This is a genomic window from Azospirillum brasilense (assembly GCF_003349955.1).
GTDB classification, from domain to species: domain Bacteria; phylum Pseudomonadota; class Alphaproteobacteria; order Azospirillales; family Azospirillaceae; genus Azospirillum; species Azospirillum brasilense_B.
In genome coordinates this window covers 1-57,671 of sequence record NZ_QLKQ01000019.1, presented here as the reverse complement: position 1 = coordinate 57,671, position 57,671 = coordinate 1, and the positions used below count along the sequence as shown (strand labels likewise).

The window sequence follows — 57,671 nt, the reverse complement described above, 5'->3', positions numbered from 1 at the left end:
CGCGGTTCCTCCAGCACCATCCAGCCGCTGGAGGCGAGGATACCCTCCTCCCGCTCCGCCTCGTCCACCGTCAGCGACGGCGGTGCCACCACCAGCTTGCAGGCGATGGCGGTGCGGCAGCGCGGATCGTCGATCACCGCCCGCGCCCGCACCGCCACGGCGCCCGGAACCTCCTCCAGCGGGATGTGGGCCGCGGTGACGACGCCGTGCAGCGGGTGGAGCAGGACGCGCCCGCCGCGCAGCAGGCCGAACCAGGGAAAGGTCGCCTCGAACTCGCGGCCCTTGCGCAGTTGCGCCAGCACCGGCTGGGTCAGCGGCCAGACCATACGCTCCGGCACGGGATGCGGCGCCAGATGCGCCGCCGCGCCATACTCCAGCCCCGGCAGCCCGCCCCACAGCCGCAGCGCCAGCATGGCCGGCTGTCCGACGGCGCGGGCCGGCGGCGCGACGGCGTATTCGTCGAGCAGACCGGCCTGGGCCAGCGACAGGCGCGGCGCCTCCGTCACCACCCCGATGGCGCCGATCCGCAGGTCAAGAAGCCGATCCATCCGGGTGGAGGCGGCGGGCAGGCGCAGCGGCAGCCAGCCGGACCGCATCTCGCCGAAGGACAGCCTCCAATCCGCGATGGTCTCCCCGGTCTCCACCCCGGTCAGGGCAACGGCGAGCACCCCGCTTCCCTTCGGCGCCCGGTCGAGATGCAGGTCGAGTCCCGCCAGCCCCCGTGCGCCCGCCGGCAGGCGCTGCACGATCTCGGCCGCCCCCGCGGTGGTCCGGCCATGGCGCAGCGGCACCGGCAGCGCCCCCACCGGGCGCGGCGTGGCGAAGACCAGCCGCGGCGGGCTGAGGCGCAGGGCGTCCAGAAGCTCCACCGCCTCCGGCGGCAGGCGGGCGGAGCGGCCCCACTCCTCCCGCAGGGTGGACAGGGTCCGCTGAAGCCCGGCGTTGCGGCGGTGCAGACCGTCGATTTCCCCGAAAGCCTGCGCCAGCAGGCCATGCATCAGCGCGGACGCATCGCCTGTCACCTGTGGTGGCGCGCCGTCCGGCCCGCCGGCTTCCGCCCACCAGCCGAGCAGCCGCTCGGCGTCCCGCCGCGCCGCCTCGCCGTCCGACCACAATGCCCGGACGGCGGTGGGCGGAATCGCCAGGGTCCGCAACGCCCCGCCCTGCTCCGGCTCGGCGTCCCCGGACAGCAGCAGATAGCCGCCGTCGTGACGCACCAGCCGCAGCAGGCGAAGGGGAAATGTGCCCGCTTCCAGGCCGGCGCCGGCGGCGATGATCTTCGGCGTGCCGTCGTAGAGGGAGGCGAACTGGGCCGCAGGGACGGAGAGCTTCATGAGGATGACACCCTTCTCAGGCGGCCACGGAGGTTTCGGGAAGACACGAGGACAGAGGCGCGCAGACGATCCAATCGGGATCGGTGTCCGGCTCCGCCGCATCCTCCCAGCGCCGCAGCTTGTCCGGTGGAAAGCCCAGCGCTTGGCAGAGGCGGAAGGTCCGGGCGTCGAGGGGCACGACGGTCTGGTAGGCGTGCTCGAAGGCGGCGCAGCCGTTGACCGCATCGGCCAGGGACGGCGCGTCCGGGATGCTGGACGCCCCCAGCAACGCCCAGCCCGTCACACCCAGCGCGCGCAGCCGGCCCATCAGCGGGTGCGCCGCGCCGTGCCGCACGGTCACGACCAGATCGAAGACGGCCAGCGTGCCGACCGCCATGTCCTCCTCGGCCGCATCCCAGGGACGCAGCGGCGTGCCCAGATAGGCGTCGCGATGGGTCAGCGGGCGTTCCGGCAGCACCAGCGGCGACGGATGAGGGATCACCGACGCGAACGCCTCGACCAATTCCGCGGCCAGGGTCAGGCGCCCGCCCCCCAGCGCCACCAGATGCGCGTCATAGCCCCTCCCGGCCAGCCAGCGGGCCATGCGGGCGGCGGTCTCCAGCGCCCCCGCATCCGCGGAATCGGCCACCAGCGCGGCCAAACGCCGGCCCCCCACAGGAGGAAGCAGCGGCAGCACCGAGGGTAGCCGATGCACCGTCTGGTAGACATCCTCCGGCGTGGCGACCCCGGCGCGGTAGCGGTCGATGGGCGCCGCCGCCCAGCCGCCGTTGGACGGCCGCGACCACGCCAAAGCCATCGTCTCGCGCAGCGTGGACAGGGCGGCATCGGCACCGGCCGGCGATTGCACCGCGCCGGGCAGCGCCAGGGTGAGGCTCAGCCGGGCCTCGGCGCAGGGTTTCCAAGGCTCCCGCTCCAGCAAAGGGGTGCCCGCCGGCTGGCGCCGAACGAGGTCGAGCAGGGCGGCGGTGGGCAGCATCGCCACCGCCGCCCCGCCGTCCGGCAAGGGGAACGGCGCGTCCGCCTGCAACCCCACGGGCGCGCCGCACCAGGACAGCGCGCAACCACTTTCCGCCGCCCGCGCAGTCACGTCGGCGCGCACCAGGGTCGCCTGGGCCGCCGCACGTTCCAGAATCCACAGGGCGCCGCGCAGCAGGCGATGGCGCTTCAGCAATTCGTAAAGGCCCGAGTCCATCACCGCCAGCAGGCCGGGGCACTCTCCATAGCCGGGCCGCTCCGGCGCGCGCAGGGCGCGGCGCACGAAGTCGGCGAGCGGCACGTCCTCTTCGCCCAGCGCGGGGTCGGTGACACAGCGGACAATGGCGCGGTCGGGCAGATAAACGGCGTAGCGCCGGCCGACCGCCGCCTCCGCCCGCAGCACGGCCCGGACCGCGAACAGCGCGGGGTGGCGCTTCTGGATGTGGGTCAGGATGGGGCGATAATCGCGCTCCGACTCGGTCAGCATGCTCTCGCCGCGGCGGCGGTAACCGAAGCCGGTGCCCGGCACATGGACGCCATGGAAGCCGCGCTCCAGCCCTTGCAGCCAGAATTCCCAATCCTCGCTGCCCTGGCGCATCGCCTCGTCGAAGCGGGCGCCGCTGTCGAGCAGGCGGCGCGACGCCATGCTGCCGGCCTCGCTGACGTTGCGGAACAGATGTTCCAGCGGCGAGTAGGCGCCGGACATGTCGCAGAACTCGAAGAAGCCGAACTTATCGACGTCCGGATAGGCCCAGCCGACCTCCGGGCCAGCCGCCCGCAGCGCGTCCAACATCCTTTGCAGCAGATGGGGCCGGATGCGGTTGTCGGAATCGAGGAAGTAGACCGCCTCCAGCATCGGAAAGGCGTCGAGCGCGAAGGCGATCCCGCTGTTGCGCGCCGCGCTCAGTCCGGCGTTGCGCTTGTGCAGGTGAAAGAGCCGCCCCGGATGGGCCGCCGCGAACTCCCGGCAGACCCGTTCCGTTTCCGGAAAGGGACAGCCGTCGTTGACCACCACCACGGCGTAGGCGAAGTCCGTGTCCTGGGCGAGCGCGGTGGACAGCGCCTCGACCAGCAGGCCCGAATGCTTGTAGGTCGGCACGACGATGGCCGCGCGGACATCTTCGGCGTCACCGGACCCTGAAGCGGTGTGAGTTCCAACGGAATGCATGGGCGAACACAGTGATGACACGACACCGTCGATAGCACCGCTTCCGCTTGACTCCGATGTGACAATTCCGGGACAGGACTGTTCGGTCCGGCAGCCACCCTGCGCTTGAACTCCGATGATATGGAAAAACCAACGCTGAATACATCGCAGGCTACTTGTTCGCGTTCCCTAAAGTCATCTGGGACGTCCCTTCCTCGGACAGGTATTTCTGCGCAAAATCCTTGGATTGGCTCGAAAGCACCTTGTCAAAGGTTCCGGAGTGGAAACCCAGATCCTTTAATTTCTGCCCGGCCGCCTGTTCTTTCGACGTTGCGAAGAAACGCTCATCGCCCCCTTTCAGGGTGTAGGCTTTCATGGGCATGCCGATGCCAGCCAACTGGTCCCAGGAATCCTGCATATCCTTCAGGTCTGCGCTCAGCTTACTCAGCGCGGCCAAGCGGTCTTGGGGACTCATTCCAGGCCGATCCATGGCGGCGCGCCGGCTTTCCAAAGTTGATTCCATGCGATCCGAGATGGCCTTCATGCTCTGCTGGCGGGCGTCGCCTTCAGGGGTGCGTCCGGCCTCGGCGTCCTCCCTCGCGGACTGCCAGAACGCCTTTTTGCGCTCCGATTTCAATGCGGACGACAGCGCGTCGTTGAGTTCGTCCGCCGACAGCGCCCCGCTGGAGACGAGCTTGCCCAACGACGTCCGATCATCCGCCGACAAATTCTTGAACAGATCGAGCGCGTCGCCCTTGAGCGCCGACGCCAGATCGCTGAGATCGACCTTGTCGGTCTTGGAGGAAGTGGCCGGTCCGGTCCCGTCCGTGGCGCCGGCCTTCGCACCGGCGGGTTTCGCCGGTACGGAGGCCGCGGCGGTGGCCTGGAACAAGGATGCGGAAACGTCGGAAATTCCCATGGCTTCCTCCAGTGATCCTGAACGCATGGCGTGTCACACCGGACCATCTGCAGACAATATTGTGAAGAATAAATTAATAGAAAATTCTTCCATTTCTAATGATTAGCCCTCGAACGATCAATGATCGAAAATCTTTTTTCCTCACAAGAAGAGCAGGCTGACGGAGCATCGCTCCGCACAGCCTGCCCTCCTGTTTCTCACGCGAGATCAAGCCGCCCGCTCTTTGCCACCTCGCTCAGGAAGCGGTAGCTGTCCTTGGGCGTGCGGACCAAGGTGTCGTAATCGACGCGGACGATGCCGAACCTCTTCGACAGGCCGAAGGCCCATTCGAAATTGTCCAGCAGGCTCCAGCACAGATAACCCTTCACGTTGCAACCATCGGCCAGGGCGCGGCCGACCGACGCCACATGGTCGCGCAGGAAGGCCACGCGCTCCGCATCATGCACCCGCCCGTCCGGCGTCACCACGTCGTCGTAGGCCGCGCCATTCTCGGCGACGAAGACGGCGGGATTGCCGTAGTCGCGCTTGAACTCCATCAGCAGGTCGTACAGCCCGTCGGGCTGGACCGGCCAAGCCATGGCGGTCCAGCGGTCGCAATGGGCGTCACCCCACCACACGTCGAACGGATGCCCCGTCTCGTGCTTCATGGTCATGCGCGAGTAGTAGTTGATGCCCAGCAGGTCGATGGGGAAGCGGATCGCTTCCTCGTCGCCCGGCAGCACGAAGTCCTTCATCCGCTCGGCCATCAGCTCCGGGATCGTGCCGCGCATCACGCCGTCCAGGGCCACCCGGTTCCACACCGCGTCCCAGCGGGCCGCCGCCGCGACGTCCTCCGGCCGGTCGCTCTCGGCCCGGCAGGGCTGGAGGTTGATGACGGTGCCGAGCGTCAGGCCGGAATGCTCCGCCGCCAGGGCGCGGAGCGCCGCTCCTTGCGCCAGATTCTGATGGTGCAGGGCGCGCAGGATGCCGGTTTCGCCCAGCTTGTGGCCGGGCGCGTGCTCCCCGGTGCCGTAACCGTGGGTGGCGACCACGTTCGGCTCGTTCAGCATCATCCAGTCCTTCACCCGGTCGGCCAGCCGGGCGGCGACGATGCGGGCGTAGTCGGCGAAGGGGCCGACGATCTCCCGGCCCTGCCAGCCTCCGCGGTCTTCCAAGGGCTGCGGCAGGTCCCAATGGTACAGGCAGGCCATCGGCCGGATGCCGGCGGCCAACAACCCGTCCACCAGCCGGTCGTAGAAGTCGAGCCCCGCCGCGTTCACCGCCCCCGTCCCGTTCGGCAGGATGCGCGGCCAGGCGATGGAGAAGCGGTAGGCGTTGAATCCCGCGTCCCTCAGCAGCGCGATGTCCTCCGCCCAGCGGTGGTAATGGTCGCAAGCGACGGCGGCGCTGCTGCCATCCTGGATGCGCCCGGCCTCGGTGAAGGTGTCCCACACGCAGGGACCGCGCCCGCCCTCGTGAATTGCCCCCTCGATCTGATAGGCCGCGGTGGACGCTCCCCACAGGAAGTCCTTGGGAAAAGTGAAGAGTGCCATGACGGGGACTCCCTTGAAGTGATTATGCTGCGGGCGCACTGTTGCGAGCGCGAAGGGCATGTTGCGCAAGCGAAGAAACCGCCACACTTATTCCGACCATCAGGTATAGTCTCTTCGTCTTAACAAGTGTATGCTTGACCAAAGGCGGCTGCCCTGACAAATCAGCACAGCAGCATTCCCGCCGGCGGGAGGCGTCCCATGGCCGTTACCACTCCCAAAACCACCAAGATCGTCTTTCTAGGCGCCGGCAGCGCGGCCTTCGGGCTGAGCATGTACCGCGACCTCTTCACCACGACGGAGCTTGCGGGCAGCACCCTGACTCTGGTCGACACGAATCCGGCGGCGCTCGACCGCATGACAGCGCTCGCCCGCCTGCTGAACGCCAAGGGCAACGCCGGCCTGCTCATCGAACAGACCACCGACCGCCGCGCCGCCCTGCGAGGCGCCGAATTCGTCGTCAACTCGGTCGCCATCGACCGCAACCGCCTGTGGAAACTCGATTTCGAGGTGCCGAAGAAGCACGGCATCCGCCACACGCTCGGCGAGAACGGCGGGCCCGGCGGGCTGTTCTTCACGCTGCGCACCCTGCCCCTGATCTTCGACTTCGCCCGCGACATCGAGGAGCTGTGCCCGGACGCCCAATTCATCAACCTGTCGAATCCGGAGAGCCGCGTCGTCCTCGGCCTCGGCAAATACACCAAGGTCAAGACGCTGGGGCTGTGCCACGGCATCTTCCTGGCGCGCTGGTTCATCTGCCAGATTCTCGGCATGGCCGAAAAGGACGTGGAGGTCTGGGGCGCCGGGCTGAACCACTTCCAGTGGCTGATGCACATCCGCGACAAGGCGAGTGGGCGCGACCTCTACCCGCTGCTGCGCGAGCGCGAGAAGACCCACGACCCGGCCTTCACGCCGTTGACCCGCCGCCTGTTCTCCAGCTTCGGCCTGTGGCCGACCTGCAGCGACGATCATATGGGCGAATACCTCCCCTACGGCTGGGAAGGCGGGGAGCATGGATTCGACTTCGCGGAGGACGAGCGCGGGCGCGGCATCCTCAACGCGCTGATGGACGGAACGATCGCCGGAACCACGCCGGTGCCCGACGACTGGACGCAGCCATCCTGGGGCGAGCGGGCGGTGCAGGTCATCGCCGGGGTGCTGCACAACCAGAAGCGCTTCATTGAATCGGGGATCGTCTACAACCAGGGCGCCGTCCCCAACCTGCCGCCCGATCTGGCGGTGGAGGTGCCGCTGCTGGCCGACGCGGCGGGCGTTCACCCGGTCTCGCTCGGCCCCCTGCCCGACCCGATCGCCAAACTGCTGCACGTCCAGGCGAGCGTGCAGCAACTGTCCGTCGAGGCGGCGGTCCACGCCTCGAAGGACTTGGCGCTCCAGGCTCTGCTGATTGACCCGGTGGTGAATTCCACCGACGCCGCCGTGAAGATCCTGGACGAGCTGTGGGAGGCGAACCGGCCCTACATCCGCTCTTGTGTGTAGAAACGCGCAGGGCCGGTGCGGGTCAATGGGCCGGTTCGGTGTCCGATGCGGCCGGCTTGCGACGGCCTCGCGGAGCAACCGGCTTCACCGCCTCCGCCTTCACGGCGTCCGCTTTCACGGTTTTCGCGCGGGGCGGCTTCGCCGCCTTCGGGGCCGCCGGAACCGGAACCGCGACCGGGGTTTCGGCTGAGGATTCGTTTGCGGGGCTTGGTTCGGCCTTGGCCTTGCGGGCACGCGGCTTCTTGGGCGCGACCGCCTCCTCGACCACATCGACCACGGCGTTCAGGCCGACGCCGAGCAGTTCGGTCGCCGCCGTCTTGGTCCGGCGGACCGCCTTCTTAACCGCACCCGCGGCGGCGTCCTTGACGGCCGCGACCATGGCGACCGGCTCCGCCGTGGTCACCGCCCGGTCCTCGGCTTCGATCTCGGCGCAGGCCTGCGCCCAATGCTGTTCCCCCCGTCCCTCCGGTCGCCCGTCGCGCTCCCAGATCTCATAGGCGCGGTGGCGGATGCGGTCCTCACGATCGCCTTGCATTCTTCCGTCTCCAAGTGGGCTTTGGTCCAAGTGGGCTTGGCCGCAGAAACATCGACGCTCGAGGAAAACGGCGTCCTGCGCCCGTGGGTTCCCGTTTTAGTGCCCGGTTTATGTGACGATAAACGTACACAAAGAAAGCGTGCCTTAGTTCATAGGAAATTCATAGGCCCATTGCTTGTCCATCCTCGACAGGAAGCGGACGGTGATAGACCATGCGTTGGTTGCGCCCCACCCGCGCCGGCGCGGGTCCGGCTTGCGGTCCGCATAGAACCCTTCGCCGGGTTGAAGCGGACAGGCCGGCCCAATTAACTTTGGGTGAAACGTCTTGGCAGGGGGCCGTTTGCGGCCCAGAGCCGTCACGGAAGGCAAAGAGTTCAGCGCATGTCCCTTGATCCCTTGCTTCAAGCCAACCGTATCCTGACCGAAGCCATCAGCAACTACCTCCAATCCTCGAACGAGCTTGCCGCGGCGGCGGAGCGGGCGACGGCGGCCAGCGCCGGACGCGACGCGACCACCCGGCGGCTGGCCTTCCAGGACTTGTCGGAGCGCGGAAACCAGGCGCGCTTCGCCAAGAAGCACCTGACCGACACGGTGCGCCGCCTGCGGGGGACCCTGCCGCCGGCCCAGATCGAGGCGGTGGCGGCCAAGCTCGACGGGCGCGAGAGCGCCGAGAGCGCGCTGACGCTGGTGCGCACGATCCTGACCGAGAAGGTCTGGTCGGCGGCCTGACGGCGCCGCCCCTTTTTGACCTGCCCGTTTCGCCCTGCGGCGCTCCGGCCCCGAGCGATTTCGCATCACGACCGGTTGGACGGCCCCCGAATGCGGGAAGGCCGTTCAACCGGTGTTGGTCGTTGGCCGCTATGCCCACGTAATCCGGACGACTCATTTGACATCGTAGGATGCAGGGGCCAGTGTCTGACTGCTAAAGATTATCACAAGCGTGGAATCGGCGCCGCCGTTCCGCAGATTGGATCGCAAGGGTGCAAGACGTCTCCAAGGCGATGATCGCCCGCCTGGTCGGCTTCGACACGGTTTCGCGCCGTTCCAACATGGCGCTGATCGACTGGGTTCGGGGCTATCTCGCCGGATACGGCGTGGAGAGCCGGCTGGTGCCCAGCCCAGACGGCGCCAAGGCGAACCTGTTCGCGACCATCGGCCCGATGACCGAAGGCGGCGTGGTGCTGTCGGCCCACACCGACGTCGTCCCGGTGGACGGGCAGCCCTGGGACACCGATCCCTTCACCCTGGTCGAACGCGACGGGCGCCTCTACGGGCGCGGCACCGCCGACATGAAAAGCTTCCCCGCCGTGGCGCTGGCCCTGCTGCCGGAGATCCTGGAGGCCGGCCTGAAGCGGCCGCTGCATCTGGCGCTGTCGTACGACGAGGAGGTCGGCTGCATCGGCGCGCCGGCCATGATCGCCCGCATCGCCGATGAGTTGCCGCGCCCCAGCGCCGTGATCGTCGGCGAGCCGACCTCGATGGGGGTCGTGCTGGCCCACAAGGGCTGCTACGTGCTGCGCACCACGGTCACCGGGCACGAGGTCCACTCGTCCCAGATCGACCGCGGGGTCAGCGCCGTGATGATCGCGGCGCGTCTCGTCACTCTGGTGGGGGACATGGCGGCGGAGAACGCCGCCGCGGCGGACTCCGGCTGCGGCTTCGACCCGCCCTTCACCACGCTGCAGGTCGGGACCATCGAAGGCGGCACGGCGGCCAACATCACCGCCCGCCACTGCTCCTTCGTCTGGGACATCCGCCCGCTGCCCGGCGACGACTGGACGCGCTACCGCGACCGCTTCGAGGCGGAGTGCGGACGGCTGCGCACCGCCATGCGCCGGATCAGCCCGGATTGCGACATCCGCACCGAGCAGCTTGCCGGGGTCCCCGGGCTGGCGCCGGAGCCGGCCGGGCCGGCGGCCCAGCTCTGTCACGCCCTGACCGGGCGCAACGACACCGGCATGGTCTCCTTCGCCGCGGAGGCCGGGCAGTTCCAGGAGGCCGGCCTGTCCACCGTGCTCTGCGGACCGGGCTCCATCGATCAGGCGCATCAGCCCAACGAATACATCGACATCGCCCAGGTCACCGCCTGCGAGGGGTTCCTGCGGGATCTCGTCCGCCGGCTGGCCGCCTGACCCGCAACAGGGTGCGGCGGAGCGTCACGCCGAACCACAATACAGGCGGCCTTTTTATTCCGGCCGCAATCAATGGATGGAGCGAATTGTTGGATGGACGGCACCTTGTTGCTGAATTGCCTAGTGCACTCCCAATTTGGCCTATGCCGTTGACGGGGGAGACTTTCACGGCATTCCTGTCGCACTGTGCCCCGGGGGCGCCGATGCCGTGGCGCTTTCATGGAAACGGGAGCCCCGGTGCATGGTGGATCTGAGCGACCTTGAGCGCGACGCGCTGACCGAGCTGGTGAACATGGGCGTCGGCCGTGCCGCGACCAACCTCAGCCGCATGGTCGCCGATCAGGTCCTGCTGTCGGTTCCCTCAATCGAGATCGTCAGCCGCAACGACGCCGCCGGCCTTCTCGCCGCGCGCGAGAAAATGAGTCTCGTCGCGGTGGAGCAGCGTTTCGACGGTTCCTTTTCCGGTCGCGCCCTGTTGATCTTCCCGGAGACCAACAGTCTGGAACTGGCCCGCGCCGTCCTGGGCAGCGAGCTGAGCCTGGAGGAGATCGTCGATCTGGAGCAGGACGCGCTCGCCGAGATCGGCAACATCATCCTCAACGGCTGCCTGGTCGTGATGGCCAACACGTTGAAGGACAATCTGGACATCTCGCTGCCCAGCGTGTTGCGCGGTGACAGCGACCGCATCTTCCAAAGCAACGGGCCCAACCCCGACGAGCTGGTGATGTTCCTCTACATCGACTTCCTGATCCGCAGCCGGAGCATTCGCGGCTACATTGCGTTGCTCATGGGACTGTCGTCTCTGGAGTCGCTGAAGGGACTGATCCATGGATTCATCGACCGCATCGCCTCCGGAACGCCCGATGGAACCGACCGAGTTTAAGCGCATGCCATGGCTGGACGGCCTTCTCGACGCGATGGACGCCGGCATCGTCGTGCTGGACCGCCATGGCCGCGTGCAGTTCTGGAACCGCTGGATGGAACGGGCGTCCGGCACGCCCGAGCCCGGCATCCACGGGCGGGAGCTGGTGGAGGCCCTGCCGTCCCTGCGCGACACGCGGCTGCACAACGCGGTGCGCGACGTGCTGGAGACCGGGGCGCCCAGTGTCCTGTCCCACACGCTGAACCCGGTGCTGTTCCCGCTGCGCTGCCCCGACGGGCGGCGGATGGTCCACAACGTGCTGATCCGCCCCTTCACCGTCGCCAACGCCTCCTACTGCCTGATCCAGGTGACCGACGTCACCGCCGTGGTCAACCGGGAGCGGGTTCTGCGCGAACAGCGGGACGCGCGCTACCGCGCCATCGTCGACACCGCCCCCGACGCCATCGTCACCACCGACACGCGCGGCGTGGTGCAATGGGCCAACGGGGCGGCCGCGCTGCAATTCGGCTTTCCGCCCAACGAGCTGATCGGCCAGCATGTCAGCCTCTTCCTCGCTGAAGGTTCCCCCGACTGGTCCGGCCTGCTGGAGCGCGATCCGGCCGGGCGGCCCGCCCCGGTGGAGCTGATCGGCCGCAAGCGCGACGGCACCCGCATCGACCTGGAGGTGTCGCTGGCCCGCTGGGAGTCGGAGGGACGGAGCTTCGTCACCGGCGTCCTGCGCGACATCACCGAGCGCCGCCGCACCCGCGAGGAACTGAAGGCCAACGCGCTGGCCATGCGCCAGCTCGCCGAGCAGACCAAGGCCACGCTCGACGCGCTGCCGGCGCACATCGCCGTCCTCGACCATGGCGGGCACATCATCTCCGTCAACAAGGCCTGGGCGGAAAGTGGGCCGCAAGCCGGATTCCTCGGCGACGGTTCGGCCATCGGCGACGATTATCTGGAAGCCTGCGCCGCCATCCGCAGCGGAGCGGAGCACGCCGACGCGCTGATCGAAGGGCTGCGCGGCCTGCTGCGCGGCGGATCGCCGGTGTCCATCGAGTATCCCGGCCTGTCGGACAAGGGGCCGCGCTGGTACCGCTGTCTCGCCGCGCCGATGGCCGCCGGTCCCTTCGGCGGGGCGGTGCTGATGCACATCGACGTCACCGAGATCAAGTCGATGGAGGCGGCCCTGCGCAAGCTGGTGGGGCAGAAGTCCACGCTGCTGCGCGAAGTGAACCACCGGGTGAAGAACAGCCTCCAGCTCGTCTCCAGCCTGCTGACGCTGCAGACCATGAGCCTTCCGGGCGCCGCCGAGCGGGTCCATTTCCAGGACGCCCGCAGCCGCATCGACGCCATCGCCCGCGTGCACAGCCGGCTGTACCAGACCGAGCAGTTCCAGACCATCGAGTTCGGCAGCTATCTGAACGAGCTGTGCGCCGACCTGTCCCGCGCGTCGGGCGGCGACACCCTGGGCTCCATCGAGGTGCGGGCCGAGCGGGTCGACCTGCCCATCGATCAGGCCGCACCGCTGGGTCTGATCGCCAACGAGCTGATCACCAACGCCATCAAGCATCGCGGGTCCTCGCCCGCCAACGTCCTGGTGTCGCTCGACCGGACCGATGATCTGCTGGCGCTGACCGTGACCGACCAGGGGCCGGGGCTTCCCGCCGGATTCGACATGCGCCGGTCGCGCAGCCTGGGCATGCGCCTGATCACCAGCCTGACCGGACAGGTCGGGGCGACGGTCACCCTGATGCCGGTGGAGCGGGGCACCTCCTTCCGCATCGCGCTGACCATGCCGGAGACGCGCGGCCCCATCCTGGAAGACAGCGCGGCGGAGTGGAACGGATGAAGATCCTACTCGTCGAGGACGAGGTCCTCATCGCCATGGAGCAGAGCTTCTACCTGGAATCCGCCGGGCACGAGGTGCACGGCCCGGCCTCGACCAGCGAAAAAGCGCTGGTCCTGGCGCAGGAGGTCAAGCCGGATCTGGCGCTGGTCGACATCCATCTGGCCCAGGGTTCCAGCGGCATCGACGCCGCCCGCCGGATGACCGCGCTGGGCATCCCCTGCCTGTTCGTGACCTCCTACCGCGAGGAGGTGGAGCCGACGCGCGAGTATGGGCTGGGCTGCCTGCCCAAGCCCTTCTCGCAGACCTCGCTGATCTCCGCGGTCGAGGCGGTCAGCGCCATCCTGGCCGGGCGGACGCCCACCAAGGTTCCCGACACGATGGAGCTGTTTTCCTAGGAGGTTGTCCGCAGCAAGCGCAGGCGGGCTACGGCCCGGCCAGCGCCGGCCCGAGCAGCGCCGGCATGACCCAGCCCTTGAGGAAGGCGTCCTCCGGCGGCACCGCGACCGGCCGGCCCGCCGCCAGCAGCACCTGAAGCAGCGCGGTGTGCAGGGCGGTGCAGCCGCCGAGGTCCAGCCGGGGCTCCTCCACGGCGCACAGCCATTCGGCCAGAGGGATCGCCTCGTCCACCGTGCAGGCGCCCTCGAAACGGGCGGTGCGGTCCTCGAAACGGATGGGCATCACACCAACTCCCGCAGATTGAGGGCGAGCAGAAGGCTTCCGTCGCCGAGCACCGCCGTACCGGCGTAGCCACGCAGCCGGGCGAGCAGGCCGGTCATCGGCTTCAGAACCACCTCGGCGCGCTCCCGGAAGGCGTCCACGACCAGCGCCACCGGCTGCCCGCCGAGGTCCACCAGAAGCACCGACTCCCCGCTGCGCTCCCGCTCGTCCTCCGGCAGGTTGAGCAGGCGGCGCAGCCGCAGGAGCGGCACCACCGTGTCCTGCACGACGACACTCTCCGCGTGCTTCATCCGGCGGATCGCGCCGTGGGGAAAGCGCTGCATGCCGGTGACCAGCGTGACCGGAAAGCCGTAGAGCGCACCGGCCGTCTCCACCGTCACCAGCCGCGTGACCATCATGGTCAGCGGCAGGACGAGGCGGAAACGCGTCCCGACACCGGGGGCCGAGGCGATCTCCACCCGTCCACCCGCCTGCTCCACCGCACCGCGCACCGCGTCCATTCCCACCCCGCGGCCCGACAGGTCCGACACGCTGTCCGACGTGCTGAGCCCCGGCAGAAGGATCAGGCGCAGCGCCTCCGTATCGGACAGGGCGGCCGCCTGCTCCGCGCTCAGGGCGCCCTGGGCCACCGCCTTGCGGCGCACCGCCGCCGCGTCGATGCCCGCCCCGTCGTCGGACACCTCGACCACCACGCCGCCGCTGTCCTGGAAGGCATGGACGCGGAGAGTCGCCACATCCGGCTTGCCGGCGGCGCGGCGGCGCTCCGGCGTCTCGACGCCATGGTCCAGGGCGTTGCGGACGAGATGCAGCAGCGGTTCGCCCAGGATGTCGAGAATGTCCTTGTCGGCCTCCGTCTCGCCGCCGGAAAGGTGCAGTTCGACCGGCTTGCCGAGCCGCCGCGCGGTGTCGCGCACCAGCCGGGGCAGCGGGTCGAAGACGCGCGACAGCGGCAGCAGGCGCAGGCGCAGCACCGCGTCCTGCAGGTCGCCGACGATGGAATCGATGCGGCCATTGGCCTCCTTGATCCCCTGGGCCAGCGCGTCGGCGTTCCGTCCCTGCTGCGCCTCGCGGGCGAGGTAGGGCAGGCTTCCCTTGGCGACGACCAGTTCGCCGACCAGAGTCATCAGCCGGTCCATGCGCTCCGCATCCACCCGCAGCGTCCGCCGAGCCTGGAGCGGCGGAGCGGCGGGCGCCGCCGGAGCGGCTGCGGCCGGGCCGTCGGCCAGGGATTCGATGCAGCGGATGAGCGCGTCCGCCGGGCCGTCGGCCGCGCGGTCCAGAGGCGGCGCGTCGGCGTTCCGTCCCTCGGCGGCCAGGATGTTGCGCACCGCCCGCAGCACCGCGGGCCGGCGCGCCGCCGTCTCCGCGTCGCTGCCGGGCAGGCCCAGGATGCGCGCCTGCTCCCGCAGCATGGCCGTGGCGAGGCTGGGCGGCGCGGCCAGGGGCACCGGCGCGGACGGCGCGGGGATCGCGACCGTGGCGAGGGACACCTGATCGGGAACGCTGCGGAACAGACGGGTCAGCTCATCCTTCGGAGCGCCGCTCAGCGCGCGGAAGCGCAGGGCGCAACGGTAGGGGTCGAGATCCGTCAGCGTCGGCCACGCCCCGGCGGTCTCGACGCGCAGCAGCAGCAGGTCCGGGATGCGGCGGCACAGGTCGAGTGGATCGTCCCCGGCGAAGAAGCAGTCTTCCGCGGGGTCGTAGGCGATCGCGGTGACCGTGCGCCCGGCGGCCTTGGCCCGCTCGGCCTCCGGCAACTCGTCCACCCAGGTGAAGCCGGCGGGCGTGCCGCCGTCCATGCTCTCCGCCGATCCACCGAGGGCGGCGCGCAACCCCGCCTCCTGCGCCCGCGCGCGGGTGTCGGCGTCGTCGGGAAGGGACTGGCTGTGCTCCAGCCCGTCGATCCAGGCCGTGCCGATGTCCAGCAGGTCCAGCAACCGGTCGGCCAGATCGCCGTTCATGACGGCGCGCCCGTCGCGCACGGCCATCAGCGCGTCCTCGCCGGCATGAACCATGCGGGTGAAGGGGGCCATGTCGAACAGGGCGGTGGCGCCCTTCAGCGTGTGCAGCGCGCGGAACAGGTCATTGACCGCCGCCGTTTCGGTCGGGTCACGCTCCAGCCGCAGCAGGGCGGCGCCCGCCGCTTCCAGCAACTCCCGCGATTCGAGAACGAACTGCTCGAACAGCGCGCTCATGACCGTCCCTCACGTCCGGTCAGCAGGCGGGCGGCGGCGGTGAGGTCGGCGGGACGGACCGGCTTGACGAAATACCAGTTGGCCCCGGCGAGCAGCGCCTTCTCGCGGTCGCTGTCCTTGGATTCGGTGCTGATCATGATCGCCGGCACGTCACGCAAGCTTCGCTCCTGCCGCAGCCGGCGCAGCATGGTGTAACCGTCCATCTTCTGCATGTTGATGTCGACGATCAGCAGATCCGGCGTGGACGACAGCGCGTGCTCCAGCCCGTCGATCCCGTTCACCGCCTCGTCGACCTGAAAGCCGTCGGCCTCCAGAACCTGCCGGGTGTAGGCCCGGACCGTCACGGCGTCGTCCACCACGAGGACGTGGGGTTGGGGGACGCGGGGTTGCGGGTCTGGTCGATCGGTCACCGGGCGGCCTCCTTAACTCTGGGGCTTCTGATAGAGGATGGCGTCGGGGAACCGACGCGGCACGAAGAGGGAGGACATCCGGCTCATGCTTTCCGAATGGCCCAGGCAGATGAACCCGTTGGGCGACAGCGCGTCGTAGAACATCGACGCCGCCTCGCGCCGCCCCAGGTCGTCGAAGTAGATCAGAAGATTGCGGCAGAAGATGACGTCGATGCCACGGAAATTCGCCATCTGCTGCGGATCGGCGATGTTCACCAGCGAGAAATCGATGGAGTCCCGCAATTCCTCCATGATCTGCCAGCTCTGGTCGTCCAGCCGGGTGAAGTATTTGGCGACGAGATCCCGCGGCATCGCCTGGAGCGACCGCTGCTCGTAAATCCCCTCGCGCGCGCGGGCCAGCACATGGCTGTCGATGTCGGAGGCGTACAGCTCGATCTCGAAATCATCGACCCGGCTCCACCGCTCCAGCAGCGTGATGGCGATGGAATAGGGCTCCTCCCCGGTGGCGCAGCCGGCGGACCAGATGCGCACCCGGCTGCCCGGCTGCCGCCCGCTCACCACCTCGTCCAGCGCGGCGTTCACCAGGCAATCGAGCTGATACATCTCGCGGAAGAAGTAGGTCTCGTTCACCGTCATGCGGTTGACGAGAAGCTGCAACTCCTCCCCCGACGCCTGGAAGCGCAGCAGGTTCAGATACTGGCGGACGTGCTCGACGCCGACCGCCGCCATCCGCTCCGTCACGCGGCGGTCGACGAAATAACGTTTGGCCTCGGTGAAGGACAGTCCGGTGCGTTCCCGCAGGAACCGGCAGAAGGCGTCGTAATCGGCGGCGCTCAGGCCGGTGGCGTCCCCCTTGCCCGAAGGACCCTTGTTTGAAGGCCCCTTATCCGAAGGCAGGCTCATTCAGGCTCCGGAAAACAGGCGGCGCGCCGCATCGACGGAAAAGGCGACGAAGGGATCGTCCGGGAAACGCCCGCCAAGCCGCTCCACGACCGGCAGAGCCGCAGGGTCGCCGCCATCCATCAGCGCCTCCACCGCGGAGAGGCAGACATTCACATGCGGGTCGCGGTCGATCACCCCGGCCAGCAGGGCCAGCCGGTCCGGATGGGGGAGCTTCCCGACGAGCTGCGCCGCGAAGATGCGCAGGTCCGAATCCGCGGCCGTCAGCAGCGGCGCGACCTCCGGCATCACCACGGCGGCGGGCATCTGCTGCAGGCTTTCGATCACGCCGTTGCGCAGCCCGACATCCTCGCTCCCCAGATGGGGCACCAGCGCCGCCGCGGCCGCCGCGGTGCCGGTGCGGACCAGGGCGGTGAGAAGGCTTTCACGGACGCTCGGGTCTTCCTCCCGCGCCAGCCTCGCCGACAGGGCGGGAACGGCGTCGGGACGCTCGCCGAGCGCGTGGGCGGCCCGGCGGCGGCACGCCGGGTTGGCATCCTCCAGCAAGGCCAGCGGATCGCCACCCTCCGCAACGGGTCCGGGCTTCGCTCTGTCGATCTTGCGTGCCTTCACCAGGGCCATGCCGCCGCCTCCCCCGCGCCTGTCACCGTTGTCATTCCCTCACCCACCGCGTCACCTGCTGGGCCACCCGGTCGGACGGCAGCACCATGTCGGCGCCGCCGCGGCGGATCAGCTCCTGCGGCATGCCGAACACGACGGCGCTGCCCTCCGCCTCCGCGATGGTGCGCCCGCCCTGGCGGCGCAGCTCCGTCATCGCCGCCGCGCCATCCGACCCCATGCCCGTCAGAAGAACGCCGATCAGCCGCGGCGGTGCCACGACGCGCAGCGCGCTTTCGACCAGCCGGTCCACGTTGGGGTGCCAGTTCCGCCGTTCGTCCATCGGAACCGGCTGGGCGACCAGCCGCCCGCCGCGCCGGACGATCTGAAGGTCGGCGCCGCCGCGCGCGATGCAGGCCATCCCCGGCTGGAGCGGCGTCGCCGTCGCGGCCTCCACCACCGTCACGGCGGAAATGGTGTCGAGGCGGCGGGCCAGCGGCCCGGTGAAGCTCGCGGGCATGTGCTGGACCACCACAACCGGCCAGGGAAAATCGGCCGGCAGAAGCGGCAGGATGTCCTCCAGCGTGCGCGGCCCGCCGGTGGACACGCCGATCAGCACCAGCCCCTCGTCCGGGTCGCCGGCGCCGTCGGCCTCGGCCGGCGGATTGGAAAGGGGAGCATCGGCCAGGAAATCCGCCCCGGCGATGCGCTCGCGCGCCCGGCGCAGCCGTTCCCGCAACCCCAGCACCCGACGCGGGCGCGACCCGGCGGCGGCGCGCACGGTATCGACCAACTCCTCGGCGATGCCAGCGATGGCGCCGACCCCCGACGGCTTGCGCACCGCCTCCACCGCCCCCAGCCGCAGGGCCTCCAGCGTCACCTCCGCCCCGTCCGCGGTCAGCGCCGACACCATCACCACCGGCTTGGGATGCTCGACCATGATGCGCTTCAGGCAGGCGAGGCCGTCCATGCCGGGCATCGTGACGTCCAGGGTCACCACATCCGGATCGAAAGCGGGCAGCCGTTTCAGCGCCTCCGCCCCGTCGGCGGCGGTCTCCACCGCGAAACCGGCGGACGAGAGGATATCGCCGATGCGCCGCCGCATCAGCGCCGAATCATCGACGACCAGGACCTTCAGCATGACGGGACCACCTTCCGATCAGACGGTGGCCAGCAGGTCGGCGAGCTGGTCCATGTCCAGCAGTTCGGACGGGTCCATCAGCAGAATCATCCGCCGCTCCCCGGCACTCTCCAGCGCGCCGATCCGGCGGATCAGGCGGTGCTGGGCCCGCGATACGACGGGGGCCGGTCCGATGGCGCCAACCGGGATGCGGACGATCCCGGCCATGCCGTCCACCCGCAGCCCGGCGCGCGCGCCCCCCGCGGCGATCACCACGACGCGGCCACGCTCCCCCGCGCTGCCCAGCCCCTCCGGCAGGCGCAGCAGACGGCGCAGCGCGACCAGCGGCAGGACGGCGCCGCGCAGGGTCGTCACGCCGTCGACGAAGTCCGGCGCGTTGGGCAGCGGGGTCACGGCGTCCGGCTGGCGCAACACCTCCTGCACCGCCGCGACCGGCAGGCCGTAGTCCGCCCCGGCCAACCGGAACACCACGAAGGCCTCCGCCCGTTCCGCCTCCGCGTCCATCGCCACAGCCGCCTCTCCTTCCCGCATCCGGGCGTCGCCGCCCGTCGTCCCAGCCCCATCGCCGGTGCCGTGACGGAACAGCCGTTCCGCCGACAGGACCGGGACCAGCCGCGCGCCGCCGTCCAGCCGGGCGATGCCGTCCATGTCCGCGAACTCCGCCTCCCTCGCCATCAGCGGCGGCACCGGGTCGATGCGTCCGCGGGGAACGCGCAGGATTTCCCGCACGTCCTCCACCACCACACCGACCAGCCCCTCCGCCGTGCGCAGGACGGCCACCTTGCCACGGTCCATTCCCTTCCGGGCGTCAAGCCCGAACAGCTCCCGAAGCCCGACCAGGGGAAGCAGCGCGTCGCGCAACGTCATCATGCCCAGGAGATGCGGACGGGCGCGGGGAACCCGGGTCACCGCTTCCGGAACCGGAACGACCTCCCGCACGGCCGCCACCGGCAGCGAGAACTCTTGTCCGGCAACGGTGAGGACGACGAGTTGTTCCTCATCCTGCCGCACCACGGCGAGGGTCTTGGGCGGGGCGGAGGCGTTGAAATCCGCCGCCCCGGCGGGGCCACCGGCCGGCCCGAGGTCGGCGAACTGGCGCTCGATCAGCGGGCCGGGATCGAGAATCAGCGCGCCGTCCCGCCCATCCCCGGCCAGGACGGCACCGGCCAGAAGATCCGCCTCGATGGACGGATCGGGCACCGCACCGGAATCGACGACGCGGTCCTCGTCCACGGCGGACAGGCCGAGGACGTGGTCCACCAACAGGCCGACCGGCTGACTCTTGTGGCGGACGATCAGCAGCCGCGCCGCCGCCGCCCCGCCATCCGCTCCCCCCTGTCCGGCCCCGGCAAGGCCCAGGACCCGGCGCAGCCCGATGACCGGCAGCACGGCGCCGCGCCGCCGGGCCAGCCCTTCCAGGCCGGGGGGCCCCAGCGGGATGGACACCAGCGCGGGCGGGCGCAGGATTTCCAGGACCTCGTCCAGCGGCAGGGCCAGCCCCACGCCGCCGACCGTGAAGAGGACGAAGGAACGCACGCCGTCGTGGCGGATGATCGCGGCCATGGGTCGTCTCCCCGCCGGCCGGTCAGCCGGCCCCTTGCAGTTCTTCGGCCATGGCGGCGATCTGCTCGATGGCGGCGGCCAGTTCCTCCGCTCCCTTGGCCTGCTCCCGCGCGGCCTTGGCCGCTTCGTTGGCGGAGCGGTTGGCCTGGTTGGCCGCGGCGGCGACCTGCTCCACGCCCTTCTGCGCCTCGGCCACGGCGCGCTGGACCTCGCCGGCGTCCTCGACGATCTCGCGGCTGCCGGAGGTCACGGTGCCCAGGTCGGCGATGGCGGCGGCGAGGCTTCCGGCGAACTCCTGGTGGCGGGCGGACTGGCGCGCCGTCTCGCTCCCGATGTCCTCGATGTCGCGGCGGACGCGCCCGATCTGGTCCTGGATGGCGTGGACGATGTCCTTCACCCGCTCGACATTCTCCGAGCTGTCGCGGGCGAGGTTGCGGATGTCGTTGCTGACCACGGTGAAGCCGCGCCCGAACTCCCCGGCGCGCGCCGCCTCGATGGAACCGCTGACCGCCAGCATGCCGGTCTGAATGGCGATGATGGAGATGGCGTCGACCACCTTGTCGATGCGCCGGCCGATCTGCTCCATGGCGCCGATGCGCTCCACCGTGCGGCGGCTGGCGGCGACCGCCTCCCCCACCCCGGCGGTCAGGGCGCCCACCATGCCCTGAGTCTCGGACAGCAGCGCCTCCAGGCTGACGCAGCGCTGAAGCGCCTCCTCCGCGCGGCTGTGGCCGAGCCGGGCGCTGGCCTCGATCTCCTCGATGGCGCTGCTGGACTGGTGGGTCGCCGCCCCCTGGGCCTGGGCGCCCCGGGATATCTGGGTGATCGCCGCCATGATCTGGGCGGCGGCGCGGTTGATCTCCTCGATGGCGGCGGACAGCTGCTCGGCGGCCGAGGCGAGATCACCGGCGGCGCGGTGGACGTCGGTGCTGCCGGTCAGCTCGTCGGCCAGATCGGACAGCTGGCCGGCGGCCTGTTCGCTCTGGGCGAGCGCCTTGGCCTGCTCGCCGACGGTCTTCAGCGCCTCCTCGCTGGCCGCCGCCTGCTCCTCCGCGGCCGAAGCCACGCTCTCGGCGCCGCGCTGCGCCTCCCGCCCGGCGGAATCGGCCTCGAGCGCGGCCTTGATGGTCTCCTGGGCGCCGCGGGCGATGTCCCCCATGCCGTCGCGCACCCGGTCGAGCTGGCCGGCGATCTGACGACCCCGCTCCACCTCCGCCTTGGACGCGTCGGCGCCGGTCACGATGCTCTCGGCGATGGCCCCCACCGCCTTCTGGATCTCCGCGACCATGCGGTTGATCTCGTTGGCGGACCGTTCGGAGCGCTCGGCCAGGGCCTGCACCTCGTCGGCCACCACGGCGAAGCCGCGCCCGGCGTCGCCCGCGCGGGCGGCCTCGATGGCGGCGTTCAGGGCCAGGAGGTTGGTCTGGTCGGCCATGACCGCCACCCCCTCGACGATGGTGCCGATCTCCGCCGCCTGCCGCTCCAGGTCGCGGACCAGGGCGACGGCGGCCTCCTGGCGCGTAGCGGCGCGGACCAGCCCATCGACGGAGGCGAGGATCTGGCCGCTGACGTCCTTCATCAGCGCCTGCAACGCCTCGATGCGCGACAGCGAGGATTCGGCGTTGCCGCGCGCCCGCCCGATCAGGCTGGCGCTGCGATCGATCATCCGCTGCGACTGCTGGGTGGCGCTGGCCGCCTCCTCCGCGCCGGCGGCCACCTGCTCCATCGCCTTGCGCAGCTCCTCGGCGGCGGCGGCGGCCTGGGTCACGCCGCTGGCCAGCTCGTTCGCCGCCGCGGCGATGCCTTCCGCAGCCTTGCGCCGCCGGTTGCCGGCGCGGGCGCGCCGCCGCACCTCCGCCGCGCGGCGGGTCGACAGGGCGTTGTCGGGCTGGTTGGGCAGAGCGGCGTCGTTGGGAAGCACCGTCGCATCCTCGCCGCCGTCCGCGTTGCGGGAGGCGCTCGCCGTGTCGATCCGCTTCTTCTTGACCAAGGCCATGATCCAAACCCCTTGCCCCGCGAGCCCGTGCGTTCCTGCCGGGGGCTCTTGTTGATTGGCGTGTGTCGATTGCTGCCGGGTGACGGCCCTCAGGCCAATACCCGGCCGATGTAGCGCCCGATGGCCGCCTTCAGCTCCACCGCGGACCCGGCGTCGAGCGCCAGGACGACCGTCCCCTCGACGTCGTGGGGCGGCGTGCGGAAGGTGACGTGGAACAGGATGGCCTGCGCCTCCGCCGTCAGGGCGACGCCGCAGCGCTCCAGGAGGTCGTCCCCCACGCCGCGCAAGACCTGCGGCAGGGTGGTGCCGACCGCGACGCCCAGCAGATTGCCCATGGAGGACAGGCAGCTGTTCAGCACGATGTTGCCGACCTCGGCCAGCGCCTCCTCCACCAGCTCCGCCGCGTCCTCCTTGGGAACGCCGGGCGGCAGGGCGGCGGCGGCGAGCGGCAGGCCGCTGCGTTCGGGCATCAGCAGGATCGCCGAGCCGAGGAAGGCGCCGGACAGGCACTCGGTGACCGCGATCAACGCTCCCGGCAGCGCCGACCGCAGCTGGCCGGACACCCGATCGCCGGGGATCAGGCTGACCATCGGCACCGAAATCTCCACCGGCCCGCCGATCATCCGGCTGAGCGCGGTGGACGCCCGGGCGACGCCGATGTTCCCCAGCTCCGTCAGCGCGTCGCGTTCCAGATCGTCCAGCTCAAGCCCCATGGGGATCGTGTCCATCGGCGCGTCCCGGCCGGGCCGGACCGGTCAAACAGTGCCCCCGCCGGACGCATCGTTGGAAGACGGGCGGCGCGGCAGGCTGGCGGCGGTGAGGAAGCGGGCCATCTGCTCCTCCTCCAGCGGCTTGGGCATGAAGGCGGCGCCCAGCGCGCGGATGCCGGACACCACCGAATCCTGGGCGTTGGCCGTGATGATGGCGACGCGGATGTCCGGCTTCGCCTGCAGCAGGCGGGCGGCGGCCTCCAGGCCGTTGTCGCCGGGCATGTTGAAATCGATTATGGCGATATGGATATCACCTTCGTCCAGTTTTCCATAAAGTTCAGCGCTGTTCGCCGCTTCGATGACCGTCCAATCCGGCTTGTTCCGAAGTATTATGCCGCGGACATGCATGCGGGACAGCTTGCTGTCGTCCACGACGATTACGGTCTTGCTCAACGCCTGTGCTCCGGGAGGAGAGAAAATTTGAATTGTGAAGCGATTATAACCACGGCCACGCCATGCGCCAGCATGGATTGCGGTCCGCAATCAGCGTTTTTCGACGAGCCTCCCCTTGGCCGCCTTTGGTGGCTTTGCTAACAGAAGGTGGGCCAGCAAGGCCATGCACTCCGGGGGGCCGTCCGTGGAAGATTTCATCAGCGCGCTCGTGGTGTTTCTCGTCGTGGTCGATCCGATCGGGCTGGTTCCGATCTATCTCGGCCTGACCCGTGGCTTCGACAGCCGGCGCAAGCGCACCATCGCCCTGCGCGGCCCGCTGATCAGCTTCGCCATCATCGTCTTCTTCGCCTATCTGGGCGAGCTGGTGCTGAGCGCCCTGTCCATCGGCATGCCGGCCTTCCGCATCGCCGGCGGCGCGCTGCTGTTCTGGATCGCCTTCGAAATGCTGTTCCAGCGCCGGGCCGAGCGCAAGGAACGCACCGCCGACGACGCCCGGACGGAGGAGGAGGCCCACGACCTCGCCGTCTTTCCGCTGGCGATTCCATTGATCGCCGGGCCGGGCGCCATCACCTCCACGCTGTTGCTGATGGACCGCTACGGCGCGACGCTGGGCGGCCAGGGCATGGTGCTGGGCGCGGCCGCGGTCGCCGTGGGCAGCGTCATGGCGCTGCTGGTCGTCGCCGATCTGGTGAACAGGTTGCTCGGCCGCACGGTGATCCACACGGTCAGCCGCGTTCTGGGCATCGTCCTGGCGGCGTTGGCCGCCCAGACGATCATCGAAGGCATCACCGCGGTCTATCCGCCCCACTGATCTCCACAAAGGACTCGGCCCATGGACCGGCACGCGCTCAGCAACGGACGCCTCGGCGCCGCGATCAAGGCCGACGGGGCGGAGCTGTGCTCGCTGACCCTCGACGGGCGGGAGCTGCTCTGGCAGGCCGGTCCGGAATGGCCGCGCCACGCGCCGGTGCTGTTCCCCATCGTCGGGCGGCTGAAGGACGACACGCTGCGCCACCAGGGACGGACCTACCGCATGACGCAGCACGGCTTCGCCCGCGACCGCCGCTTCGCCTGGGAGGAGCACACCGCGACCCTCTGCCGCCTGTCGCTGTCCGACGACGCGCAGACCCGCGCGCTCTATCCCTTCGCCTTCCGTTTGGAGCTGATGTTCGAGCTGGACGCGGACGGGCTGACCATCCGCCACCGCATCACCAACCCAGGCGACGAGACGTTGCCCGCCTCGCTCGGCGTGCATCCGGCCTTCCTCTGGCCGTTGCGGGACGGAGTGCCGAAGGAGGCGCACGCGCTTCTGTTCGAAACCGACGAGCCCGCGCCGATCCGCCGCGTCGAGGGTGGGCTCCTGTCGCCGCAGCCGGAACCGACGCCCGTCGAGGGCCGCCGCCTGCCGCTGACCGAGGGACTGTTCACGCGGGACGCGGTGATCCTCGACCGGCCGGCCAGCCGTTCCGTCCGTTACGGCGCGCCCGGCACACCGGCCATCACCGTCTCCTGGGAGGGCTTCAACGAGTTGGGTATCTGGTCGAAGCCGACCGGCGCGCCCTTCCTGTGCATCGAGCCCTGGCACGGCCACGCCTCCCCGGCGGCGTTCCACGGGGAGTTCATGGACAAGCCGGGGCTGGTGCACATCGCCCCCGGAGCGACGCGGGAGCTGAACTACCGCATCGCCGTGGGGTAAGGGACCGGCGTTCCGTCAGCCGCGCTTGTTCAGCGGAACGAAGGCGCGGCCCGGATTGCCGGTGTAGAGCTGGCGGGGACGCCCGATCTTCTGCTGCGGATCCTCGATCATCTCCTGCCACTGGGAAATCCAGCCGACGGTGCGGGCCAACGCGAACAGCACGGTGAACATGCTGGTCGGAAAGCCCATCGCCTTCAGGATGATGCCGGAATAGAAATCGACGTTGGGATAGAGCTTCTTCTCGACGAAGTAGGGGTCCTCCAGCGCGATCTTCTCCAGCTCCATGGCGATGGCGAGGTGCGGCTCGTCCTTGATGCCCAGCACGTCCAGGACCTCGTAACAGGTCTGGCGCATGATCTTGGCGCGCGGGTCGTAGTTCTTGTAGACCCGGTGACCGAAGCCCATCAGGCGGAAGGGGTCGTTCTTGTCCTTGGCGCGCTTGATGAATTCGGGGATGCGTTCGACCGAGCCGATCTCCTCCAGCATCAGCAGCACGGCCTCGTTGGCGCCGCCGTGGGCCGGACCCCACAGCGCCGCGATGCCCGAGGCGATGCAGGCGAAGGGGTTGGCGTGCGACGAGCCGGCCAGCCGCACCGTGGAGGTCGAGGCGTTCTGCTCGTGGTCGGCGTGCAGGATGAAGATCTTGTCCATGGCGCGGGCCAGGACCGGATCGACCTTCCAGGTCTCGCAGGGCGTCCCGAAGGTCATGTAGAGGAAGTTTTCCGCGTAGCTGAGGTCGTTGCGCGGATACATGAAGGGCTGGCCGACCGAATATTTGTAGGCCATGGCGGCCATGGTCGGCATCTTTGCGATCAGCCGGTGCGCGGCGATCATCCGCTGGCGCGGGTCGAGGATGTCGGTGGAGTCGTGGTAGAAGGCCGAGAGCGCTCCGGTCACCCCGCACATCACCGCCATGGGGTGCGCGTCGCGGCGGAAGCCGCTGTAGAAGCGGCTCAACTGCTCGTGCACCATGGTGTGGTAGGTGATGGTGCGCTCGAACTCCTCCTTCTGCTGCGGGTCCGGCAGCTCGCCGCGCAGCAGCAGGTGGCAGACCTCCAGGTAATCGCAATTCTCCGCCAGATCCTGGATGGCGTAGCCACGGTGCAGGAGGATGCCCTCGTCGCCGTCGATGTAGGTGATCGCCGACTCGCAGCTCGCCGTCGAGGTGAAGCCGGGATCGAAGGTGAAATAGCCGGTTTCGGCGTAGAGCTTGCGCACGTCGATGGCGCGCGGGCCGGTTTCGCCTTCCAGCAGCGGCAGCTTGACGGTTTTTCCGGTCGTGTCGTCGGTGACCGTGATGGTCCCGACCTGCTTGACCTCGCCGTGCCAGACCGGCCGGCCCTTGCTGCTCTCCATCGGCCCCTCCTTATGCTCGCGTCATCGGGCGTGACGCTGTTTCGTTGCACGTAGGAGACTGTATGAATGGGGGGTGTCGTCAATAGCACTCCCGATAGATGCCACCCCGCCGGGCATAGGCCGTCAGAAAATTCCCGCCTCCAACCCGGCGGCCATCAGCAGCCCCAGCTCTTCGCAGGAGGCGGCGAAATCGTCGCGGTAGGGGCCGCGGCAGACCAGCGGTTCCTGCACCGGACGCCAACGCAGCCCCGTCGCGATGGAGGCGACGGCGCGGCAGGTCCCCGTCCCGTCATGGCCCGCCCGCACGAACAGCGCGTAGGGCAGCCCCTGGGTGCGCTCTAGGCAAGGGTAATAGCTGCGGTCGAAGAAATCCTTGAGCGCCCCGCTCATATACCCCAGATTCTCGGTCGTCCCGAGGATCACGCCCTGCGACTCCAGCACATCCTCCGGCCCCGCCTCCAGCGGCGGTTTCGCCAGCACCTCCACCCCCTGCACCTCCGGCGACCGTGCCCCGCGCAGCACGGCGTCCAGCAGCGTCCGCGTGTTGGGCGATGGGCAATGGGCGACGACGAGGAGGCGTTTGGGCGGCATGATTCGTCCTTTCCACGGCGACTGTACCAACAACACAGGAGGACGTCCCATGAGCGACGATTCGCATCGCTTCGTCGTCGTCACGGGTGGCCCCGGCTCCGGAAAAAGCACCCTGATCGAAGCGCTGGCCCGCGAAGGCCACGCCCACAGCGTGGAGGCGGGCCGCGCCATCATCCAGGACCAGACCGCCATCGGCGGCCCGGCGCTGCCCTGGATCGACCCGTCGGCCTTCGCGGAGCTGATGCTGTGCTGGGATTTGCGCTCCCTCCGCCTCGCGCGGGAGCAGAAGGGGACGGTCTTCTTCGACCGTGGCATTCCGGACGTCATCGGCTACCTGCGCCTGATGAAGCGTCCGGTGCCCGCGCATCTGGAAACGGCGGCCCGCCGCTTCCGCTATCACCAGACCGTCTTCGTGGCACCGCCCTGGCCGGAGATTTTCGCGCCGGACGCCGAGCGCCGGCAGACCCTGGCTGAGGCCGCGGCAACCCACGACGCCATGGTCGAAACCTACGGCGGGCTGGGCTACGAGCTGGTCGCGCTGCCCAAGGCGCCGGTGACGGAGCGGCTGCGCTTCGTCCTGGATCGGCTTGCCGCGCCGGGGCCCCTCACGCCATGAGCTGGCCGCCGTTCACCTCGATCACCTGCCCGGTGATGTAGCCGCTGAGCGCGTCGGACGCCAGGAACAGATAGGCGCCGACGCAGTCCTCCGCCGTGCCCAGCCGGCCCAGCGGGATGCGCGCCGCCGTCGCCGCCAACTTCTCCGGCGAGGAGTAGCGCTGGTGGAAATCGGTGTCGATGGTGCCGGGCGAAACGGCGTTGACGCGGATGCGGTCCGGCGCCAGCTCCGCCGCCAGGGAGCGCGTGAAGGTCGAGACGAAGGCCTTCGACGCGCTATAGATCGAGGAACCGGGGCTGCCTCCGGTGCGGGCGGAGATGGAGACGGTGTTGACGATGGCCCCGCCCCCGGAGGCGCGCAGGGCCGGCAGGGCGCGCCGGCAGGCCACGACGACCGAGCGCAGGTTGAGGTCGATCACCTCGTCCAGGAAATCGTCGCCGATCCGCTCCAGCGGCACCCGCCCGACCATGGTGCCGGCGTTGTTGACGAGGATGTCCAGCCCGCCCAGCGCCTGCACCGCCGCGTCAACCGCCGACTCCACGGCGCGCGGGTCGCGGAAGTCGCCGGTAACGGCGTAGACCTCCGTCCCGCCCGCCGTGAGGGCGAGCGCCAGCCGGGCCGCGGCATCGTTGCCACCAGAACCGTGAAGCGCCACTTGCGCGCCAAGACTGGCGAAGGCGGTGCCCACCGCCGCCCCGATGCCCCGGCTGCTTCCGGTCACCAGCACGCGCTTGCCGCGCAGATCCTCGCCCAACCACGTCATGGCTTCTGTCCCTCAGCGTTCACGGCGCACGCGGCGCACGGCGTCCAGCCAGCCGTCGTAGAGGCGGACGCGCTTGGCCGCGTCCATCCGCGGCTCGAACCGGCGGTCGCAGCGCCACGCGCCGGCCAGCGCCGCCTGGTCGCGGTAGACTCCGGCCTTCAGCCCGGCCAGCCCGGCGGCGCCCAGCGCGGTCGTCTCGATCACCGCCGGGCGTTCCACGGGCAGGTCCAGCACGTCGGCGAGGAACTGGCACAGCCAGTCGTTCGCCGCCATGCCGCCGTCCACCCGCAGCGCGTCGGAGGTCGCCGTGTGCGCGGCCGACCAGTCGGAGACCATGGCGTCGCGCAGGTCGCGGGTCTGGAAGGCCACCGCCTCCAGCGCGGCGCGGGCGATGTGGGCCGGGCCGGCGTCCAGCGTCAGGCCGAAGATGGCGGCGCGGGCCTCCGGGTCCCAGTGGGGGGCGCCCAGCCCCACGAAGGCCGGCACCAGATAGACGCCGTGGCTGTCCGGAACGCGGGTCGCCATGTCGTCGGTCTGCGAAGCGTGGGTGATGATCCCCAGCCCGTCGCGCAGCCATTTGATGGCCGCCCCGGCGATGAAGATGGAGCCCTCCAACGCGTAGGTCGTCCGCCCGTCCAGCCGGTAGGCGACGGTGGTCAGCATGTTGGAGCGCGACTCGACCGGCTCGCCGCCGGTGTTCAGCAGGGCGAAGCAGCCGGTGCCGTAGGTGGACTTGACCATGCCCGGCTGGAAGCAGGCCTGCCCGAAGGTCGCCGCCTGCTGGTCGCCGGCGATGCCGGTGATCGGGATGGCGCGGCCCAACAGGTCCGGTTCGGTCGCGCCGAACTCGGCGCTGCTGTCCAGCACCTCCGGCATCATGGCGCGGGGGATGCGGAACAGGGCGAGCAGCTCGTCGTCCCAGTCCTGGCGGTGGATGTCGAAGACCATGCTGCGCGAGGCGTTGGTCGCGTCGGTGGCGTGCACCCGCCCGCCGGTCAGCCGGTGCAGCAGGAAGCTGTCGATGGTGCCGAAGCACAGCTCGCCCCTCTCCGCCCGCTCCCGCGCGCCGGGAACATGGTCGAGAATCCAGCCGATCTTGGTGGCGGAAAAGTAGGAATCGATCAGCAGCCCGGTCTTGCGCCGCACCAGCGGCCCGCAACCGTCCTCGACCAGCTTGCGGCAGAGGTCGGCGGTGCGGCGGTCCTGCCAGACGATGGCGCGGTGCACCGGCTCGCCGGTGCGGCGGTCCCAGACGACGGTGGTTTCGCGCTGGTTGGTGATGCCGATGGCGGCGATGTCCGCTGCGATCAGCCCGGCCTCTTCCACGGCGCCCCGCATCACCGCCACGGTGTCGCGCCAGATGTCCTCCGGATCGTGCTCCACCCAGCCGTCGGCGGGATAATGCTGCGCGAACTCGCGCCGGGCGATCCCGGCGGGAACACCCCGCCGGTCGAAGACGATGGCGCGGGTGGAGGTGGTCCCCTGATCGATGGCGAGGACGTGGCCGGCTTCAGGCATGGTCTTTCCTATGGTCTCGTTCGTTCCCTCTCCCCTCTGGGGAGAGGGTTGGGGTGAGGGGGTTGCGCTTTTGCCGGACGTGCCGCCATGCGGATCCCCCTCACCCTCCCCTCTCCCCAGAGGGGAGAGGGTTATCTCAAGTTGTTTACGTCATCACTGCGCCATCGCGGCCTTCTTCGGCGGCGAGGCCGGCCAGGACTTGATGAGCTGGTCGTAGTCCACCGTCTCGCCCTTGGGCTTCTCGTTGGACAGCTTGCGCTGCGGCGCGGTGGTGCCGTCCTTTTCGGCCTTGGCGAACCAGAACTCCGCCGACTCCTTCTTGTTCAGCTTCGGTCCGCATTCGCCCTGCACGCCCGAGCGCTCGAGACGCTCCATCACGGAGTCCTGGGCCGCGGCCAGCGCGTCCATGGCCGCCTGCGGCGTCTTGGCGCCGGAGGAGGCGTCGCCGATGTTCTGCCACCAGAGCTGTGCCAGCTTCGGGTAATCCGGCACGTTCACCCCGGTCGGCGTCCACTGCACCCGCGCCGGGGAGCGGTAGAATTCCACCAGCCCGCCCAGCTTCGGCGCGCGCTCGGTGAAGCTCTTGTCCCAGATGTCGCTTTCCCGGATGAAGGTCAGGCCGACATGGCTCTTCTTCAGGCTGACCGACTTCGACATGGTGAACTGGGCGTAGAGCCACACCGCCTTGCGGCGGTCCACCGGGGTGGATTTCAGCAGTGTCCAGGACCCGGCGTCCTGGTAGCCCAGCTTCATGCCGTCCTTCCAATAGGCGCCCTTGGGCGACGGGGCCATGCGCCATTTCGGCGTGCCGTCGGCGTTCACCACCGGCAGGCCGTCCTTCACCATGTCGGCGGTGAAGGCGGTGTACCAGAACATCTGCTGCGCGACGTTGCCCTGGGCCGGCACCGGACCGGATTCGGAGAAGGTCATGCCGGCGGCCTGCGGCGGCGCGTATTTCTTCAGCCACTCCACGTATTTGGTGACGGAGTAGACGGCGGCCGGGCCGTTGGTGTCGCCGCCCCGCTCGACGGAGGAGCCGACCGGGCTACAGCCCTCCATGCGGATGCCCCACTCGTCCACCGGCTTGCCGTTGGGAAGACCCTTGTCACCGTTGCCGGCCATCGACAGCCACGCGTCGGTGAAGCGCCAGCCCAGCGACGGGTCCTTCTTGCCATAGTCCATGTGACCGTAGACCTTGACGCCGTCGATCTCCTTCACGTCGTTGGTGAAGAACTCGGCGATGTCCTCATAGGCCGACCAGTTGACCGGGACGCCCAGCTCGTAGCCGTACTTGGCCTTGAACTTCTCCTTCAGGTCCGGGCGCTGGAACCAGTCGTAGCGGAACCAGTAGAGGTTGGCGAACTGCTGGTCGGGAAGCTGGTAGAGCTTGCCGTCCGGACCGGTGCCGAAGGATTTGCCGATGAAGTCGTTCACGTCCAGCGTGGGGGACGTGACGTCCTTGCCCTCCCCCTCCATCCAGTCGCTGAGCGCCACGGCCTGCTTGTAACGGAAATGGGTGCCGATCAGGTCGCTGTCGTTGATCCAGGCGTCGTAGATGTTCTTGCCGGACTGCATCTGCGTCTGGATCTTTTCGACCACGTCGCCTTCCTGGATCAGGTCGTGGCGCAGCTTGATCCCGGTGATCTCGCTGAAGGCCTTGGCGAGCGTCCGGGCCTCGTACTCATGGGTGGTGATGGTTTCGGAGACGACGTTGATCTCCATCCCGGCGAAGGGCTTGGCGGCGTCGATGAACCACTGCATTTCCTTCAGCTGATCCTCCTTCGACAGGGTCGAAGGCTGGAACTCGCTGTCGATCCAGCGCTTGGCCGCCTCGATGTCGGCGAAGGCCGGGGCTGATGACAGAAGAAGCGCCGCCGCGGATGCGGAGGCGAGATACAGGGTACGCATCATTTATTCCTCCCGTTTCCATTGTTATAGGCCCGTTCCGGCCGACACAGGCCGGCCGTCACACCCAGCGGAAGACCGCCGCGGCGTAGAGAAGCGAAAGCGCGGTCGCGTACTGCACCTCCTCCCCCACCAGCCCCAGCCAGGCGAGGTGGATGAAGGCGCTGCCGAGAAGCGTGATGAACAGCCGGTCGCCGCGCGTCGTGGCGATGCCCAGCACGCCGGGGCGCGCCACCTCCGGCCGGTTGAGCGCCAGGACGGTGAGCAGGGTCAGCAGCCCGGCGATGACGACGAAGAAGGCGCCGGTCTGCCAGGTCCAGGCCATCCAGGCGAGATGTTCGGTGACGGTGTCCATGGCGGCGTCCTCCCTCCCGTCAGACGCGGCCCAGGGCGAAGCCCTTGGCGATGTAGTTGCGCACGAACCAGATCACCAGCGCGCCGGGCAGGATGGTCAGCACCCCCGCCGCCGCCAGCAGCCCCCAATCCATGCCGGAGGCCGAGACGGTGCGCGTCATCGTCGCCGCGATGGGCTTGGCGTCCACCGAGGTCAGCGTGCGCGCCAGCAGCAGCTCGACCCAGCTGAACATGAAGCAGAAGAAGGCGGTGACGCCGATCCCGCTGGCCACCAGCGGCATGAAGATCTTCACGAAGAATCGCGGAAAGCTGTAGCCGTCGAGATAGGCGGTCTCATCGATCTCCCGCGGTACCCCGGACATGAAGCCCTCCAGGATCCACACCGCCAGCGGCACGTTGAACAGGCAGTGGGCCAGCGCCACGGCCAGCGGCGTGTCGAACAGCCCGATGGCCGAGTAGAGGTTGAAGAAGGGCAGCGCGAAGACCGCCGCCGGGGCCATGCGGTTGGACAGCAGCCAGAAGAACAGATGCTTGTCGCCCACGAAGCGGTAGCGCGAGAAGGCGTAGGCCGCCGGCAGGGCCAGCGCGATCGACAGCACCGTGTTCAGCGCCACATACTGCAGCGAGTTCAGGTAACCTGAGTACCAGGACGAATCGGTGAAGATCCGCCGGTAATTCTCGAAGGTCAGCGTGTGGGGCCACAGCGTCAGGCCGCTGACGATCTCGGTGTTCGTCTTCAGGCTCATGTTCACGAGCCAGTAGATCGGCAGCATCAGGAACAGGATGTAGAGCGTGAGGACGATCCGTGCGCGCAGCATGGCCCGTTTCCTTTGCTAGTTCCGTTGCGCGTCCATGCGGGTCATGACGGTGTAGAAGACCCAGCAGACCGCCAGGATGATCAGGTTGTAGACGATGGACAGGGCCGCGGCCTTGCCCAGATCGAACTGCCCCAGCGCCAGCTTCACGAGGTCGATCGACACGAAGGTGGTCGAGTTGCCGGGACCGCCGCCGGTCACCACGAAGGGCTCCGTGTAGATCATGAAGCTGTCCATGAAGCGCAGCAGCACGGCGATCAGCAGCACCCGGTGCATCTTCGGCAATTGGATGTTGCGGAACACCGCCCAGCGCGAGGCCCCGTCGATCCTTGCGGCTTGGTAGAAGGCGTCGGGGATGGAGCGCAGGCCGGCGTAGCAGAGCAGCGCCACCAGCGAGGTCCAGTGCCAGACGTCCATCGTCACGATGGTCACCCAGGCCGACAGCGGGTCCGCCGTGTAGTTGTAGGGGATGCCCAGCCGGTTGACCGCCCAGCCGAGCAGGCCGATGTCCTCGCGGGCGAAGATCTGCCAGATGGTGCCGACGACGTTCCACGGGATCAGCAGCGGCAGAGCCAGCACCACCAGGGTCGCCGCCACCCGCCAGCCGTGACGCGGCATGCTCAGCGCCACGGCGATGCCCAGCGGCACCTCGATCAGAAGGATCAGCAGCGAGAACAGCAGGTTGCGCCACAGCGCGTCGAAGAACCGCCCGCCGAGGTCAGTGGAGGGGTCGAGAAGCTCCTGGTACCAGCCGATGCCGTTCCAGAAGAACTGGTTATTCCCGAAGGTGTCCTGCACCGAGTAGTTGACCACCGTCATCAGCGGCAGGATGGCCGAAAAGGCGACGATCAGAAGAACCGGCAGGACCAGCAGCCAGGCCCCTTGGTTGACGGGCTTGTCCATCACGCCGCCTCCCCTTCCACGAGCGTTCCGTCCGCGTAGACATGCACCATGGCGGGATCGAGCAGCAGCGACGCCTCGTCCCCCGCGAGAGTCAGGTCCTCCGGCACCGTCGCCGCCATCGGCAGACCCGACAGCTCCACCCGCGCGATGCGCGTGCGCCCCAGATCATCCAGCCGGCGCACACGCACCGGCACGCCGCCGGCCCCGGCGGGCGCCAGCGTGGCGAACTCCGGCCGCACGCCGATCTCGATCTTCGCCCCACCACTGAGGGCCGGATAGCCGCGGCGCAGCGCGATGACGTGGCCGCCGACCCGCGCGGCGCGGCCCGACACCTCGGCCGGCAGGACGTTCATTCCCGGCGATCCGATGAAATGGCCGACGAAGACGTGGGCGGGCCGCTCGAACAGCTCCTGCGGACGGCCCACCTGGACGACGCGCCCGTCATGCATCACGACCACCTTGTCGGCGAAGGTCAGCGCCTCCGTCTGGTCGTGGGTCACGTAGATCATCGTCAGGTCGAGCGCGCGGTGCAGCGCCTTCAGCTTCGACCGCAGCTCCCATTTCAGATGCGGGTCGATGACCGTCAGCGGCTCGTCGAACAGGATGGCCGCCACGTCCGGGCGGACGAGCCCGCGCCCCAGGGAAATCTTCTGCTTGGCGTCGGCGGTCAGGTTCCGCCCGCGCCGGTTCAGGTCCGCCGTCAGGTCGAGCAGCCCGGCGATCTCCCGCACCCGCGCGTCGAGCGGCGCCCCGCGCAGGCCACGGTTGCGCAGCGGAAAGGCGAGGTTCTCGTAGACCGTCATGGTGTCGTAGACGACGGGGAACTGGAAGACCTGGGCGATGTTGCGCGCCTCGGTCGGCAGGGCCGTCACATCCTTGCCGTCGAACAGCACCCGCCCCTCGCTGGGGGTCAGCAGGCCGGAGATGATGTTCAGCAGCGTGGTCTTGCCGCAGCCCGAAGGCCCGAGCAGCGCGTAGGCCCCGCCCTGCTCCCACACATGGGTCATCGGCTTCAGCGCGTAGTCGTCGTCGCTCTTCGGGTTAAGGGTGTAGCTGTGGCCGAGGGATTGAAGGTCGATGCGCGCCATGCCGTCCGCCCTCCCGTCACGCCGCCATGACCAGCGGCGGCGCCGCGGCCAGCCGCCCGTCATGGCCGAACACGAACAGCCGCCGCGGGTCGATGAAGCACTCGATCCGCTCGCCCGGCTCGACCTCCAGCACGCCGCGCGTGACGGCCACCCAGCGGTCCGCCCCGCCATCGGTGCGCGGCAGATCGATGTGGACGAAGCTCTCCGACCCGGTGATCTCGCTGACCGCCACGGCGCCGCTCAAGGAGATGGCGTCGGCGTGGGGCCGCGTCAGATGCAGATGGTCGGCGCGGAAGCCGATGGTGTAGTCGTCGTCCGGCAGCTCCGCCAGGACGCCGCGCGCCGGCCCGTGCTCGCCCGTCGCCAGCACGATCTGCAAGCCGCGCTTGTGCACCCGCATGGTGTTGAGCGGCGGGTCGGAGAAGACGCGCGCGCTGGTCAGGTTGGCCGGGCGGCGGTAGACGTCCGGCGTGCGCCCGAACTGCGCCAGCCGCCCTTCCCACAGCGTCGCCGTGTTGCCGCGGAGCAGCAGCGCCTCCGCCGGTTCCGTCGTCGCGTAGACGAAGACGGCGCCGGTCGCGGCGAAGATCTTCGGCAGTTCCTCCCGCAGCTCCTCGCGCAGCTTGTAGTCCAGGTTGGCCAGCGGCTCGTCGAGCAGGACGAGCTGCGCCTCCTTGACCAGGGCGCGGGCGATGGCGGTGCGCTGCTGCTGGCCGCCGGAGAGCTGCTGCGGCGTGCGCTGCAAGTAGGGCTCCAGCTTCAGCAGGCGGGCGGCCTCCCGCACCTTGCGGTCGATCTCGTCCTTGGGCCGGCGGGCGACCCGCAGGGGGGAGGCGATGTTCTCGTAGACGGTCAGGGAGGGGTAGTTGATGAACTGCTGGTAGACCATGGCGACGGAGCGTTCGCGGACGTGCCGCCCCGTCACGTCCACCCCGTCCACCAGCACGCGCCCGGCGCTGGGCCCGTCCAGCCCGGCCATCAGCCGCATCAGCGACGTCTTGCCCGACAGGGTCGGCCCCAGCAGAACGTTCAGCGACCCGCGCTCCAGGCTCAGCGACACGTTCTCGAGGTGAACGTGGCCGCCGACATGCCTGCTGACCTTGTCCAGAACCAAGCCCACCGGCCTTCCTCCCCAATATTCATTTTTTCTTTATTGAGATGGTTCTTGTCGCCGTGTTTCCAGCCTGTTTTCCACGCCCGCTATTCGGCGGCGTCGGATGCCCTCTCCCTCCGGCGGCACTCCTCGGTCATGAAGGCGTCGAGCGCCTGGGCCTGGGCGGCGTCCAGCCGCAACCCCAGTTTGGTCCGGCGCCACAGCACGTCCTCGGCGGTCTCCGCCCACTCCTCCGTCATCAGGTAGCGGACCTCGGCCTCGCTCAGGGTCCCGCCGAAGTCGCGGCCCAGATCCTCCGGTCGCGCGGCGCTGTCGAGAATCCGGCGGGCGCGGGTGCCGTAGGTGCGCACCAGCCGCTCCAGATGCGGCTGCGTCAGGAAGGGCGCCCGCCCGCGCAGTTCGGCGACCAGCGCCGCGACGCCGTCCACCGGGAAATCACCGCCCGGCAGGGTGCCGGCGCTGCTCCAGTCCGAGGCGCCGGGGGCGAGCTTCGGCAGAAAGGGCGCCAGCTTGGCGATCGCGGCGTCGGCCAGACGGCGGTAGGTGGTGATCTTCCCGCCGAAGATGTTGAGCAGCGCCGCCTTGCCGTCGCCCGGCGCGTCGAGCGCCAGCACATAGTCGCGGGTCGCCGCCTGCGCCGTCGAGGCGCCGTCGTCGTAGAGCGGGCGGACGCCGGAATAGGTCCACACCACGTCGGCCGGTGTCACCGGCTTGGCGAAATACTCCCCGGCGGCGGCGCAGAGATAGGCGATCTCCGCCTCCGACGCGCGGACGTCCGCCGGATCGCCCTGGTAGTCGTTGTCGGTGGTGCCGATCAGGGTGAAGTCGCGCTCGTAGGGGATGGCGAAGACGATGCGCTTGTCGGCGTTCTGGAAGATGTAGCAGCGGTCGTGGTCGAACAGCTTCGGCACCACGATGTGCGAGCCCTGGACCAGACGGATGCGCGCGTCCACCGTGGAGCGCGCCCCCTGCCGCATCACCTCGGACACCCAGGGGCCGGCGGCGTTGACCAGCGCGCGGGCGCGGATGCTGCTGCGCTGGCCGCTGCGCGTGTCCTCGACCGTCACCGTCCACAGCCCATCCTCGCGGACGGCGCCCAGGAAGCGGGTGCGGGTGCGGATCGCAGCACCCATGCGGGCGGCATCCTGCGCGTTCAGGACAACCAGACGCGCGTCGTCGACCCAGCAATCCGAATATTCGAAAGCGCGACCGAAACCCGGCTTCAACGGCTTGCCCGCCGGATGATTCCGCAGATCCAGTCCGCGCGTGCCCGGCAGCTTCTCCCGCCCGCCGAGATGGTCGTAGAGGAACAGGCCCAGCCGCAGGAACCAGGAAGGCCGCAGGCCGGGCAGATGGGGAAGGACGAAGCGCAGCGGCCAGATGATGTGCGGCGCCATGCGCCACAGCACCTCGCGCTCGCGCAGCGCCTCGCGGACCAGCCGGAACTCGTAATATTCCAGGTAGCGCAGGCCGCCGTGGATCAGCTTGGTCGAGGCCGAGGACGTGCCCGACGCCAGATCCTTCTGTTCGCACAGATAGACGGAGCAGCCCCGCCCCGCGGCATCGCGCGCGATGCCACAGCCGTTGATGCCGCCGCCGACGATGGCAAGGTCGTAGACCCCGGCCATCCATCCCTCCTCTCCGCTGTGCGCCCGCCCCTTGCGGTCCGCGCCTTTGTTTTCGTTTCAAACGGTAGCTGAGGGTTCAACGGGCCGCAATACGAAAAAAGTGAAAGCGATGCGAAAGGCCATGGCACCATCCACCCTCCCTCTTCGGGAGAGCCGGTGAACTCCCGCCGCGCCGGAGGGTTATCCCTGGGGAACCGGAACCGGAGGGCCGCGTGTTCGAGTGGATCGCAGACATGGTCGAAGGCGGCGGCTACGCCGGCATCGCGCTTCTGATGCTGCTGGAGAACGTCTTTCCGCCCATCCCGTCGGAACTCATCATGCCGCTGGCCGGCTTCGTCGCGGCCCGCGGGGATCTCAGCCTGCCGCTGGTGGTTCTGGCGGGCAGCGCGGGATCGGTGGCGGGGGCTCTGTTCTGGTACTATGCCGGGCGGTGGCTGGGCAGCGGGCGGCTGAAGCGGCTGGCCGCCCGGCATGGCCGCTGGCTGACGGTGGCGCCTGCGCAGGTTGACGAGGCGACGGGCCGGTTCCGCCGCCACAGCGGAGCGTCGGTGCTGATCGGGCGCCTGATCCCGGCGGTGCGCACGCTGATCTCCGTTCCCGCGGGAATCGCCGGCATGGGGCTGACACGCTTCCTGATCTATTCGACCATCGGAACGGCGCTGTGGTCGCTGGTCCTGGCCGGCGCGGGCTATCTGCTGGAAGGCCAGTACGACAAGGTTGCGGGATGGATGGACCCGGTGGCCAAGCTGGTCATCGCCGCCATCGCCGCGTGGTACGCCTACCGTGTCGCCACCTTCCGCACACAGGAACAGAACTGACGGGGTCGCCCCCGTCAGTTTCCAGGTAACGGACGAACCTCAATCCTTCTTATCGTCCGCCTTATCGTCCGCCGAGCTGCGGGTGGGCAGGTCCTTGCGCTTCGCGGACGCCATCTCCCGCAGTTCCTTCTCGCTCATCGACGTGGCCATCTCCTTCGAGGCGCCGCGCAGGCTGGATTCCGGCTTCTCCCCGCGCTTGGCGGCCAGCGCCGCGCCTGCGGCCATCTGCTGCTTCTTGGACTCCGCCTTGCTCATCCGATCCCTCCACCGGTGATGTGAACGCTCCTTCCATCAACAGGATCGGAACGGATTCCCTCCTTTCAGGCCGGCCTTGCAACCTTTGATAACCCCATCACATCCCTTCGTCCCGCCGCGGCGGATGCGACGTTGACCGAAACGGAACAACCACACGGGGGTGTGTCCGATGCCGTTTCATTTCGCAATACGGATTTTTCCGTCCGTCAAAATCGCCATGAGTTGTATGATTCGTTGACAATCCCATTTTAAGACGTATTTATGGCGTCATAATCACTTTTTCGGAAGCGTATGACATTTTTGTAAAACTCACAGCGAATTATCCCGTCGGATCATTGCAACGCCGAAGGAATTGTGGGGACTTCGATGCCCGACACCACACCGCACCTCCCCACCGACCGCCTTCGTCTGTCCAAAAGTTTCGGACCGTCCCGACTCTGGCCCGATCTTCGCGTGCATGAGGGATTCGAACGGCTTGCGGACCGGCACCCCACCGCCCCGGCGGTGGTGACGGAGGAGGGCGTCCTCGACTACGCCGGGCTGGACGCGGCGGCCAACGCGCTGGCCCACGCCCTGCTGGCGCTCGGGCTGGGCGGGGAGGAGCCGGTGGGCGTCCTGGCGGAGCGGTCGGGTTGGCTGCCGCAGGCGTTTCTCGGCATTCTCAAGGCGGGCGGCGTCTATGTGCCGATGGTCGCAGACCTGCCGCCGGAGCGGCTGGCCAACATGGCCCGGCAATCGGGGATGCGGCTGCTGATCGCTCTGGACGGGCTGGCCCCGCCGGACGCGCTGGCCGACGCCCTGTCCGCCAACGCCCGGACGGAACAGCCGGGCGCCGTGTTGCGCCCAGAGACTCTGGATGGCGACAGCCGCGCCAGATCCGCGGAACGCCCGAACCGCTCCGGCCCGGCGGATGGGCTGGCGGTCATCCTCTTCACCTCCGGCTCCACCGGCCAGCCGAAGGGCGTGCTGATCCAGCACGACGCCTGCGTGAATCTGGCGCTCGGCCACACGGAGGCGCAGGGCGTCGGGCCGGGCGACCGGGTGCTGCTGTCCACCTCCCCCGGCTTCATCCTGGGCTTCCGCGAGCTGTGCCTGCCGTTGCTCTCCGGGGCCGCCTATGTCCCGGCCTCGCGCGCGCTGATCGACGATCCGGCGCGGCTGCTCGACCATATGGCCCGCCTGAGGGTGACCATCGCGTTGTTCACGCCCTCCTACCTGCGGCTTCTGCGCGGGGCGGTGCCGGCCGGCCTGCGCATGATCCTGACCGCCGGGGAGCGGCCGAACCCCGACGACGCGCGGCATTACGCCCGTCACCTCGACTATTGGAACATGCACGGCGCCACCGAGGTCTGCGGCACCATCTGCATGCACAAGGTGAATCCGGACGGCGACGGCCCGCTGCCCAGCGGGCGGCCCTTCACCAACAACGCCGTCCATCTGCTCGATCGTCACGGCAACGAGGTTCCCGACGGCGCGGTCGGCGAAATCCACGTCGTCGGGCGGGGCGTCTCGCGCGGCTATCTGAACCAACCCGAGTTGTCAGCGGAGAATTTCGTCGAGACGCCCTTCGGGCGCGCCTACCGCACGCACGACCTGGGACGCTGGAACGAAGACGGCGATCTGGAGACGCTGGGCCGCGCCGACGACATGGTCAAGGTGTCCGGCCAGTCGGTGTCGCTGGGTGAGATCGAGCGGACGCTGCTGCGCCACCCGCTTGTCAGCCGCGCCGCCGCCCTTCAGCACCAGGGCCGCCTGACCGCCATCGTCGAGAGCGCCGACCCGGAGGCGGCGCAGTCGGAAGACTGGCGCGCCTTCCTCGGCCGCAGCCTGCCCGCCTACATGGTGCCGGCGCGGGTGAGGGCGGTGGCGCGGATGCCGATCAGCTCCGCCGGCAAGACCGACCGCCGCGCCCTGCTGGCGCTGGCCGAAGAGGCGCTGGCCGCGGCGCGCGGGACGGGCGGAACGCCGCCGCAGGGCGATCTGGAACGGGCCATCGCCGCGGTCTGGGAAGAGGTGCTGGACACCCGCCCGGTGATGCGGGACGACCCGTTCTTCGCCATCGGCGGCACCAGCCTGCTTGCCATCGCGGTGGGCCAGCGCCTGCACGCGCTCGGCCACCGGGTGGCGGTGCCGGCGATCCTGGCCGCCCAGACGGTGGAGGCACTGGCCCGCCGCATCGCGGACGAGACGGACGAGGCTTCCGACCCGCCGGATCTGACGAATGGTCCCGCTACCGCCGGGCAGGAGGATTTCTGGGTCGCGGCCAAGCTCGGCCTCGCCGCCGCCGGGTCGCACGTCGTGCGCGTCCTGTCGGTGCGCGGCCCGGTTCCTGGGGTGGAGCGCTGGCGCGCCGCCTGGGCCGCCCTGCTGGAGCGCCACCCCGCCCTGCGCACCGCCTTCGAGGGCGAGGGCGATGCCGGCGGCGCCCCCGACGGGCGGGTGCGCTGGCGCACGGTCCCCGCCGCCGACCTGCCGCCCGCCGCCGGCTTCTCGCTCGACCGCTGCCACCTCCCTGAGGAGGCGCGGGAGCTGATCGCCGGCTACGCCGAGACGCCCTTCGCCCTGACCGAGGCGCCGCTCGCCCGCGCCGGCCTGATGGTTATCGAGTCCGGCGACGAGACCCTGTTCTGGTTCGTGCTGCACCATGCGGTGGTGGACGGCCAGTCCGCCCGGACGGTGCAGGAGGATGTTCTGGCCCTCCTGCTCGGCCACGCCTTGCCCCCGGTGCCGCACGGCATCGCTCTGGCCGCGCGGGACGAGGCGCGCCACCTCCGTTCCGACCGGGCGGAACAGGACCGCGCCTTCTGGCGGTCCAAGCTGGACGCCCTGCCGCCCGAGGCGTTCGAGGAGCTTCCGCTCGACCAGCCCCGCCCCCTCACACCCGGCGGACGCTCCGCCCCGCCCCTGGCGGAACGGCTGGACGCCACGACCACCGCGGCCCTCATCGCCATCGCGAAGGCGCAGGGCGTCGGAATCCACGGCCTGCTGCTGGCGATTCTCGCAGCGGAGACGCGGCGGCGCGGCGGGCGGGCCGACCTGATCATGGGCACCGGCGTCTCACTGCGCCCCGCGGGGGCCGAAGACGCGGTCGGGCATTTCGTCAATCTCGTGCCGATCGTCCTGCCCGGCGCCCCGGCGACGCTGTCCAAACAGGTCCGCGCCGCCTGCCCGGCGCCCTCGCCCACCCCGCCGCCGGGCTCGACCTCGCCTTCAGCCACGAGCCGGTGACGGCGGAGGACGGCGAGGGGCTGGAACTCGCCCTTCTGTGGAATCCGGACGTCTATGCGGAGGCCACCGCGCGCTCCTGGCTGGCCGGTTTCGCCGCCTGGGCGCGCTGGCTGGCCGCCGACCCGGCGCGGCTGGAAGCGCCTTTGCCCGCCCTGCTGCCGGAAGAAGCCGCCCTCCTGGAACGCTGGGAGCGTGGGGAGGAGCGTCCCCGCCCGGCCCGCCGCGCCCACGAGTTGTTCGAGGAGATCGCCGCCCGCCAGCCGGACCGCCTCGCCGTCGTGACTCGCGGCGGCTCACGGACCTATGACGAGTTGAACCGGCATGCCGACCGCATCGCCACCGCCCTGATCCGCTGCGGCGTGGCGCGGGACGAGGCTGTCGCCGTGCTCACCGGCTGCGCGCCGGACCTGCCCGCGGCGGTGCTCGGCGTGTGGAAGGCCGGAGCGGCCTACCTGCCGCTGGCCCACGACCTGCCGCCGGAGCGCATGGCCTACATGGTCCGCGACGCCGGAGTCCGGCTGCTGATCGCGCTGGACGGTCGGCCCGTTCCGCCGGCCCTGGCCGACGCCGTTCCGACGCTGATCCGCCCGGACATCCTCGAAGGACCCGCCGAACGGACCCCCGTGGCCGGGGCGCCGGACGACCTCGCCTACATCATATACACATCGGGCACGACCGGGCATCCGAAGGGCGTCGCGGTCCGTCACGACGGCTTCATCAACGCCGCGCTGGCGACCGGGGAGACGGTCGGCCTGCGGGCCGACGACCGCATGGCGCTGGCGGCGACTCCGGGGTTCGACGCCTCGCTGTGGGAACTGGGGCTGGCGCTGCTGCACGGCATGGCGCTGGTGCCGGTGTCGCCGGACCTGCGCGACGACCCATGGGCGCTGAAGGACGCCTACGCGGAGCTGGGCGTCACCGTGGCCTTCCACGCCCCCTCCTACCTGCGGGTCAGCCAGGAGAAGCCGTTCCGCGGCCTGCGCGTCCTGCTGACCGGCGGGGAGGCGCCCAACGCCGACGACTCCCGCCATCACGCCGCCGATCTGGCCTTCTGGAACGCCTACGGCCCCACGGAGGCGAGCATCCTCGCGTCCATGGGCCGCATCCTGCCGGACAGCGGACGCGGCGGCCCGGTGCCCGCCGGGCGCCCGCTGCCCAACGGCTGGGTCACGCTGCGCCGCCCGGACGGCGCGCCGGTTCCGCCCGGCCTGCCGGGGGAGCTGTGGCTGGGCGGGGTGGGTCTCGCCCGCGGCTATCTCAACAACCCCGACCTGACCGCCCGCGCCTTCGTCGAGACGGCGGAGGGCCGCTTCTACCGCACCGGCGATCTCGGCCGCTGGACGGCGGACGGCCAACTGGTCCTGTGCGGCCGCATCGACCATCAGGTGAAGCTGAACGGCCAGCGCGTCGAACTGGCCGAGATCGAGCAGGACCTGCTGGCCCACCCCGCCGCCGCGCAGGCCGTCGTCCTGGTGGACGTCGCGGCCGAAGGCACCAAGGCCCTGCGCGCCTTCGTCCGCGCCAAGGACGGCGTCACCCTGCCGGACGAGGAGGTTTGGCGCGCCTTCCTGGCTGACCGCCTGCCCGCCTTCATGGTCCCGGCCAGCGTGACGGCGGTGGACGTCGTTCCCCTGACGCCGGCGGGCAAGATCGACCGCGACGCCCTGCTCCGCCTCGCCCACACCCATGGCGATGCCGCCACGGCGGAGCGTCCGGCGCCTCGGGACGGGCTGGAAAGCCGAATCGCCACCCTGTGGGGCGACCTGTTGGGCGAAGAGATCGCGCGCACCGACAACTTCTTCGCGCTGGGCGGCAACAGCCTGCTGGCGGTGAGCATCGCCCACCGGTTGTCCCAGGAGCTGAGCGTGGCCGTCCCGGCGCGCGCCCTGTTCGCCGCCCCGACCCTGGCCGGCTTCGCCCGCAAGGTGGCGGAACTGAGCGCGGTGGACGCGCCGCCGGCCAACGCGACCCCAGCCAACGCGGGCGAGTCCGACCTCGCCACCGAAGGAGAGCGGGAGTTCCAGGTGGCCGAAGCGGCGGGGCTGGACACGCGGCCCTTCGTCATCCCGGTGATCCGCGCCGTGGAGGGCGACCCGCCGGACCCGGACCGCTGGTCAGAGGCCTGGACGGCGCTCGTCGAACGCCACGAGGCGTTGCGCACGAGCTTCGCGGAGAACGCGGACGGGCGCCTGCGCCGCCGCGTCGCGGCCTCCGTCGATGGTGTCTTGGAGCTGTCCACCCAGACCAGCCGCGCCGCGGCGCTCGCCCACATCCGCGCCCGCCAGGGAGAGCCCTTCGCCATGGCGACCGCGCCGCTGTGGCGGGCCGGGCTGGCGACCCCGGCGGACGGCGGTGCGCCGCTGTTCTGGATGGCGATGCATCATTCCATCGGCGACGGCCGTTCGGTCGGCATCCTGCTGGAGGAGTTGGCCGCCCTTCTGGCTGGCAAGCGGCTGCCGCCCTTGTCCGCCCGCCACGCGGCCCTGGCCGCCCGCGAACGGCGCTATCTGGACGGCCCGGATCGCGTTGCGGACGAGGCCCATTGGCGGGAACGGCTGTCCGCCCTGCCCGCCGAGACGTTCGACGACTGGCCGCTCGACACGCCGCGCGCCGCCGGAGCCGCCCCCGGCAGCCACCGCTTCGAACTTCGGCTGGACCCGGCCACCGCCGCCGGGTTGCAGACGGTCGCCCGCCGGCACGAGGCCAGCCTGCACGCCGTCCTGCTGACCCTGCTGGCGCGCGAGGCCCGGCGTCGCACCGGGCGCGGCGCCCTCACCATCGGCACCACCGGCGACATCCGGGAAACCGCCGAGGACATGCGCGTCGTCGGCTACGGCGTGACCATGCTGCCGCTGGCCCTCCGCCCCGCCGCCGACACCCCCTTCGGGACGGAGCTGCGCGCCACCCAGGCGGCTCTGGCCGGGGCGCTGCTGCACGCCCGCCTGCCCTTCGCGCGGATCTGCCACGGCTTCTGGGCGGATCGCCCGCAACAGCGCGACCCGGCCCGCTACCCGCTGTTCGACATCGCGGTGACGGAAAATCCACGGGCCCGTGCCGTCACCGGCCCGCTGCGCCTCGTCCGTCCCGACGGCGACGGGCTCGCCTACGAGCGCACCGGCCATTCGCCGGGCCAGGACATGGTGCTGATCCATGAAGGGCTGGCCGACGGCGGGCTGCTGCTGCAATGGCACGTCAACGCGGCACTCTACGCCAAGGACACGGCGGAGCGCTGGTTCGAAGCGCTCGCCGGCTGGGCGCGCTGGCTGGGGTACGACGCCACCCGCGCCGACATCACGCCGCCCGCGCTGCTGCCTGAGGAGGAAGCCACCCTCGCCGCGTGGGAGCGCGGCCCGGCGGTGGAGCGCCCGGCGCTGCCCTTCCACGCGCTGGTCGAGCGGCTGATCGACCGGCCCGGCACCGGCCAGGGCGGACGCCCGGCGATCATCGGCGCCGACCGCGTTCTGACCTACCGCGCCGTCGAGGCAGACGCCAACGCCATCGCCCACGCCCTGCGGGAGCGCGGGGCGGAGCACAGCACCGTGGTCGGCGTGCTGACGGGCCGTTCGCTCAACCTGCCCGCCACCCTGCTCGGGGTGTGGAAAGCCGGCGCGGTCTATCTGCCGCTCGCCGCCGACCTGCCGGCGGAACGACTGGCCTTCATCGCCCGAGACGCCGGGGCGGCCCTGCTGCTGGCGCTGGACGGCGTCACGATGCCCGAAGCCTTGTCCGCCCTGCCGCTTTTGCGTCCGGAGGACCTGTCGGCTGAGTTCCGCACGGCGCACGCCCACCGCCCGCAAAGCGCGACCAAGCCGGAGGACACCGCCTACATCCTCTACACCTCCGGTTCGACCGGCCGGCCCAAGGGCACGCCGGTCAGCCACGGCGCCTATGTGAACATGGTGCTGGGCGCCGTGGAAACCTTCGGCCTGACCGCCGAGGACCGGACGCTGATGTTCGCCTCGCCCTCCTTCGACGTGTCGCTGTCGGACATCGGCGTGCCGCTGGCCGCCGGAGCGGCGCTTTGCGCCGTACCCTACGAGGTGCTGAGCGCGCCGGCCCGCCTGATCACCGTCCTGGCCGAGCAGCGGGTGACCGTCGCCGACCTCACCCCAACCTATCTGCGCCTGCTCGATGGGGCGGAGTTGCCGTCGCTGCGCATCCTGGTGACCGGCGGCGAGGCGCCGATGGCGGCGGACGTGCGGGCCTACGCCGGGCGGCTGCGCTACTACAACGCCTATGGCCCGACCGAGAACACCATCACCAGCGCCATGGGCCTGCTGGGCGCGGAGGATCGGGGCTTCCTGCCCGTCGGGCGTCCGTTGCCCAACACGTCGGTGCACATCCGCGACGCGGCGGGCCGCCCGGTGCCGCCGGGCGCGGTGGGGGAGATCTGGCTGGGAGGCGCCAACCTCGCCCGCGGCTATCTGAACCACCCGGAACAGGAGGCGGCGGCCTTCATCGGGACGGGTGCCGGGCGGCTCTACCGCACCGGCGACCTCGGGCGCTGGCGCGCCGACGGCGAGTTGGAGGTGCTGGGCCGCATCGACGATCAGGTGAAGCTGAACGGCATCCGCATCGAACTCGGCGAGATCGAGCAGGCGCTGGGAAGCCACCCCGACGTGGCGCAGGCGGTGGCCCTCGTGCAGGGCAAGGCCGGCGCGGCGCAGAGCCTGTGGGCCTTCGTCCGCCCCGTCCCCGGCAAGCCGGTCCCGGCCGAAGACTCCTGGCGCGGCTGGCTGGCCGACCGGCTGCCCACGGTGATGATCCCGGCGGGGGTGATCGCTGTGGAGACGGTGCCGGTGACGGCGTCCGGCAAGGTGGACCGTGCGGCCCTCCAAGAACTGATCGCCGGTCACGCCCCGCAGGGCGTTCAGGTGCCGCCGCAAGGCCGGCTTGAGGAAACCGTCGCCTGCGTCTGGGCGGAGCGGCTGGGCCGCGGCCCGGTCTGGCGCGACGACAATTTTTTCGCGCTCGGCGGCCACAGCCTGCTCGCCATCGCCGTCGCCCACGCGCTGGAGACGGAGTTGGGGCATCCCGTCTCCGCCCGCGACCTGTTCACCGAGCCGACCCTGCGCGGCTTCGCCGCCCGCCTCGCCGCCGCCGCTCCGGCGGAACTCCCATCCGATGCCGACTCCGACCGCGCGACCGAAGGCCAACGGGAGTTCTGGGTGGCCGAGCAGGCCGGGCTGGACACCCGCGGCTTCACCATCCCCCTGACGCTTTCGGTGCAAGGCGACGTCCCGGCCGACGGCCGCTGGCAAGCCGCCTGGACAACCCTGGCGGAGCGGCACGAGGCGTTGCGCACCGGCTTCCAGGAGGACGAAGGCGGCACCCTCCGCCGTGTCGTCCAAACCACGACCGCCGACCTGGAAACTGCAACGGCCTCCGACCGCGCCGCCGCTCTGGACCTCATCCGGAAGCACCAGACGGCGCCCTTCGCCATGGCCGCTCCGCCGCTGTGGCGGGCCGGGCTGGTCCGGGTGGCCGATGGCAGCGGCGCCCTGTTCTGGCTGGCGCTGCACCATTCCATTGGCGACGGGCTGTCGCTCGGCCTGCTGGCGGACGATCTCGCCGTGCTGCTGCGCGGGGAGTCCCTGCCCGGCCGCGCCCCCGGCTTCGGCCGGTCCGCCGCGCGGGAGGAGGCCTATCTGGCCGGCGAGGCCGCCCAGGCGGACGCGGGGCATTGGCAACGCCTGCTCGCCGGGACCGACCCCGCCGCCTTCGAGGAGTGGCCGCTCGACAAACCCCGCCCGACGGTGCGCAGCACCGAAACGGCCCGGGGAAGCCATTGCCACCGCCTCCGCCTCGCCCCGGACGTGGCGGAGGCGTTGCGCGCCCTCGCCCGGCGCAGCGGCGCCAGCCTGCACGCCCTGATGATGACGCTGATGGCGCGCGAGGTGCGGCGCCGCACCGGCCGGACGGCGTTTTTGATGGGAACCGCCGCCTCCACCCGCGAAACGGCGGAGGAGGCGGGTGTCGTCGGCTACTATGTCAATATGCTGCCGGTGCCCTTCCGGGTGGAGCGGAGCGAGCCGCTGGAACAGGCGGTCAAGACCACGCAAAGCCGTCTGGCGGAAGCCTTGCGCCATGGCCGCCAGCCCTTCGCCCGCATCCACCAGGAGTTCCGCCGCAGCCAGCCGCAGGCGCATCATCCGGCCCGCTACCCGCTGTTCGATCTGGCGGTGACGGAAAATCCGGCGATGCCCGCCCCGCCCTGCGACGGGCTCCGCTTCGCGGCCATCGACACCCTCGACGACGGCGATATCCGCTATGAGCTGCGCCGCAGCGCTCCCGCCCAGGACCTCGTCCTGGTGCATGAGGGACAGCCGGATGGTGGGCTGGTCCTCCAGCTCTACGCCAACGCCGCCCTCTACGAACGCGAGACCGCCCAGGCCTGGACGGCGGCGCTGGCCGGCTGGGCACGGCGGCTGGCCGATCCGGAGCGGGCGCCGGGCGTCCCACTGCCCGCGCTGCTGCCGGACGAGGAAACACTGCTCGCCGCGTGGGAGCGCGGTCCGGCGATGCCGCACCCGGTTCCCTGTTTCCACCACCAGTTCGCCTCATTGGCGCGCTCGCAGCCGGATCGCCCGGCCCTCATCACCGACGGCGGCGCGGTCAGCTACGCCACGATGAACGCGCGCGCCAACGCGCTGGCCCATGCGCTGCTGGCGCAGGGTGTGCGAAGCGGCGACGCGGTCAGCGTCCTGACGGAACGCTCGCCCGCCCTGCCCGAAGCGGTGCTGGCGATCTGGAAGGCCGGGGCCGCCTATCTGCCGCTGACCCGCGACCTGCCGGCGGACCGGCTGGCCTTCATCGCCCGCGACGCCGCGATCCGCGTGATCGTGGCTCTGGACGGCCATCCCCTGCCCGACGCGCTGGCGCAAGCCGGATACGCCGTCCTCCGCCCGGAAGCCCTGTCCGAGGAGTTCCGTGCCGCCCACGCCCATGAGCCGGAGGCCGGGGAACGCAGCGGTCCCGGCGATCCCGCCTACATCATCCACACCTCGGGATCGACCGGGGTGCCGAAGGGGGTCGTGCTGCATCATGGCGGTATGCTGAACCTCGGCCTGTCGATGGCGCGGATGATGGGCATCCAGCCGGACGAGCGGACGCTCCTCAGCTCCTCCCCCTCCTTCGACGCCTGGATCTCCGATTGCGTGATGACCTGGGCGACGGGCGGCGCCCTTGTGCCGATCCGCCGCGCCGAGATGGACGACATCGCCGGGCTGCGCGCCAGGATGGAGCGGCTGGGCGTCACCTCCGCCACCCTGCCGCCCTCCTACCTGCGGCTGTTCGAGCAGGCCGACCTGCCGACCTTGCGCATCCTGATGACGGTGGGCGAGCCGCCCAACGCCGCCGACGCCCTGCACTACGCGGCGCGGCTGCGCTACGTCAACGGCTACGGCCCAACCGAGAACACCGCCGCGGCGAGCATCGGCATCCTGTCCCCGGACTCACCGTGGATGAGCGCCGGGCGCCCGCTGCCCAACACCGCCATCCACATCCTGGACGAGGACGGCGAGCCGGTGCCCCCCGGCGCCGTCGGCCATGTCTGGCTGAGCGGCCTGGGGCTGGCCATCGGCTACCTGAACCGGCCCGACCTGACCACCGCCGCCTTCGTCGAGACGCCGAAGGGCCGCCGCTACCGCACCGGCGACCTCGGCCGCTGGCTGCCCAATGGCGAGCTTCTGGTGCTCGGGCGGTCGGATAGCCAGGTGAAGCTGCGCGGCCAGCGCGTGGAGCTGGGCGAGATCGAGCACCGGCTGGAATCCCACCCCGGTGTGCAGCAGGCGGTTGCCCTGGTGGACTCGCCGCCGGGCGGCGCCCAGACGCTGTGGGCCTTCGTCAGCCTCGCCCCGGACGCCGCCGAGCCGACGCAAGCCGCCTGGGCCGCCCATATGGCAACGACGCTGCCCGCCTACATGGTGCCGGCGGCGGTGATCCGGGTGCCGGCGATCCCGGTGACCGTGGCCGGCAAGGTCGACCGCAAGGCGCTGCTGCAAGCGCTGGCCGACCACGCGCCCTCCGACGGCACAGCCTGCGGCGCCCACACCCCGCCGCGCAACGCGGTGGAGCAGCGGGTGGCCGAACTATGGGCCGAGCAGCTCCAGCGGCCCGTTCCGGGGCGGGAGGCCGGCTTCTTCGAGCTGGGCGGCGACAGCCTGCGGGCGATCGCCGTGGTCAACCGCCTGCGCCGTGAATTTTCCTGTAAGATCAACGATCTCTACGAAGCTCCGGTGCTGGCGGATTTCGCGCTGCGCCTGCGGCCCCAGCCGGACCATCTGCAACGGGTGATCGCCGCCGTCCGCTCTCATTGGCGGGACTATCAGGCGACCCTGCCCGCCTTCGACGCCGCCCGCGACCGGGCGCTGGCCGAGCAGCAGCAAGCCTACGAGGCGCGCAACGCGGCCTACGCCGCCTTCGACGGGACGGAGCGGCGTGACTACGGTGACGTGCTGCTGACCGGGTCCACCGGTTATCTTGGCGCCTATCTGCTGCGGGAACTGCTGTCCGATCCGGCGCGGCGGGTGACCGCCCTAGTCCGCGGGGGCGACGACGGCGCCGCCCGCATCCGGCTCGGCCGCGTCCTGGCCGGCTACTTCGGAGCGGACAACGGCGCCGCCCTGGTCGCCGATCCGCGCCTGACCGTGCGGGCCTGCGACCTGCGCCGCGACGGGCTGGGCCTCACACCCACGGCACGCGGCGCGCTGGCGGAGGGGGTGCGGGCGGTCTTCCATTGCGCGGCCAACGTGAACCATTTCGGCCATTACGCGGCGTTCCACGCCGACAACGTGGAGGCGACGCGCCGGCTCCTCGACCTTGCCGCCGCGCGGCGCGGCGACCCGGCGGACTTCCACCTGATCTCCACCCTGTCGGTCACCGGCAAGGCGCCGGAGGACGGCTTCAAACTGGTCACCGAATACGACGCGGTGCCGGAGACGCTCGACGAGAACTATTACGTCCGCAGCAAGCAGGAGGCGGAACGGCTGGTCACGGCGGCGCGCGGCGACCTGCGCAACGCCAGCATCCATCGCGTCGGCAACGTCGTCTTCGCGGCGGAGGGCGGGCCGTTGCAGCTCAACCTGCGGGACAACGCCTTCTTTCGGCAACTGGCCGCCTTCGTCCGGCTGAGAGTTGTGCCCGACGACTCGCACGTCTGGCTGTGCCATGTGGACCTCGTGGCCCGTGCCGTCGCGCTGCTGGCCGGCGCCGCCGGCCTCGCCAACGAGACTCACCATGTGGAGAACCACCGCCGCGACACGCTGGCCGACTTCGTCACCTCGGCGGCGGGAATGGCGGGCGCCGTGCAGGCGGTCGATTTCGACGCGCTGCTCGACCGGCTGGAGCGTGCCATCGGCGAACCCGACATGGACGGTGCGCTGGCCCAGACGTTGGAGGGCTTCGGGCTCTACAGCGGGCGCTCCCCCCAAGCGCGCGGTCGGCGGCAGGAGTTGACCTCCGAACGCACGCAGGAACTGCTCGGCCGCATGGGCTTCGGCTGGCCGCCGGTTCCCCGCGCCGGGCAGGCCGACATGCTGCGCGCCGCCGCGGACCTCTTCACCCGCCTCTTCTCCCGATGACCGCCTCCGGAGCCACCATGCTGACCCATGTCCAGGATCTCGGCTTCCGCATCGGGGAGTTCACCGTGGGGCCGCTGCCCGACTCCGAGGCGGCGCGTGTGCTGGCCCTCCTGGCCGCCCGCCACGGGGCGGAGAGCGACGCCGCCGCCCTTGTCCCGGACGGGCGGGAGGAGGGCTTGCGCGGCGAACTGGCGGAGGCGGCACCCGGCCTGTCCGCCCTGGCCACGGCGATCCGCGACCGGCTGGAGACCAGCCACAGCGGCGTTCTGATCCGCCGCGCCCATCTCGGCCCCCACGATCTCGACACCCGGCGCCGCCTGCTCTACGCGCTGGCCGTCGGAATCGGCGCGCCGACCGCCACCGACCGGATCGACCGCAAGGTGGTGTGGGACGTCAAGCTCCGCCCCGAGCTGGTCCGCAGCGGCACCGCCTCCACCTTCTCCGAGCACGCCGACGAGGCCGATTTCCACACCGACACCCAGTATTTCGCGACCCCCGAACGCTACATGCTGCTCTATTTCGCCCGGGCGGCGGCCTGCGGCGGCGGGCGGTCCAGCCTGCGCGACGCCCGCTGCGTCCGCGCGGCTCTGGCCGGCAGCGACGAGGGGCGCTGGGCGCTGGACCTGCTGTCGCGGACCGCGCTGCCCTTCCGCATCCCCACCACCTTCACCCGCAGCGGGTCGCGGGATGCGGTGGAGGTGACCTTCGCCACCATCTTCGGCGACCGCCCGCTCATCCGCTTCCGCACCGACACGCTGCGCCGCGGGCTGGCCGACCGGCCGGAACACGACACGCCGGCGGTCCGCCGCGCGCTCGCCATTCTCCAGGCGGAGCTGGACAACCCGGCGCGGCGGCTGGAGACCTTCATGGAGTCCGACAGCCTGCTGGCGATGAACAACCACGAGGCGCTCCACGGCCGCGGCGCCTTCGCCGACCCGGAGCGTCACGCGCTACGCATCCGCATCGATGACGGTGCTTCGCAGGATGGCGCTCCGCAGGACTCTACGCCGCAGGATTCCACTCGATGAACCTCCTCCGCCTGCTGGGACGGCTGGGACCGGCGCCGCTGCGCCGGCTGGTTCTTTACGCTTTGGGGTCGGCCCTCTTCTCCACGCTGGTGCTCGCCCTGGTCAACCGCGGGGCGGAGGAGATCGCGGCGGAAAAGGCCGATTTCGTCAACGTGCCGCTGGCCGCCGCCTTCGTCGTCAGCGTCCTTCTCTACATGCTCCTGGAAGGCCGCATGGTCGCCCATCTGTCGGCGGACGCGGAGGAGGTGGTGGACAGCCTGCGCATGCGGCTGCTCGACCAGATCCGCCGCGCCGACCTGTGGAAGCTGGAGCGCTTCGGCCAGACCCCGCTGTTCGAAAGCGTGACGCAGAGCAGCCAGCTCATCTCGCAGAATTCGCAGTTCCTGGCGCTGACGGTGCGCTCGGTCCTGTTGACCGGGACGATCCTGCTCTACATCGCCACCATCTCGCCGGTCGCCTTTCTCCTGATCGGCGGGCTGCTCGGCACCGGGACGTGGTTCTACATCCGGCTGGGCCGCGCGCTGGAGGAGCGGCAGCGCGCCATGATGGCCGAGGAGGCCACCCTGTTCGAAGGCGTGTCGGACCTGTTCGACGGCTTCAAGGAACAGCGGCTGAACAGCGCGCGCAGCCGCGACCTGAACGCCGCCTTCGCCACCGTGTCCGGCCGCACCACCACGGCCCGCGGCGCGGTGCATCTGCACACCTGGCAGCAGTTCGTGTTCGGCGAATGCGCCTTCAACCTGATGCTGGGCGTGGTCGTCTTCGTCGTGCCGTCCTACTCCAGCGCCATCTCGGCGGAGCTGGTGAAGATCACCGCCGCCATCTTCTTCATGTCCGCCCCGGTCTTCGGGCTGATGCAGTCGCTGGCGGTGATGAGCGCCGCGGAGGCCGCCGCCGGGCGCATGATGGCCCTGGAAGGCCAGCTCGCCGAACTGGCCGAGACCGGGAGCGACGGCCCCGCCCTGCCGGTGCCCGTCAACTTCGCCGAGGTGAGGATGGAGGCGGTGGCGTTCGCCTTCCCATCGCCGCCGGGCGAGCCGCCCTTCGCGGTCGGCCCCTTCGACCTGACCATCCGGCGCGGCGAGGTGATCTTCATCACCGGCGGCAACGGGTCCGGCAAATCGACCTTCATCAAGCTGCTGACCGGCCTCTACCACCCGCCGCAGGGACGGATCACGGTGGACGGGGTTCCGGTCGGGCCGCAGCGCATCGCCGCCTACCGCGAACTGATGGCCACCGTCTTCGCCGACTTCCACCTGTTCGCCCGGCTCTACGGCCAGGACGCCCTCAACCCTGTGGAGGCCGCCGAACTGATGCGCTGGATGGAGATGGAGCGGGTCACCGCGCTGGAAGGCGACCGCTTCGGGCGGCGCGACCTGTCCGCCGGGCAACGCAAGCGGCTGGGTCTCGTCGCGGCGATCCTGGAAAAGGCGCCGATCCTGATCCTCGACGAATGGGCCGCCGACCAGGACCCGCATTTCCGCTTCAAGTTCTACCGGGAGGTCGTGCCGGAGCTGAAGCGGCGCGGCCTGACCATCGTGGCGGTGACCCATGACGACCATTACTTCGACGTCGCCGACCGCCGCCTGCACATGGAGGAAGGCCGCCTGACCGAGCTGACCCTCGCGGCGGAGGGCGTGGCATGAGGCTGGCCGCCATCGTCCTGCGCGAGCTTCCGGACAACCTGCGCACGCTCGCCCTGATGAACGTCCTGTCGGCGATCGCGACCGCGGCGCTGCTGTGGCTGGTCGACGTCGCCGCCAAGGACGCCGCCAAAGGCATCATCAGCCCCAGGCTTCTGGTGATGTACGCGGTCACGGTGACGCTGTTCGGGGTGACCCACAATTACGCGCTGGTCACCGCGTCCCAGGATGCCGAGCGGCTGATCCACAAGATCCGCCTGCGCCTGTTCGATCTGGTGCGCCGCGCCGACCTCGTGACCGTGGACCGCATCGGACGGGCGTCGCTGCACGGCGTGCTGACCCAGGACACCCAGACGCTGGCCCAGACCCTGCCCCTTCTGGCGATCGGCGGGCAGCAGGCGGTGATGCTGGTCTTCCTGGCGGTCTATCTGGCTTGGCTGTCGCCGCTGGCCTGCGTGATGGCCTTCGCCTTCGCCGGGATCGCCGTGGCCGTGAAGGTGGCGCGGGTGCAGCGCCTGCGGCGCGGCATGGTGGAGGCGGCGGCGGCCGAGACCCGCGTCTTCGACGGGCTGACCGACCTGCTGCGCGGCTTCAAGGAGGTGCGGATGAACCGCCGCCGCGGCGACGGGCTGATCCGCGACCTCGCCGACGCCTCGTCCCGGGCGCGCGCGGTGAATGTGGACATGAAGGAGCGGTGGGGCCGCAACTTCGCGCTGGTCGAGGCGATGTTCTACACGCTGATCGGCATGATGGTCTTCGTCGTGCCTCTGTTCACCACCGGCTATCACACGGTGGTGGTGGCGGCGACCACGGCGGCGCTGTTCATCGTCGGGCCGGTCAGCACCGTCTCCTTCGTGACCCCGCTGGTCGCCCAAACCGAGATGGCCCTGTCCAACATCGAGACGATGGAGGAGCGGCTGCGCGCCGCCGCCGGAAGCGCCCCGGACGAGGGGGCGGAGCGGCTGCCCGGTCCGCCCGCCCGCATCGCGCTGACCGACGCCACCTTCGCCTATCACGATGACGCGGGCTCGCCCGTCTTTGCCGTGGGACCATTGTCGGCGGAGTTCCGGGCGGGCGAGATCACCTTCGTCACTGGCGGCAACGGCTCCGGCAAATCGACCATGCTGCGCCTGCTGACCGGGCTGATGCCGCTGGACGACGGCCGGCTGCTTGCCGACGGGGAGCCGGTGACGGCGGAGCGGATGCAGAGCTACCGCGACATGATCTCGGCCATCTTCTCCGACTATCACCTGTCGCGCCGGCTCTACGGCGTCGCCGACCCCGACCCGGCACGCGTCCACGCCCTGCTGGAGCGGCTGGAGATGCAGGACAAGGTGACGGTTGCGGACGGCGGTTTCAGCACGGTCGCCCTGTCCACCGGCCAGCGCAAGCGCCTCGCCCTCGTCGTCGCGCAGTTGGAGGACAAGCCGGTGATCGTGCTGGACGAGTGGGCCGCCGACCAGGACCCGCATTTCCGCCGCGTCTTCTACGAGGAACTGCTGCCGGAACTGAAAGCCATGGGCAAAATCGTCATCTGCGTGACCCACGACGAGCGCTGGTTCGGCCTCGCCGACCGCGTCTATCACATGAACGAGGGCCACATCGAGGAAGGCCACGCCCATCACCACCTGTTCGCACCGGAGCCGGCGTGATGGCCCCGCCCCGCTCCTCCTGGCTGCAACGCTTCCACCCGGTGGCGAACCCACGCCGAAGGCTGGTCTGCTTCCCTTACGCCGGCGCCGGCGCCGCCATCTTCCGGGACTGGGCGCCCGATGCCGGACCGGAGGCGGAGCTGATGGCCGTGCGCCTGCCGGGGCGGGAGAGCCGCATCGGCGAACCGCCGCTGAACCGGGTGCAGGACGCCGTGCCCGCCCTGCTGACCGCCTTGGAACCGCTGGAAGACCGCCCGCTGGTCCTGTTCGGCCACTCGCTGGGCGCGACGCTGGCCTACGCCACCGCCCGCGCGCTGGTGGCGCAAGGGCGCCCGCCCGCCCTGCTGGCCGTGTCGGGACGCCGGCCGCCGCACGCGCCATCGCGGCGGCCTTCCACCCGTGCCCTGGACGACGCGGCCTTCCGCGCCCGCCTCGCCGCGCTGGGCGGCACCCCGCCGGAGGTGCTGGCTTGCGACGACCTGATGGAGCTGATGCTGCCCACGCTGCGGGCCGACTTCGCCATGTCCGACGCCTTTCTCGAACCCGATCCGCCGCAGCTTCCGGTCCCGATCCTGGCTTTTGCCGGGACGGAGGACGCGGAGGCCACGGTGGCGGAGGTCGCCGGGTGGGAACGGTTGGCCGGGGCGGGTTTCAGCCTGCGCACGCTTCCCGGCGGCCATTTCTTCCTGCACGGGCAGCGCTCTTCGATTGTCAGAAACCTGATTGAGGAAAATCCAAAGGACACAAACTGAGTATCCATGTTCTTTATAGTGGCAAAACCTTTGACGAAAACAACTGAATTCGTTAGCCCATATGACGGTGCCGCCGGCCACCACCGGCGGCGTTTTCGGAGCGGGCCGTCCCTTCGGGGCCGACTGTAGCCGCGAACCATTCCGATGCGCGGCGTTCATTGCTGATTTTCTCTCGACAACGTCCCTTTTTGGAGCACCACAGCATGGTCAGTGAGAAGGAAACACCGGGCGGCAAGGCGAAGCCGGAAACGGCCGCCGTCCCGACCCCCACCCCGGCTCCGGAGGCCGCGACGGCCGCCCCGGAAACCGCCAGCACAACCGCCAGCACGTCCGCGGCCGCTCCGGAATCCCCCCCGGCCGTTCCGGTCTCCACCGAGGCGCAGGCGGCGGAGATCATCCGCAAGCATGTGCTGCTGTCCGCCGCGGCGGGCATCATCCCGCTGAACTTCGTGGACACCGCGGCGCTCGCCGTCGTCCAGCTCCGCCTGCTCAAGGAACTGTCGGAACTGCACGGCGTCGACTTCCGCGGCGACATCGGCCGGTCCGTGATCGGCACGCTGCTCGCAACGGTCGCCCCGACCGCGCTGGCCGGCGGCCTGCTCGGCTCCATGGCGTTCAACATGGCTCTGCGGTCGGTGCCGGTGATCGGCACGGTGACGCGGCTGGCCACCCAGCCGGCCTTCAACAGCGCCTTCACCTACGCGCTGGGCAAGGTCTTCCAGCAGCACTTCGCGTCGGGCGGCACCTTCCTGACCTTCCAGCCGGAAAAGGTGAAGGCCTATTTCCGCGAGAAGTTCGAGGAGGCCCGCCACCGCAAGGGCGCGACGCCGGAGGCGGCCGAAGCCGTCGCCTGACCGCGGCACCCTGACGCCGCCACGGACCGGGAGGACGGGCGGGGACGCCCCCGCGCTTCCCCGCCCCCTCCGTCCGCCATCACCC

At 70.2% G+C, this 57,671-nt stretch carries 44 protein-coding genes (1 of these 44 running past the window's edge); 17 read left to right on the top strand and 27 right to left on the bottom strand.

Annotated features, from left to right (window positions below):
- The 4 genes from DXK32_RS11055 to DXK32_RS11035 form a co-directional block, all read right to left on the bottom strand.
- Window positions 1–1,334, bottom strand: partial view of a DUF6212 domain-containing protein gene (locus DXK32_RS11055; protein ID WP_114858549.1) — the 5' portion only. It extends 205 nt beyond the left edge of the window; 1,334 of the gene's 1,539 nt are visible here — the first part of the coding sequence; the start codon lies at window positions 1,332–1,334; its stop codon lies beyond the left edge, outside the window.
- 16 nt (window positions 1,335–1,350) lie between these two features.
- Window positions 1,351–3,408 carry a glycosyltransferase family 2 protein gene (locus DXK32_RS11050; protein WP_162801139.1) on the bottom strand — a complete coding sequence of 686 codons (2,058 nt, stop codon included), beginning with the start codon at window positions 3,406–3,408 and terminating at the stop codon, window positions 1,351–1,353.
- A 220-nt stretch (window positions 3,409–3,628) separates the two neighbouring features.
- Window positions 3,629–4,375 (bottom strand): hypothetical protein, encoded by a 747-nt coding sequence (locus DXK32_RS11040; RefSeq protein ID WP_114858546.1) that lies wholly within the window; start codon window positions 4,373–4,375, stop codon window positions 3,629–3,631.
- A gap of 197 nt (window positions 4,376–4,572) precedes the next feature.
- The gene (locus tag DXK32_RS11035) at window positions 4,573–5,907 is read right to left on the bottom strand and encodes a GH1 family beta-glucosidase (RefSeq protein ID WP_114858545.1); all 1,335 of its coding nucleotides are present in this window, start codon (window positions 5,905–5,907) and stop codon (window positions 4,573–4,575) included.
- A gap of 198 nt (window positions 5,908–6,105) precedes the next feature.
- On the opposite strand from DXK32_RS11035, the gene DXK32_RS11030 reads away from it, so the two are divergent.
- The gene (locus DXK32_RS11030) at window positions 6,106–7,401 is read left to right on the top strand and encodes an alpha-glucosidase/alpha-galactosidase (RefSeq protein WP_114858544.1); all 1,296 of its coding nucleotides are present in this window, start codon (window positions 6,106–6,108) and stop codon (window positions 7,399–7,401) included.
- A gap of 22 nt (window positions 7,402–7,423) precedes the next feature.
- On the opposite strand, the gene DXK32_RS11025 is transcribed toward DXK32_RS11030, so the two are convergent.
- Window positions 7,424–7,936, bottom strand: coding sequence for a DUF2934 domain-containing protein (locus DXK32_RS11025; RefSeq protein ID WP_114858543.1), 513 nt, complete (start codon window positions 7,934–7,936; stop codon window positions 7,424–7,426).
- Between the two features lie 381 nt (window positions 7,937–8,317).
- Between DXK32_RS11025 and DXK32_RS11015 the strand changes: the two genes are divergently transcribed.
- The 5 genes from DXK32_RS11015 (at window position 8,318) to DXK32_RS10990 (ending at window position 13,180) form a co-directional block, all read left to right on the top strand.
- Window positions 8,318–8,665 carry a hypothetical protein gene (locus DXK32_RS11015; protein WP_114858541.1) on the top strand — a complete coding sequence of 116 codons (348 nt, stop codon included), beginning with the start codon at window positions 8,318–8,320 and terminating at the stop codon, window positions 8,663–8,665.
- A gap of 251 nt (window positions 8,666–8,916) precedes the next feature.
- Complete coding sequence (gene argE, locus DXK32_RS11005) at window positions 8,917–10,068, top strand: acetylornithine deacetylase (protein WP_205215691.1); 1,152 nt, start codon at window positions 8,917–8,919, stop codon at window positions 10,066–10,068.
- 241 nt (window positions 10,069–10,309) lie between these two features.
- Entirely contained in the window at window positions 10,310–10,951 is a 642-nt protein-coding gene (locus DXK32_RS11000) for a chemotaxis protein CheC (protein WP_014242550.1), read from the top strand.
- 4 nt (window positions 10,952–10,955) lie between these two features.
- Entirely contained in the window at window positions 10,956–12,785 is a 1,830-nt protein-coding gene (locus DXK32_RS10995) for a sensor histidine kinase (RefSeq protein WP_247877090.1), read from the top strand.
- Window positions 12,782–13,180, top strand: a complete 399-nt coding sequence (locus DXK32_RS10990; protein ID WP_114858537.1) for a response regulator — start codon at window positions 12,782–12,784, stop codon at window positions 13,178–13,180. The genes DXK32_RS10995 and DXK32_RS10990 overlap by 4 nt, the downstream gene beginning before the upstream one ends.
- A 28-nt stretch (window positions 13,181–13,208) precedes the next feature.
- Here DXK32_RS10990 and DXK32_RS10985 read toward each other — a convergent pair whose 3' ends face one another.
- The 10 genes from DXK32_RS10985 to DXK32_RS10940 form a co-directional block, all read right to left on the bottom strand.
- Entirely contained in the window at window positions 13,209–13,463 is a 255-nt protein-coding gene (locus DXK32_RS10985) for a hypothetical protein (protein WP_114858575.1), read from the bottom strand.
- Complete coding sequence (locus DXK32_RS10980) at window positions 13,463–15,658, bottom strand: chemotaxis protein CheW (protein WP_114858536.1); 2,196 nt, start codon at window positions 15,656–15,658, stop codon at window positions 13,463–13,465. Before DXK32_RS10980 ends, DXK32_RS10985 begins: the two co-directional genes overlap by 1 nt.
- The gene (locus tag DXK32_RS10975) at window positions 15,655–16,068 is read right to left on the bottom strand and encodes a response regulator (protein WP_114858535.1); all 414 of its coding nucleotides are present in this window, start codon (window positions 16,066–16,068) and stop codon (window positions 15,655–15,657) included. The genes DXK32_RS10980 and DXK32_RS10975 overlap by 4 nt, the downstream gene beginning before the upstream one ends.
- A 12-nt stretch (window positions 16,069–16,080) precedes the next feature.
- Complete coding sequence (locus DXK32_RS10970; protein WP_114858534.1) at window positions 16,081–16,971, bottom strand: CheR family methyltransferase; 891 nt, start codon at window positions 16,969–16,971, stop codon at window positions 16,081–16,083.
- The gene (locus DXK32_RS10965) at window positions 16,972–17,589 is read right to left on the bottom strand and encodes a HEAT repeat domain-containing protein (RefSeq protein WP_114858533.1); all 618 of its coding nucleotides are present in this window, start codon (window positions 17,587–17,589) and stop codon (window positions 16,972–16,974) included.
- A 31-nt stretch (window positions 17,590–17,620) separates the two neighbouring features.
- The gene (gene cheB / locus DXK32_RS10960; RefSeq protein ID WP_114858532.1) at window positions 17,621–18,706 is read right to left on the bottom strand and encodes a chemotaxis-specific protein-glutamate methyltransferase CheB; all 1,086 of its coding nucleotides are present in this window, start codon (window positions 18,704–18,706) and stop codon (window positions 17,621–17,623) included.
- Window positions 18,707–18,724: 18 nt separating this feature from the next.
- The gene (locus DXK32_RS10955; RefSeq protein WP_114858531.1) at window positions 18,725–20,269 is read right to left on the bottom strand and encodes a chemotaxis protein CheW; all 1,545 of its coding nucleotides are present in this window, start codon (window positions 20,267–20,269) and stop codon (window positions 18,725–18,727) included.
- A 22-nt stretch (window positions 20,270–20,291) separates the two neighbouring features.
- Window positions 20,292–22,265, bottom strand: coding sequence for a methyl-accepting chemotaxis protein (locus tag DXK32_RS10950; protein ID WP_114858530.1), 1,974 nt, complete (start codon window positions 22,263–22,265; stop codon window positions 20,292–20,294).
- Window positions 22,266–22,354: 89 nt separating this feature from the next.
- Entirely contained in the window at window positions 22,355–22,993 is a 639-nt protein-coding gene (locus tag DXK32_RS10945) for a chemotaxis protein CheC (protein WP_114858529.1), read from the bottom strand.
- Between the two features lie 27 nt (window positions 22,994–23,020).
- The gene (locus DXK32_RS10940) at window positions 23,021–23,428 is read right to left on the bottom strand and encodes a response regulator transcription factor (protein ID WP_114858528.1); all 408 of its coding nucleotides are present in this window, start codon (window positions 23,426–23,428) and stop codon (window positions 23,021–23,023) included.
- Between the two features lie 184 nt (window positions 23,429–23,612).
- Here DXK32_RS10940 and DXK32_RS10935 point away from each other — a divergent pair, with 184 nt between their 5' ends.
- On the top strand, window positions 23,613–24,239 hold the full coding sequence (locus DXK32_RS10935) for a MarC family protein (RefSeq protein WP_247877089.1): 627 nt from the start codon (window positions 23,613–23,615) through the stop codon (window positions 24,237–24,239).
- Window positions 24,240–24,260: 21 nt separating this feature from the next.
- The gene (locus tag DXK32_RS10930; protein WP_114858526.1) at window positions 24,261–25,124 is read left to right on the top strand and encodes an aldose 1-epimerase family protein; all 864 of its coding nucleotides are present in this window, start codon (window positions 24,261–24,263) and stop codon (window positions 25,122–25,124) included.
- Window positions 25,125–25,139: 15 nt separating this feature from the next.
- Here DXK32_RS10930 and gltA read toward each other — a convergent pair whose 3' ends face one another.
- Both gltA and DXK32_RS10920 read right to left on the bottom strand, forming a co-directional pair.
- Window positions 25,140–26,480 carry a citrate synthase gene (gene gltA / locus DXK32_RS10925; RefSeq protein WP_114858525.1) on the bottom strand — a complete coding sequence of 447 codons (1,341 nt, stop codon included), beginning with the start codon at window positions 26,478–26,480 and terminating at the stop codon, window positions 25,140–25,142.
- A gap of 123 nt (window positions 26,481–26,603) precedes the next feature.
- A complete protein-coding gene (locus DXK32_RS10920) occupies window positions 26,604–27,071 on the bottom strand; it encodes a flavodoxin family protein (protein ID WP_114858524.1) in 468 nt (155 codons plus the stop codon).
- 49 nt (window positions 27,072–27,120) lie between these two features.
- Here DXK32_RS10920 and DXK32_RS10915 point away from each other — a divergent pair, with 49 nt between their 5' ends.
- The gene (locus tag DXK32_RS10915; RefSeq protein WP_114858523.1) at window positions 27,121–27,687 is read left to right on the top strand and encodes an AAA family ATPase; all 567 of its coding nucleotides are present in this window, start codon (window positions 27,121–27,123) and stop codon (window positions 27,685–27,687) included.
- Here DXK32_RS10915 and DXK32_RS10910 read toward each other — a convergent pair.
- The 9 genes from DXK32_RS10910 to glpD all read right to left on the bottom strand — a co-directional run bounded on the left by DXK32_RS10910 (window position 27,677) and on the right by glpD (window position 37,775).
- Window positions 27,677–28,450: an SDR family NAD(P)-dependent oxidoreductase gene (locus DXK32_RS10910; protein ID WP_114858522.1), complete on the bottom strand. Its 774-nt coding sequence runs from the start codon at window positions 28,448–28,450 to the stop codon at window positions 27,677–27,679. The two genes, DXK32_RS10915 and DXK32_RS10910, sit on opposite strands and share 11 nt — an antisense overlap.
- Before the next feature lie 12 nt (window positions 28,451–28,462).
- Entirely contained in the window at window positions 28,463–29,968 is a 1,506-nt protein-coding gene (gene glpK / locus DXK32_RS10905; RefSeq protein WP_114858521.1) for a glycerol kinase GlpK, read from the bottom strand.
- A 153-nt stretch (window positions 29,969–30,121) separates the two neighbouring features.
- A complete protein-coding gene (locus DXK32_RS10900) occupies window positions 30,122–31,879 on the bottom strand; it encodes an ABC transporter substrate-binding protein (RefSeq protein ID WP_114858520.1) in 1,758 nt (585 codons plus the stop codon).
- Window positions 31,880–31,934: 55 nt separating this feature from the next.
- Window positions 31,935–32,228: a DUF2160 domain-containing protein gene (locus DXK32_RS10895; protein ID WP_114858519.1), complete on the bottom strand. Its 294-nt coding sequence runs from the start codon at window positions 32,226–32,228 to the stop codon at window positions 31,935–31,937.
- 19 nt (window positions 32,229–32,247) lie between these two features.
- Window positions 32,248–33,045 carry a carbohydrate ABC transporter permease gene (locus DXK32_RS10890; RefSeq protein WP_014242527.1) on the bottom strand — a complete coding sequence of 266 codons (798 nt, stop codon included), beginning with the start codon at window positions 33,043–33,045 and terminating at the stop codon, window positions 32,248–32,250.
- Between the two features lie 15 nt (window positions 33,046–33,060).
- On the bottom strand, window positions 33,061–33,945 hold the full coding sequence (locus DXK32_RS10885; protein WP_059399526.1) for a carbohydrate ABC transporter permease: 885 nt from the start codon (window positions 33,943–33,945) through the stop codon (window positions 33,061–33,063).
- On the bottom strand, window positions 33,945–35,033 hold the full coding sequence (locus tag DXK32_RS10880; RefSeq protein ID WP_114858518.1) for an ABC transporter ATP-binding protein: 1,089 nt from the start codon (window positions 35,031–35,033) through the stop codon (window positions 33,945–33,947). The genes DXK32_RS10885 and DXK32_RS10880 overlap by 1 nt, the downstream gene beginning before the upstream one ends.
- Window positions 35,034–35,049: 16 nt before the next feature.
- A complete protein-coding gene (locus tag DXK32_RS10875) occupies window positions 35,050–36,153 on the bottom strand; it encodes an ABC transporter ATP-binding protein (protein ID WP_114858517.1) in 1,104 nt (367 codons plus the stop codon).
- An 80-nt stretch (window positions 36,154–36,233) separates the two neighbouring features.
- On the bottom strand, window positions 36,234–37,775 hold the full coding sequence (gene glpD, locus DXK32_RS10870; protein WP_114858516.1) for a glycerol-3-phosphate dehydrogenase: 1,542 nt from the start codon (window positions 37,773–37,775) through the stop codon (window positions 36,234–36,236).
- A gap of 212 nt (window positions 37,776–37,987) precedes the next feature.
- Here glpD and DXK32_RS10865 point away from each other — a divergent pair, with 212 nt between their 5' ends.
- Entirely contained in the window at window positions 37,988–38,593 is a 606-nt protein-coding gene (locus tag DXK32_RS10865) for a DedA family protein (RefSeq protein WP_114858515.1), read from the top strand.
- A 39-nt stretch (window positions 38,594–38,632) separates the two neighbouring features.
- On the opposite strand, the gene DXK32_RS10860 is transcribed toward DXK32_RS10865, so the two are convergent.
- A complete protein-coding gene (locus DXK32_RS10860) occupies window positions 38,633–38,848 on the bottom strand; it encodes a DUF3008 family protein (protein ID WP_114858514.1) in 216 nt (71 codons plus the stop codon).
- A gap of 366 nt (window positions 38,849–39,214) precedes the next feature.
- On the opposite strand from DXK32_RS10860, the gene DXK32_RS10855 reads away from it, so the two are divergent.
- The 7 genes from DXK32_RS10855 (at window position 39,215) to DXK32_RS10825 (ending at window position 57,586) form a co-directional block, all read left to right on the top strand.
- Window positions 39,215–42,076 carry a non-ribosomal peptide synthetase gene (locus DXK32_RS10855; protein WP_114858513.1) on the top strand — a complete coding sequence of 954 codons (2,862 nt, stop codon included), beginning with the start codon at window positions 39,215–39,217 and terminating at the stop codon, window positions 42,074–42,076.
- On the top strand, window positions 42,073–51,657 hold the full coding sequence (locus tag DXK32_RS10850) for a non-ribosomal peptide synthetase (protein ID WP_114858512.1): 9,585 nt from the start codon (window positions 42,073–42,075) through the stop codon (window positions 51,655–51,657). The genes DXK32_RS10855 and DXK32_RS10850 overlap by 4 nt, the downstream gene beginning before the upstream one ends.
- 17 nt (window positions 51,658–51,674) lie before the next feature.
- Window positions 51,675–52,685, top strand: coding sequence for a TauD/TfdA family dioxygenase (locus tag DXK32_RS10845; RefSeq protein WP_247877088.1), 1,011 nt, complete (start codon window positions 51,675–51,677; stop codon window positions 52,683–52,685).
- On the top strand, window positions 52,682–54,331 hold the full coding sequence (locus DXK32_RS10840; protein WP_114858510.1) for an ATP-binding cassette domain-containing protein: 1,650 nt from the start codon (window positions 52,682–52,684) through the stop codon (window positions 54,329–54,331). The genes DXK32_RS10845 and DXK32_RS10840 overlap by 4 nt, the downstream gene beginning before the upstream one ends.
- Window positions 54,328–55,980 carry a cyclic peptide export ABC transporter gene (locus DXK32_RS10835; protein WP_114858509.1) on the top strand — a complete coding sequence of 551 codons (1,653 nt, stop codon included), beginning with the start codon at window positions 54,328–54,330 and terminating at the stop codon, window positions 55,978–55,980. The genes DXK32_RS10840 and DXK32_RS10835 overlap by 4 nt, the downstream gene beginning before the upstream one ends.
- Window positions 55,980–56,732, top strand: coding sequence for a thioesterase II family protein (locus tag DXK32_RS10830; protein ID WP_247877087.1), 753 nt, complete (start codon window positions 55,980–55,982; stop codon window positions 56,730–56,732). Before DXK32_RS10835 ends, DXK32_RS10830 begins: the two co-directional genes overlap by 1 nt.
- Window positions 56,733–56,935: 203 nt before the next feature.
- Window positions 56,936–57,586 (top strand): YcjF family protein, encoded by a 651-nt coding sequence (locus DXK32_RS10825; RefSeq protein WP_114858507.1) that lies wholly within the window; start codon window positions 56,936–56,938, stop codon window positions 57,584–57,586.
- Window positions 57,587–57,671: the final 85 nt, after the last annotated feature.

Excerpts from the sequence above, each read along its gene's own strand:
- DXK32_RS11040 (WP_114858546.1), bottom strand. The coding sequence starts at position 4,375 with ATGGGAATTTCCGACGTTTCCGCATCCTTGTTCCAGGCCACCGCCGCG.
- DXK32_RS11035 (WP_114858545.1), bottom strand. The coding sequence starts at position 5,907 with ATGGCACTCTTCACTTTTCCCAAGGACTTCCTGTGGGGAGCGTCCACC.
- DXK32_RS11030 (WP_114858544.1), top strand. The coding sequence starts at position 6,106 with ATGGCCGTTACCACTCCCAAAACCACCAAGATCGTCTTTCTAGGCGCC.
- DXK32_RS11025 (WP_114858543.1), bottom strand. The coding sequence starts at position 7,936 with ATGCAAGGCGATCGTGAGGACCGCATCCGCCACCGCGCCTATGAGATC.
- DXK32_RS11015 (WP_114858541.1), top strand. The coding sequence starts at position 8,318 with ATGTCCCTTGATCCCTTGCTTCAAGCCAACCGTATCCTGACCGAAGCC.
- DXK32_RS11000 (WP_014242550.1), top strand. The coding sequence starts at position 10,310 with ATGGTGGATCTGAGCGACCTTGAGCGCGACGCGCTGACCGAGCTGGTG.
- DXK32_RS10995 (WP_247877090.1), top strand. The coding sequence starts at position 10,956 with ATGCCATGGCTGGACGGCCTTCTCGACGCGATGGACGCCGGCATCGTC.
- DXK32_RS10990 (WP_114858537.1), top strand. The coding sequence starts at position 12,782 with ATGAAGATCCTACTCGTCGAGGACGAGGTCCTCATCGCCATGGAGCAG.
- DXK32_RS10985 (WP_114858575.1), bottom strand. The coding sequence starts at position 13,463 with ATGCCCATCCGTTTCGAGGACCGCACCGCCCGTTTCGAGGGCGCCTGC.
- DXK32_RS10980 (WP_114858536.1), bottom strand. The coding sequence starts at position 15,658 with ATGAGCGCGCTGTTCGAGCAGTTCGTTCTCGAATCGCGGGAGTTGCTG.
- DXK32_RS10970 (WP_114858534.1), bottom strand. The coding sequence starts at position 16,971 with ATGAGCCTGCCTTCGGATAAGGGGCCTTCAAACAAGGGTCCTTCGGGC.
- DXK32_RS10965 (WP_114858533.1), bottom strand. The coding sequence starts at position 17,589 with ATGGCCCTGGTGAAGGCACGCAAGATCGACAGAGCGAAGCCCGGACCC.
- cheB (WP_114858532.1), bottom strand. The coding sequence starts at position 18,706 with ATGCTGAAGGTCCTGGTCGTCGATGATTCGGCGCTGATGCGGCGGCGC.
- DXK32_RS10955 (WP_114858531.1), bottom strand. The coding sequence starts at position 20,269 with ATGGCCGCGATCATCCGCCACGACGGCGTGCGTTCCTTCGTCCTCTTC.
- DXK32_RS10950 (WP_114858530.1), bottom strand. The coding sequence starts at position 22,265 with ATGGCCTTGGTCAAGAAGAAGCGGATCGACACGGCGAGCGCCTCCCGC.
- DXK32_RS10945 (WP_114858529.1), bottom strand. The coding sequence starts at position 22,993 with ATGGACACGATCCCCATGGGGCTTGAGCTGGACGATCTGGAACGCGAC.
- DXK32_RS10930 (WP_114858526.1), top strand. The coding sequence starts at position 24,261 with ATGGACCGGCACGCGCTCAGCAACGGACGCCTCGGCGCCGCGATCAAG.
- gltA (WP_114858525.1), bottom strand. The coding sequence starts at position 26,480 with ATGGAGAGCAGCAAGGGCCGGCCGGTCTGGCACGGCGAGGTCAAGCAG.
- DXK32_RS10920 (WP_114858524.1), bottom strand. The coding sequence starts at position 27,071 with ATGCCGCCCAAACGCCTCCTCGTCGTCGCCCATTGCCCATCGCCCAAC.
- DXK32_RS10915 (WP_114858523.1), top strand. The coding sequence starts at position 27,121 with ATGAGCGACGATTCGCATCGCTTCGTCGTCGTCACGGGTGGCCCCGGC.
- DXK32_RS10910 (WP_114858522.1), bottom strand. The coding sequence starts at position 28,450 with ATGACGTGGTTGGGCGAGGATCTGCGCGGCAAGCGCGTGCTGGTGACC.
- glpK (WP_114858521.1), bottom strand. The coding sequence starts at position 29,968 with ATGCCTGAAGCCGGCCACGTCCTCGCCATCGATCAGGGGACCACCTCC.
- DXK32_RS10900 (WP_114858520.1), bottom strand. The coding sequence starts at position 31,879 with ATGATGCGTACCCTGTATCTCGCCTCCGCATCCGCGGCGGCGCTTCTT.
- DXK32_RS10895 (WP_114858519.1), bottom strand. The coding sequence starts at position 32,228 with ATGGACACCGTCACCGAACATCTCGCCTGGATGGCCTGGACCTGGCAG.
- DXK32_RS10890 (WP_014242527.1), bottom strand. The coding sequence starts at position 33,045 with ATGCTGCGCGCACGGATCGTCCTCACGCTCTACATCCTGTTCCTGATG.
- DXK32_RS10885 (WP_059399526.1), bottom strand. The coding sequence starts at position 33,945 with ATGGACAAGCCCGTCAACCAAGGGGCCTGGCTGCTGGTCCTGCCGGTT.
- DXK32_RS10880 (WP_114858518.1), bottom strand. The coding sequence starts at position 35,033 with ATGGCGCGCATCGACCTTCAATCCCTCGGCCACAGCTACACCCTTAAC.
- glpD (WP_114858516.1), bottom strand. The coding sequence starts at position 37,775 with ATGGCCGGGGTCTACGACCTTGCCATCGTCGGCGGCGGCATCAACGGC.
- DXK32_RS10860 (WP_114858514.1), bottom strand. The coding sequence starts at position 38,848 with ATGAGCAAGGCGGAGTCCAAGAAGCAGCAGATGGCCGCAGGCGCGGCG.
- DXK32_RS10855 (WP_114858513.1), top strand. The coding sequence starts at position 39,215 with ATGCCCGACACCACACCGCACCTCCCCACCGACCGCCTTCGTCTGTCC.
- DXK32_RS10845 (WP_247877088.1), top strand. The coding sequence starts at position 51,675 with ATGCTGACCCATGTCCAGGATCTCGGCTTCCGCATCGGGGAGTTCACC.
- DXK32_RS10840 (WP_114858510.1), top strand. The coding sequence starts at position 52,682 with ATGAACCTCCTCCGCCTGCTGGGACGGCTGGGACCGGCGCCGCTGCGC.
- DXK32_RS10835 (WP_114858509.1), top strand. The coding sequence starts at position 54,328 with ATGAGGCTGGCCGCCATCGTCCTGCGCGAGCTTCCGGACAACCTGCGC.
- DXK32_RS10830 (WP_247877087.1), top strand. The coding sequence starts at position 55,980 with ATGGCCCCGCCCCGCTCCTCCTGGCTGCAACGCTTCCACCCGGTGGCG.
- DXK32_RS10825 (WP_114858507.1), top strand. The coding sequence starts at position 56,936 with ATGGTCAGTGAGAAGGAAACACCGGGCGGCAAGGCGAAGCCGGAAACG.